Source organism: Nocardiopsis moroccensis, from assembly GCF_055763695.1.
Genome location: NZ_CP199747.1, coordinates 2,158,135 through 2,215,805, shown reverse-complemented (window position 1 = coordinate 2,215,805; position 57,671 = coordinate 2,158,135). Strand labels below are relative to the sequence as shown.

At 69.3% G+C, this 57,671-nt stretch carries 50 protein-coding genes (1 of these 50 running past the window's edge); 24 read left to right on the top strand and 26 right to left on the bottom strand.

The window, feature by feature from the left end; all coding sequences use genetic code 11:
- The 9 genes from fxlM to ACUKCB_RS09875 all read right to left on the bottom strand — a co-directional run.
- A protein-coding gene (fxlM, locus tag ACUKCB_RS09915) for a methyltransferase, FxLD system (RefSeq protein WP_473040225.1) crosses the window boundary here: on the bottom strand, nt 1–145 show its beginning. 1,874 nt of this gene lie to the left of the window's left edge; the window shows 145 of its 2,019 coding nt (coding positions 1–145); the start codon lies at nt 143–145; its stop codon lies beyond the left edge, outside the window.
- Entirely contained in the window at nt 138–1,391 is a 1,254-nt protein-coding gene (locus ACUKCB_RS09910; protein WP_473040224.1) for a lanthionine synthetase C family protein, read from the bottom strand. Before ACUKCB_RS09910 ends, fxlM begins: the two co-directional genes overlap by 8 nt.
- On the bottom strand, nt 1,388–3,529 hold the full coding sequence (locus ACUKCB_RS09905; RefSeq protein ID WP_473040964.1) for a lantibiotic dehydratase family protein: 2,142 nt from the start codon (nt 3,527–3,529) through the stop codon (nt 1,388–1,390). The genes ACUKCB_RS09910 and ACUKCB_RS09905 overlap by 4 nt, the downstream gene beginning before the upstream one ends.
- A gap of 96 nt (nt 3,530–3,625) precedes the next feature.
- Nucleotides 3,626–3,784, bottom strand: a complete 159-nt coding sequence (locus ACUKCB_RS09900; protein ID WP_473040223.1) for an FxLD family lanthipeptide — start codon at nt 3,782–3,784, stop codon at nt 3,626–3,628.
- Nucleotides 3,785–3,881: 97 nt separating this feature from the next.
- The gene (locus ACUKCB_RS09895; protein ID WP_473040222.1) at nt 3,882–4,754 is read right to left on the bottom strand and encodes a helix-turn-helix domain-containing protein; all 873 of its coding nucleotides are present in this window, start codon (nt 4,752–4,754) and stop codon (nt 3,882–3,884) included.
- Nucleotides 4,744–5,280, bottom strand: a complete 537-nt coding sequence (locus ACUKCB_RS09890) for a DUF6879 family protein (RefSeq protein ID WP_473040221.1) — start codon at nt 5,278–5,280, stop codon at nt 4,744–4,746. The genes ACUKCB_RS09895 and ACUKCB_RS09890 overlap by 11 nt, the downstream gene beginning before the upstream one ends.
- Nucleotides 5,264–5,458, bottom strand: a complete 195-nt coding sequence (locus ACUKCB_RS09885) for a hypothetical protein (RefSeq protein WP_184365795.1) — start codon at nt 5,456–5,458, stop codon at nt 5,264–5,266. Before ACUKCB_RS09885 ends, ACUKCB_RS09890 begins: the two co-directional genes overlap by 17 nt.
- 135 nt (nt 5,459–5,593) lie before the next feature.
- Nucleotides 5,594–5,995, bottom strand: a complete 402-nt coding sequence (locus ACUKCB_RS09880) for an ATP-binding protein (RefSeq protein ID WP_473040220.1) — start codon at nt 5,993–5,995, stop codon at nt 5,594–5,596.
- Entirely contained in the window at nt 5,992–6,255 is a 264-nt protein-coding gene (locus ACUKCB_RS09875) for a hypothetical protein (RefSeq protein WP_473040219.1), read from the bottom strand. The genes ACUKCB_RS09880 and ACUKCB_RS09875 overlap by 4 nt, the downstream gene beginning before the upstream one ends.
- 219 nt (nt 6,256–6,474) lie before the next feature.
- On the opposite strand from ACUKCB_RS09875, the gene ACUKCB_RS09870 reads away from it, so the two are divergent.
- From ACUKCB_RS09870 to ACUKCB_RS09860, 3 genes are all read left to right on the top strand, one after another.
- The gene (locus ACUKCB_RS09870) at nt 6,475–7,278 is read left to right on the top strand and encodes a helix-turn-helix domain-containing protein (protein WP_473040218.1); all 804 of its coding nucleotides are present in this window, start codon (nt 6,475–6,477) and stop codon (nt 7,276–7,278) included.
- 11 nt (nt 7,279–7,289) lie between these two features.
- Nucleotides 7,290–7,466 carry a DUF397 domain-containing protein gene (locus ACUKCB_RS09865; RefSeq protein WP_452544027.1) on the top strand — a complete coding sequence of 59 codons (177 nt, stop codon included), beginning with the start codon at nt 7,290–7,292 and terminating at the stop codon, nt 7,464–7,466.
- Nucleotides 7,467–8,332: 866 nt separating this feature from the next.
- The gene (locus tag ACUKCB_RS09860) at nt 8,333–8,740 is read left to right on the top strand and encodes a hypothetical protein (protein WP_473040217.1); all 408 of its coding nucleotides are present in this window, start codon (nt 8,333–8,335) and stop codon (nt 8,738–8,740) included.
- A 66-nt stretch (nt 8,741–8,806) separates the two neighbouring features.
- Here ACUKCB_RS09860 and ACUKCB_RS09855 read toward each other — a convergent pair whose 3' ends face one another.
- From ACUKCB_RS09855 to amiA, 7 genes are all read right to left on the bottom strand, one after another.
- On the bottom strand, nt 8,807–10,495 hold the full coding sequence (locus ACUKCB_RS09855) for an ABC transporter ATP-binding protein (protein ID WP_473040216.1): 1,689 nt from the start codon (nt 10,493–10,495) through the stop codon (nt 8,807–8,809).
- Nucleotides 10,492–12,162: an ATP-binding cassette domain-containing protein gene (locus ACUKCB_RS09850; RefSeq protein ID WP_473040215.1), complete on the bottom strand. Its 1,671-nt coding sequence runs from the start codon at nt 12,160–12,162 to the stop codon at nt 10,492–10,494. The genes ACUKCB_RS09855 and ACUKCB_RS09850 overlap by 4 nt, the downstream gene beginning before the upstream one ends.
- Nucleotides 12,159–13,253, bottom strand: coding sequence for a nitroreductase family protein (locus ACUKCB_RS09845; RefSeq protein WP_473040214.1), 1,095 nt, complete (start codon nt 13,251–13,253; stop codon nt 12,159–12,161). The genes ACUKCB_RS09850 and ACUKCB_RS09845 overlap by 4 nt, the downstream gene beginning before the upstream one ends.
- Nucleotides 13,254–13,263: 10 nt before the next feature.
- Nucleotides 13,264–14,694, bottom strand: coding sequence for a YcaO-like family protein (locus ACUKCB_RS09840; protein ID WP_473040213.1), 1,431 nt, complete (start codon nt 14,692–14,694; stop codon nt 13,264–13,266).
- Nucleotides 14,691–15,689 (bottom strand): CocE/NonD family hydrolase, encoded by a 999-nt coding sequence (locus tag ACUKCB_RS09835; protein ID WP_473040212.1) that lies wholly within the window; start codon nt 15,687–15,689, stop codon nt 14,691–14,693. Before ACUKCB_RS09835 ends, ACUKCB_RS09840 begins: the two co-directional genes overlap by 4 nt.
- A complete protein-coding gene (locus tag ACUKCB_RS09830) occupies nt 15,686–16,576 on the bottom strand; it encodes a hypothetical protein (protein WP_473040211.1) in 891 nt (296 codons plus the stop codon). Before ACUKCB_RS09830 ends, ACUKCB_RS09835 begins: the two co-directional genes overlap by 4 nt.
- Nucleotides 16,577–16,656: 80 nt before the next feature.
- Nucleotides 16,657–16,839 carry a streptamidine family RiPP gene (gene amiA, locus ACUKCB_RS09825; RefSeq protein WP_191270947.1) on the bottom strand — a complete coding sequence of 61 codons (183 nt, stop codon included), beginning with the start codon at nt 16,837–16,839 and terminating at the stop codon, nt 16,657–16,659.
- A 117-nt stretch (nt 16,840–16,956) separates the two neighbouring features.
- Between amiA and ACUKCB_RS09820 the strand changes: the two genes are divergently transcribed.
- From ACUKCB_RS09820 to ACUKCB_RS09795, 6 genes are all read left to right on the top strand, one after another.
- Nucleotides 16,957–18,162 carry a hypothetical protein gene (locus ACUKCB_RS09820; protein WP_473040210.1) on the top strand — a complete coding sequence of 402 codons (1,206 nt, stop codon included), beginning with the start codon at nt 16,957–16,959 and terminating at the stop codon, nt 18,160–18,162.
- A gap of 4 nt (nt 18,163–18,166) precedes the next feature.
- Nucleotides 18,167–19,912 carry a prolyl oligopeptidase family serine peptidase gene (locus ACUKCB_RS09815; protein WP_473040209.1) on the top strand — a complete coding sequence of 582 codons (1,746 nt, stop codon included), beginning with the start codon at nt 18,167–18,169 and terminating at the stop codon, nt 19,910–19,912.
- Nucleotides 19,913–20,079: 167 nt separating this feature from the next.
- Entirely contained in the window at nt 20,080–21,105 is a 1,026-nt protein-coding gene (locus ACUKCB_RS09810) for a FecCD family ABC transporter permease (protein WP_473040963.1), read from the top strand.
- Nucleotides 21,102–21,938, top strand: a complete 837-nt coding sequence (locus ACUKCB_RS09805; RefSeq protein WP_473040208.1) for an ABC transporter ATP-binding protein — start codon at nt 21,102–21,104, stop codon at nt 21,936–21,938. Before ACUKCB_RS09810 ends, ACUKCB_RS09805 begins: the two co-directional genes overlap by 4 nt.
- A complete protein-coding gene (locus ACUKCB_RS09800) occupies nt 21,935–22,981 on the top strand; it encodes an ABC transporter substrate-binding protein (protein ID WP_473040207.1) in 1,047 nt (348 codons plus the stop codon). The genes ACUKCB_RS09805 and ACUKCB_RS09800 overlap by 4 nt, the downstream gene beginning before the upstream one ends.
- A 542-nt stretch (nt 22,982–23,523) precedes the next feature.
- Nucleotides 23,524–24,354, top strand: a complete 831-nt coding sequence (locus tag ACUKCB_RS09795) for a hypothetical protein (RefSeq protein WP_473040206.1) — start codon at nt 23,524–23,526, stop codon at nt 24,352–24,354.
- A gap of 135 nt (nt 24,355–24,489) precedes the next feature.
- On the opposite strand, the gene ACUKCB_RS09790 is transcribed toward ACUKCB_RS09795, so the two are convergent.
- Nucleotides 24,490–26,154, bottom strand: coding sequence for an ABC-F family ATP-binding cassette domain-containing protein (locus tag ACUKCB_RS09790; protein WP_473040962.1), 1,665 nt, complete (start codon nt 26,152–26,154; stop codon nt 24,490–24,492).
- Nucleotides 26,155–26,249: 95 nt separating this feature from the next.
- Nucleotides 26,250–26,888: a restriction endonuclease gene (locus ACUKCB_RS09785; RefSeq protein ID WP_473040205.1), complete on the bottom strand. Its 639-nt coding sequence runs from the start codon at nt 26,886–26,888 to the stop codon at nt 26,250–26,252.
- 251 nt (nt 26,889–27,139) lie between these two features.
- On the opposite strand from ACUKCB_RS09785, the gene ACUKCB_RS09780 reads away from it, so the two are divergent.
- The 9 genes from ACUKCB_RS09780 (at nt 27,140) to ACUKCB_RS09740 (ending at nt 43,014) form a co-directional block, all read left to right on the top strand.
- Nucleotides 27,140–28,750 (top strand): TIGR02677 family protein, encoded by a 1,611-nt coding sequence (locus tag ACUKCB_RS09780; protein WP_473040204.1) that lies wholly within the window; start codon nt 27,140–27,142, stop codon nt 28,748–28,750.
- Nucleotides 28,750–30,279: a DUF2398 family protein gene (locus ACUKCB_RS09775; protein ID WP_473040203.1), complete on the top strand. Its 1,530-nt coding sequence runs from the start codon at nt 28,750–28,752 to the stop codon at nt 30,277–30,279. The genes ACUKCB_RS09780 and ACUKCB_RS09775 overlap by 1 nt, the downstream gene beginning before the upstream one ends.
- Nucleotides 30,276–34,559, top strand: a complete 4,284-nt coding sequence (locus ACUKCB_RS09770; protein ID WP_473040202.1) for a TIGR02680 family protein — start codon at nt 30,276–30,278, stop codon at nt 34,557–34,559. The genes ACUKCB_RS09775 and ACUKCB_RS09770 overlap by 4 nt, the downstream gene beginning before the upstream one ends.
- Complete coding sequence (locus ACUKCB_RS09765) at nt 34,556–35,803, top strand: TIGR02679 family protein (RefSeq protein ID WP_473040201.1); 1,248 nt, start codon at nt 34,556–34,558, stop codon at nt 35,801–35,803. The genes ACUKCB_RS09770 and ACUKCB_RS09765 overlap by 4 nt, the downstream gene beginning before the upstream one ends.
- 92 nt (nt 35,804–35,895) lie before the next feature.
- Nucleotides 35,896–36,858: a bile acid:sodium symporter family protein gene (locus tag ACUKCB_RS09760; protein ID WP_473040200.1), complete on the top strand. Its 963-nt coding sequence runs from the start codon at nt 35,896–35,898 to the stop codon at nt 36,856–36,858.
- Nucleotides 36,859–36,939: 81 nt separating this feature from the next.
- A complete protein-coding gene (locus ACUKCB_RS09755) occupies nt 36,940–37,104 on the top strand; it encodes a hypothetical protein (RefSeq protein ID WP_191270921.1) in 165 nt (54 codons plus the stop codon).
- A 255-nt stretch (nt 37,105–37,359) separates the two neighbouring features.
- A complete protein-coding gene (locus ACUKCB_RS09750) occupies nt 37,360–37,575 on the top strand; it encodes a hypothetical protein (protein WP_473040199.1) in 216 nt (71 codons plus the stop codon).
- Between the two features lie 754 nt (nt 37,576–38,329).
- A complete protein-coding gene (locus tag ACUKCB_RS09745; RefSeq protein ID WP_473040198.1) occupies nt 38,330–38,665 on the top strand; it encodes a CU044_2847 family protein in 336 nt (111 codons plus the stop codon).
- 80 nt (nt 38,666–38,745) lie between these two features.
- Entirely contained in the window at nt 38,746–43,014 is a 4,269-nt protein-coding gene (locus ACUKCB_RS09740; RefSeq protein ID WP_473040197.1) for an nSTAND1 domain-containing NTPase, read from the top strand.
- A gap of 169 nt (nt 43,015–43,183) precedes the next feature.
- Here the strand turns inward: ACUKCB_RS09740 and ACUKCB_RS09735 are convergent, their stop codons facing one another.
- Together ACUKCB_RS09735 and ACUKCB_RS09730 are read right to left on the bottom strand one after the other, a co-directional pair.
- Entirely contained in the window at nt 43,184–43,387 is a 204-nt protein-coding gene (locus tag ACUKCB_RS09735; RefSeq protein WP_473040196.1) for a DUF397 domain-containing protein, read from the bottom strand.
- A 3-nt stretch (nt 43,388–43,390) separates the two neighbouring features.
- Nucleotides 43,391–44,245 (bottom strand): DUF5753 domain-containing protein, encoded by an 855-nt coding sequence (locus ACUKCB_RS09730; RefSeq protein WP_473040195.1) that lies wholly within the window; start codon nt 44,243–44,245, stop codon nt 43,391–43,393.
- 120 nt (nt 44,246–44,365) lie between these two features.
- On the opposite strand from ACUKCB_RS09730, the gene ACUKCB_RS09725 reads away from it, so the two are divergent.
- The 5 genes from ACUKCB_RS09725 to ACUKCB_RS09705 all read left to right on the top strand — a co-directional run bounded on the left by ACUKCB_RS09725 (nt 44,366) and on the right by ACUKCB_RS09705 (nt 47,073).
- Nucleotides 44,366–45,229, top strand: coding sequence for a helix-turn-helix domain-containing protein (locus tag ACUKCB_RS09725; RefSeq protein ID WP_473040194.1), 864 nt, complete (start codon nt 44,366–44,368; stop codon nt 45,227–45,229).
- Between the two features lie 195 nt (nt 45,230–45,424).
- The gene (locus ACUKCB_RS09720) at nt 45,425–45,964 is read left to right on the top strand and encodes an ATP-binding protein (RefSeq protein ID WP_473040193.1); all 540 of its coding nucleotides are present in this window, start codon (nt 45,425–45,427) and stop codon (nt 45,962–45,964) included.
- Nucleotides 45,961–46,422 (top strand): hypothetical protein, encoded by a 462-nt coding sequence (locus tag ACUKCB_RS09715; RefSeq protein ID WP_473040192.1) that lies wholly within the window; start codon nt 45,961–45,963, stop codon nt 46,420–46,422. The genes ACUKCB_RS09720 and ACUKCB_RS09715 overlap by 4 nt, the downstream gene beginning before the upstream one ends.
- Nucleotides 46,423–46,527: 105 nt before the next feature.
- Nucleotides 46,528–46,755, top strand: a complete 228-nt coding sequence (locus tag ACUKCB_RS09710) for a hypothetical protein (RefSeq protein ID WP_473040191.1) — start codon at nt 46,528–46,530, stop codon at nt 46,753–46,755.
- Nucleotides 46,756–46,764: 9 nt separating this feature from the next.
- Complete coding sequence (locus tag ACUKCB_RS09705; protein ID WP_473040961.1) at nt 46,765–47,073, top strand: NUDIX hydrolase; 309 nt, start codon at nt 46,765–46,767, stop codon at nt 47,071–47,073.
- A gap of 232 nt (nt 47,074–47,305) precedes the next feature.
- On the opposite strand, the gene ACUKCB_RS09700 is transcribed toward ACUKCB_RS09705, so the two are convergent.
- Together ACUKCB_RS09700 and ACUKCB_RS09695 are read right to left on the bottom strand one after the other, a co-directional pair.
- Nucleotides 47,306–48,193 (bottom strand): STM4015 family protein, encoded by an 888-nt coding sequence (locus tag ACUKCB_RS09700; protein ID WP_473040190.1) that lies wholly within the window; start codon nt 48,191–48,193, stop codon nt 47,306–47,308.
- A 9-nt stretch (nt 48,194–48,202) separates the two neighbouring features.
- Nucleotides 48,203–48,397 carry a hypothetical protein gene (locus ACUKCB_RS09695; RefSeq protein ID WP_473040189.1) on the bottom strand — a complete coding sequence of 65 codons (195 nt, stop codon included), beginning with the start codon at nt 48,395–48,397 and terminating at the stop codon, nt 48,203–48,205.
- 452 nt (nt 48,398–48,849) lie between these two features.
- On the opposite strand from ACUKCB_RS09695, the gene ACUKCB_RS09690 reads away from it, so the two are divergent.
- Nucleotides 48,850–49,365, top strand: coding sequence for a DUF4253 domain-containing protein (locus ACUKCB_RS09690; RefSeq protein ID WP_473040188.1), 516 nt, complete (start codon nt 48,850–48,852; stop codon nt 49,363–49,365).
- 326 nt (nt 49,366–49,691) lie between these two features.
- Here ACUKCB_RS09690 and ACUKCB_RS09685 read toward each other — a convergent pair whose 3' ends face one another.
- The 4 genes from ACUKCB_RS09685 to lanKC form a co-directional block, all read right to left on the bottom strand.
- The gene (locus ACUKCB_RS09685) at nt 49,692–51,494 is read right to left on the bottom strand and encodes an ATP-binding cassette domain-containing protein (protein ID WP_473040187.1); all 1,803 of its coding nucleotides are present in this window, start codon (nt 51,492–51,494) and stop codon (nt 49,692–49,694) included.
- A gap of 10 nt (nt 51,495–51,504) precedes the next feature.
- Entirely contained in the window at nt 51,505–53,301 is a 1,797-nt protein-coding gene (locus ACUKCB_RS09680) for an FtsX-like permease family protein (RefSeq protein WP_473040186.1), read from the bottom strand.
- Complete coding sequence (locus tag ACUKCB_RS09675; RefSeq protein WP_473040185.1) at nt 53,298–54,161, bottom strand: ABC transporter ATP-binding protein; 864 nt, start codon at nt 54,159–54,161, stop codon at nt 53,298–53,300. The genes ACUKCB_RS09680 and ACUKCB_RS09675 overlap by 4 nt, the downstream gene beginning before the upstream one ends.
- 190 nt (nt 54,162–54,351) lie before the next feature.
- The gene (gene lanKC / locus ACUKCB_RS09670) at nt 54,352–57,039 is read right to left on the bottom strand and encodes a class III lanthionine synthetase LanKC (protein WP_473040184.1); all 2,688 of its coding nucleotides are present in this window, start codon (nt 57,037–57,039) and stop codon (nt 54,352–54,354) included.
- Nucleotides 57,040–57,671 lie beyond the last annotated feature (632 nt).

The window sequence follows — 57,671 nt, the reverse complement described above, 5'->3', positions numbered from 1 at the left end:
GCCGCCAGTGCGGGCGCTTGCGGATGAACCACCACGGGCCCAGCGCCGCAGATCCCTCCAACGCCCGGTACAGACGCACCGCTACTTCTTCGGCGCTCTCCCAGTCCGACCAGGTGATCAAGACCTGCGTCTGTTGCTCAACCACGGGCACCTCCCGTGGTGTCGCACAGCAAGAACCCCGCCCACCCGGACTCAGGGGCCCGGCCGGTCAGGGTGTGCAGGGCCAGGGCGGTTCCGGCCGCGCCTTCCAAGAGGCCGATGCCGCCGGTGGAGATCAGCTCTGTCGCGACCGTGTGCGCGTCGCCGCCGCCCACTACCGGGGCCAGCAGGTCTTCCGCGCGCCCTGCGCCGGTGGTGTGAGCCAGCAGGGCCAAGCCCGCATATCCATGGCACAGCGAGGCATCGTTGACCAACGGCGAGACCGCAGCGGTGGTGAACACCCGGTGGAGCACAGCCCGGCACCGCTCGGCCCTGGTCGCGTCCCCCAGCGCTTTGGCGGCGAGCAGTTGGGCGTGGGCGACCCCGGCTGCTCCGTAGCACCAGGACGGCCGCTGAGGGCCGACAACTCTCTCTGCTCCGGAGCGCTGGGCGCGGGTGATCCAGTAAGGCCACCATGCCTGGTCCGCATCGTTGTGCTGCCAGACGTCGAGCCAGTCCAGAATGCGGCCCATCGCCCCGGCACACTCCTGAAGGGCGATACCGCGTTGCAGCGCCAGGGCGAGGAGCGCGAGCGGTCCGCAGATGCCATGCGCCATGCCAGTGTTGGCGTGCCCTGCCGGGAAACGCGGATCCACCTTTCCATCGGGCCCAACCCGGGCCCACCAACCGGGCGCCTCCGTGCCGTCCACCGTGAGGGGTTCGGTCAGGGCCGCCAGGTAGGAGACCACCCCTGGCAGGAGCGGGTGGTGTTCGTCGCGGCCCAGGAGCAGGGCGCCGAGCCCGGCCAGACCTCGGATGGTGTCGAACTCCGCCAGCACCGGACGTACCCCGGCCGCCAGGCGTGCCCGCGCGTGCCTCAGCCGGTCGGTGACGATCCGGTCCACGGCCGCATCGAGTCGGGCGAGCTGGGGCCCGAACTCCGGGCGGACGCTCTGCGCCCGGTTCAGGACGTGGGCGAGCGCGGGCGCCCCGTAGAACAGGTGCGCTGCGGGGGAGGCATCCACTCCCTGGGCTACCGCGCACTCCAACCACGCCTGGGCCCGCTCCCACGAACCCTCTCCGGTACGGGCGCGCTCGATGTGCAACAGCGCGACTCCGGCCGCGCCCCGGGCCAGGGACTGGGGCCACCAACGCTCTCCGGCCCAGGCGCGCGCCTGCGCGGGAGTGGCGAGCAGGTCGGAGACACGGGCGGCCACAGCACTCGCCCTGCTGGTGGTGCACGCCTCTCTCATGCGGACCTTCCTCGGCGCAGTTGCAGGACCACTTCGACCGGCCGGCCGCGGCACCACCCCGAGGCGGTGGGGGAGGGGGCTTGGGTGAGCACGGCGCTGCCTTCCTTGTTCAGGTGAGTACGCAACAGGAACAGGCACCCCGGCTCGGACAAATCCAGGCGGAGCCGTTGATCACCCGCACCCAGCTCAACCGCCTCGGGAAGGCGACGCCGCCGCGCCCAGGAGTTCCAGGCCTGGCGCCAGTGCGCCCAGCTAGCACTGGGAGGAGGGAGTTCGGTGGCAGTAATGCGCCAGCAGGCATCGGCGAGGACGAGGTTGCCCAAGCGCAGGCGGGGCAGGAACGGCAGCACGGAGGCGGCCCCCCAGTCGAAACCGGTGAGCACGGTCCTGTTGGCCCGGGGAAGCTCGGCCAGGAACCGGGCCAAAGGCGGGGCGTAGCGCAGGTTCAGCGCATGGGGCACGAACGGCTCGACTCGAGCGTCCAGGGCGTGGGACCACAGGAACAGTTCGCGGCCGTCGTCGCCGAACGCCAGGTCGTCCACCGCCAGGGATCCGTTCTTGCTCCCCGGATATTCACCGATGTGCAAGACGTGTTCCACCAGCTGCGGGGCGTGGGCCACATGAGCGCTCGCAGCCCGTACCGGCGGAAACGAGAGCTGAACCGGCACAGCGCCCACGCTTTGTGCGAATAGGGTCGCCCAGCCGGAGGTGGTGCCGGTGAGGGCGGCGAAACGCCCGGCCATGGTGGCCATGGCACGCGAGGCGCCCAGAACCGCCAGACGGAAGCGGCCGCTCTCCAACGCTCTGATCGACGGTGATTCGATACGCAGGTTCAGCTCGGTGTGCTCTGGTGGGCGCAGCTCGCGTGAGGTGGCCAGCTCCTGCATGAGCTCATCCACGAGGATCTCTCGCTCACCTTCCAGCGCTGCCACCTGGGCTCGTTTGAGCAACCACCGATCGCGCTGCCCCACCCGCTCCCCAGCTGTGGCCTGGTCGGGGGTGCTGTGGCCGCGCGGGAGCCCCAGCCCTCGGGGGGTGATGATTTCGGCCAAGGGCACGAGCCGGTCCCCGTAGCGGTCAGCGAAGCGTTCCCGGTAACCGCGCCAGGCCGGAAGGCCTTCCGGGTGGGGTGAGAGCACACCGAGCAGGTGCGCGGCCTGTTCGGCCGAGCGCGCCACCGAGGAGGGGAGTGTGATTCGGGCATCCACGCGCACGTCCACCCCCAAGGGGTGCGCCGGTGAGAGCTCGTCAACGGCCTCTTGTGTTTTGCGCAGCAGATCCGGATCGGCTCCGCACCGGTTGTGCGCACGGACCAAGGAGTGCACCTGCTCGAGCTGAGAGACCGAGGGGCGGGCCTGGGGCAGGGTGTGGCCGCCCAGTCGGGTGAGGGCACGCAACAGGTATTCGAGCGGGTCCTCGACAGTCAGGGGAGCACACAAGTGGGGGTGCAGGGCCCGCACACTCAGCAGACGGGCGAGCATGTCCTCGGCTTGGTCGGGCGATCCGCTGGGGTGGCTGCTGATGAGGGCCTGTACCAGGGCATCCCAGCTGGTCGGAGTACGTGCTTTGTCCAGAACGAGCCTGACTGGAGGGGACGCGCCGATCCGCACTTCACCCGGGCTGGTACTGGGCCCCGAACGGGCGAACTGCGCCACCGTGAACTCACCGTCCTGCTCGGTGACGGTGTTGTCCGCTGCCAGAAGTAGGCGTTCACGCACCTGGGGCAGCGACACCAGATCCCCGACGACCTGCGCCATCCAGGCTCCGCTGACACGGGCGAGGCGCTGATGATCGGTTCCGAACATTGCTGAGGCAGACTCGGTGAACTCGGCCGGCGCCACCCCGGCGAACAGCCCGAAGGGTGTGGCCCGGTGGCTGATGCGGAGTACGTACCGCAGCAGGGCCGCCGTTGTCTTACGGGCACGCTTGACCGACACGTCCCCTGGTTCTTGGGCGCACAGCGATTCGACACCTTCAGCCAGGGTGGGGGAAGCGTGCGTGATCGCTTCGGTCACCGCGGGCACGGCCCACACCTGGCGCGCCCATCGCCTCCAGGCGGCGGTATCCGTACCGGTCAGGTCCGGGATACCAGGGTCCGCGAAGCTGAGAACACACGTACGCACGTGAGGTTGGCCCATCACCTGCCAACCCGGTGTCATCGCAGTCATGATTCCCGCTTTCCTCGAACGGCGGGCAGGCCGAGACCGGACCCGCCCGCCCGCAACAAAGACCGGTCAGTCCGCCGTGCTGGTGGCGCAGGCGCTGGGGCAGCTGGATCCGCACCCGTCATCGGTGAGGTTGATCAGCGGTGTGGTGTCGCTGTTCTCGATCAGGCGGATGTCCAGAGCGAAGGGGGAAGAGGTCTCCTGTCGGGTTTCCTGTGCAGCCTGCAACGTGGGCTCCTTTGTCGTAAGGGGGTTGGTGCACGGGAAACACTAGGGACTCTGATAGGTCAGATGAAGGGCTTTCTCGGGTGCGAATAAATTCGCCCTACGGAATGTCCGCTTTTGCTCTGAAGCGGAACTCTCGGGCGAGTTCATCGAGGAAAGAGCGGCTCTTTTCACCTGAAAGGGCGTGCTCGTGGAAGAAGTCGAAGATCTCACGGCTGTAGGAGATGTCCTTGGGATCGCGCAGGGCGAGTTCCCCGGTGAACACCTCGATGGTGACCAGGCGGTCGTCGTAGAGCGTGAAGCCGTTGAGCGGGCCGCTGGGCACCGGAGGGTGGGCCGGGACGACGCGAATATCGACCCCCGCGAGTTCGCCGAGGGAAGCGATTCGGTCCATCTGCAGGGCCATGACCGCGGGCGGGCACAGCGGCCAGCGCAACGCGGCCTCGGTCAGTACGAACACGAACCGTTTGCCGGGGCGGTAGAGGATCTGCTGGCGTTCCAGGCGCCGTGCCAGGGCTGACTGCCACTCCGCACCGCGGTTCACCAGTGGATGGGTCAGAGTCTGGCGTGCGTACTCGGGGGTCTGGAGCAGCCCGGTGATCATGCACGGCAGGAAGAAACGCACCGTGGAGGCAGCGGTCTCGATCGCGGACAGGTCCCGCTGGAGCTCGCCAAGTCCCCTTTGCAGGGCGGTGCGGAACCCCTGGTAATCGGAGTTGGCGACCCTGGCCAGTTCGAGCAGTCGGGCACCGTCTTCGCCGGTGGTGGAGACCTCGAGCGCGGTGAGGATTCGCTCGACATCCACCACCGAGGGTCGGATCCGGTTGTTCTCGATCTTGCTGACCTTGGCCTGGCTCATCCCGGTACGGGTGGCCAGGCTGGCACCGGTCAGACCGGCAGCGCGGCGCAGGCGACGCAGTGCGTCGGCCAGCTCGCCGCGCTGCCGGTCAGCGTGTTCGGGCTCAAGGGTCAAGCGGTGCGGCCTTGTAGTACTCGGGGAAGGGGACAGCGTGTTGCAGGGCCAGGTCCTTGTACCGGACATAGGGGGCGGGATCCGCGCCCTCCAGGAGTTCCCGACCGGTCTGGGTGCCGTCGGCAGCGTAGTGCATCAGCACCACGTGCTCGTCGTCGAAGAGCCAGAAATCCTGTTGGGGCAGCCCGGGGTCAGGGGTGGTCGCGAAGTCGAGGATGTGGACCTCCTCGCCCGCCGCGACACTGAAGGCGTAGCCCCACTCGAACTGGAACCTCAGGTGGTCGTTGAGCGGGCTGGTGAGGGTGTGGACCCGGCGCATCCTGCGGCCCGCCTCGACGTGTTCGCGCACCTTGATCAGGTAGGTGTCGGTGTGCAGCTCCTGGGCTGGGCGGGTTACCCCGGCCAGGAACTGGCGTAGTTCGTCCTCCTCCTCGGGCACCGTGTAACCGGGCAGGGTTTCGAGCCGGAACGCCTCCCGTTGGAAGGAGTGGAAGAACTCCTGCCAGGCCTCACCTTCCAAGCGCACGGGCGGCCTCCTCGATCAGGTGGGCGGGGATGCGCACAGCGACCTCGCCTTCGGAGAAGGTCAGCCCTTCGGTGGTGGTCAGCAGGGGGCCCTGAACGATGACGGATCCGTCTCCGCTCGTGTAGACCCCGGGGCAGTCGTTGCGGTTGCAGTCGCCAGAAAGCTTCTGAAGTGCCACGAAATAGCCTTTCCGTTCAGCACAATGCGGAATTCACGGTAGAGATTTCAGAGGTGGTGGTCAAGATTCCTGGGAGTATTCACGCCCATGAATAAAATCCACCTACGAGAGGGACGCCTTCGCGGGGACCCTCGTTCATCGGGGGAGTTCTGCGAACACTCCGGTGCCGACCTTCAGCGGTCCCCAGCGAAGGGAGAGGGAGTCGACCAGTGCCAGGCCGCGGCCGTGTACAGACTCCAGGCGTGGGGTCCTTCGAGTGGGGGCGCGTCCGGTCCTGGGGCCCGCGTCCCTGACACCAACGCGAATGTGGTCGTTGTACAGGCTCAGACGCACGGTGAACTGTCCGTTCGGGGCGGAGCTGAGTGTGTGGCAGCAGGCGTTGGTCGCGAGTTCGGACATGACCAGGAGGGCGGCATCGGTAACGTGCACGCCCCACTCGTTGAGGGTGAGCGCGGTCCAGTCGCGGGCCCGGCCCACGGAGTGCGGGGTACCGGGCCAGGAGTGGCGGGCGTGCAGGGCGTCAGATGTGGCGATCACACGAGCCTCCTGTTCCGGTAGGAGGTCTCCCAGCCGAGTACGTCGAGGAGCTGTTCGCTGGTGCCGGCGTGCAGGCTGCCCTGGAATCCCAGGGTGATCTCCTGGCGGGTCAACGGAACCTGGGCGTCTGCGCTCCATCGTCGAGAGGCGATCGCGTCGGTGTTGACACGAACCGACCATCCGGGGTGCTGCATGGCGATGCTGCGGGCCAGCCGGAGCAGACCTGGTGGAGGTCCTTCCGACAGGGGTGGGTGCGGCATGTTCTCACCTCAAGGGCGTCTTGGCGGTTCAGCCTCAGGGGTGGTGCTCACCGCCGGGGTGCTGTTCACGAACAACGGCGCGGATTCTGATCAACGGAACCGCTGTGCGTGAGACGACCATGCCTGACCGGACAGTGAATACTCCACATGTGGTCGGATACTGAATTCGAACTAGTGCTTTCGCTATTCATCCGTGGTCTCTTGTGGTTTCCTGGTTTCATGCCTCCCAAGATGACCCCTGCGGAACGTGCGGCAACCACACTTTTCGGGCAGGAACTAAGGCGGTTGCGAGAGCTGGCCGATATGTCGCAATCGACTCTGGGAAAACTCTCTGGAACGTCGAAACAGCAGGTAGGGGCGGTAGAGCGTGGCATTCGCCGACCGTCCAAGCTCTTCGCCAAGCTCGCGGACGAAGCACTGGGTGCCCACGGACGACTACAGAATCTGTGGCCCGGAGCCAGGAAGGCTCAACCCAGGTGGCTGGAGGAGTTCGTGGAACTGGAGGCGAAAGCGCAGGTCATCTATGAATTCCAGCCGCAGGCGATCCCGGGGCTGTTGCAGACCGAGGACTACGCACGAGCGGTGGTGGGTGCGAGCTTCCCGCCCCTGTCCACGCTGGCGGTTCAACGTGAACTCGAAGCCAGGCTGGGTCGTCAGGAGATCCTCGACCGGGACCCGGCTCCGCTCACCCTGTTCGTTATCGATGAGGGCGCCCTGCGAAGGCAGGTTGGGGGAGCGGAGGTGATGAAGAGGCAGTTCCAGGCGTTGCTGCGGCGGGCATTGAATCCCGCTGTGCAGATTCAGGTGCTCCCGTTCGGTCGTGGCGCGCACAGCGCGATGAACGGCCCCCTGGTCATCCTCGACATGGACCATGCGGAGTCGCTCGTGTACGCGGAGACGCCCGGATCGGGTCAGGTGATCACCGACCAGGTGACCGTGGGAAACTGCCAGCAGCAGTACGGGCATCTGAGGAGTCTCGCGCTCTCCCCTGAGGAAAGCCTGCACTTCATCGCATCACTGTGAGGAGAACAACCGTGGACACCACCTGGCGGACGTCGAGCTACAGCGGCAACCAGGGCCACTGCGTGGAAGCGCGGAGGGATGCGGGTTCCGTTCTCGTTCGGGATTCGCAGAACCGGGGATCGGGCCACCTGGAGTTCCCCGGTGAGCAGTGGATGCTCCTCCTGGAAGTGGCTGCCTCGAAGCTCTGACTCCGCGAGGCCCGAGCGGCTCCGTGCGCTCTCGAGGCACGGCTGGTCGACCGGTGATGAGCCGCCGAGATGCTGTTCCGCGCTCTTGAGCGGGTGGCCGACCAGGTCGGCTGATCGGGGTAGACAAGTCCCAACTGTCGGCTTCGTCCAGGGAAAACGCTGCGTTGGATTTACGGTCCGATAGGTTCTCGCGCTTGCTTCGTCAGCACTGCCTCAACACGCGCTCGTCGTTGGGTCAGCGGAGGGGTGAGGGAAGGGTGCTGGAGGGAACGAGGCGCTCTCAAAGCGCCTCAAATCCTGCCAGAAGGCCTTCCTGTAGGCAGCCATGAGGCGGGTGGGGCCGCCCCAGGAGGTTTGGTGGGGAGGACTCAGCCGAGAATCCGAGGGGTGGCGTGGCTGCGAGGTGGCCAAGTCCGATGGGGTTCTCGCGGGTGCTGCTGCGACTGTGCTCCGACTGAAGAGCACGTATGGAGCACACATGGCCCCCAAACGCCGCGAGGACCTCGTTCGAGGCCCTCGCGCACCCATTCTGAACTGGGGTTTTGTGGTGCACCCGGCAGGATTCGAACCTGCGGCCATCGGATGAGAAGTTCGGTGCCCGGGTACCGCCACGTGTCACTTCGTTCCGCTCCGTCCCGCCCGCTGACGTCCCGGCCCAAAACTGCGGAGCACGAACGGAGCACACCCAAGCTGATGGCCGCGTCCGATGGCACCGCGCGAGGTTCTCGTCCATCGCCCGTTGGTCGGGGCACGCACCCGAACGTCGTCTTGCCTCAGCTTGCGCGCCGGCGCCTCCGGACCCTTGAGCCGGATCCGGCTCTGTCGGCGCAGTGAAGTGTCGCTGCGGTATCGCACACTGGGTGACCATGACGACCGACCCCGTGCTCCATTGCGTACGCGACTACTACTGGGGCTGCATCTACTGCGAGGACGGTGAAGGCCACGACGGGGACTACGACCACCTCTCCGGCGACGGCCCGTTCTTCGCCGTGGATGACCAGGTCACCATCCAGGTGGCCAACAGCCGCATGGTCGATCCGCGAGACGCCGACGTCGAACTGAACGTGTACGTTCACGCTGTTCCCATGGCCTCGTCCGACCACGCGTCCGTGATCGTCCTGCCTTCCGGGGTTCTCTCGATCGGCGACGCGGACCGCTTCGACGAGATCCCCCTCCGCCCCGGGCGCTGGCTGATGCAGGTCGACCTGGATCCCACGCAACCGGAGGAAGCCCGGTGGGTGAAGATCCATTTGTCTCCTACAGATCCCCACTAGATGAGGAGCCTTGTCCGAGTTCCGGTATGTGCCGGGACCGCCTCCCGTGCAGGGAACGCCCCGGGGTCAGCCACCCGGTCCCCGCACGGCGTGCGGGGCCGCGGCCACGTCGACGACGCGTTCGAGGCGGGCCAGGGTCTCGGCCCGGTGGGACGCGATCAGAACCGTGCCGTGGAATTCGGCGATGACGTCGGACACCAGCCGTTCGGTGGCCGGGTCGAGGCTGGCGGTGACCTCGTCCACCAGCAGGACACGCGGTCGGCGGGCGAGGGCGCGGGCCAGGCACAGGCGCGCCCTCTGCCCGCCGGACAGCCGCACGCCCCCCTCTCCGAGTTCGTCGTCGAGACCGATCCAGGCGGCGGCTTCGACGCGTTCGAGCACAAGGGTCAGGTCGCCGTCGGACCGCGGCCCGCAGCCGCGCAGCAGGTTGTCGCGCACGGTGCCGTGGAAGAGCATCGCGTCCTGGTCGACCAGGGCGACGGCCCCCCGCAGCGCCGCCTCGTCCAGATCGGTGACGGGGACGCCCCCGCCGTCCGCGGTGACGAGCTCCACGGTGCCCGCCGAGGGGTCCCAGAGGCGGGCCGCGAGGGCGATGACGGTGCTCTTGCCCGAGCCGGAGGGGCCGACCAGCCCGACGTGCTCGCCGGGGGCGAGTTCGGCGGACCAGGAACTGAGCGTGGGCTGTCGGCCCTCGTAGGAGAAGGACACGTCCCGGAACCGGAGGCCGAGCGGACCGGCGGGCAGCTGCCGTGGCGCCTGCGGGACGGCGACGACCGGGGGCCGGTTGATTCCGGCGGCGACGCGTCCGGCGCCGGAGACGAGCGGATGGAGCCGGGTGAGGGTGTCGGTGGCGTCCACGATCGCGGCGATACCGACCAGTGCCAGGGCGACCAGCGCGGGCAGTTCCGCGGGGGTCAGCCGCACCTGGGCGCCTTCCGAGAGCACGCCCGCGGCGGTGGCGCTGGTGGCGATGACGCCGATGACCACGGCGGTGAGGATGAGTTCCCGCAGGGCGGTGACCAGCTGCGACAGCAGCTCGCGCCGTTGCGCGATCGCGGTGGCGCGTGCGGTGGCGGCGCTGGTCTCGGCGATGATCCGGGGGGCGAGCCCGTAGGCGAGCACCTCGCGCAGGGCGCCCAGCGCGTCCACGATGCGCTCGGACAGGTCCGAGCGTTCCCGCTGTTCCCGCTCGCCCAGCCGCCGGGCGGCCTGAGCCCAGTACAGCGCGCTGCTCGCCACGACGGCGGCGCCGAGGAGCATGACGAGCGCGGCCTCGGGCAGCAGCAGGGACGCGGTCACCAGGGAGGCGGCGAACAGGGTGAGCGAGGCGCCGAGCTGGGCGACCGTGTGGGCGTAGAAGAACTCGAGCTTCTCGATGTCGTCCATCGCGACGGCCGCCGCGCGTCCGGAGTGCTCACGGCGCCGACCGGGGACGCTGCGCGCGTAGGCGTCGAACAACGCCATCCGCAGCCGGGCCAGCACGCGGTAGGCCAGGGCATGGGAGACGTCCATCTCCCGCCAGGTCAGGAGTACCCGCAGCAGCACGAGCCCGAGGACCAGGGCCCACCAGAGGGGGCCGGGCGGCGTGCGCTCCACCACTGCGTGGCCGACCGCCCAGGCCGTGAGGACGGTCAGGCCGGCCAGGCCGAGCGCGCTCATGGTGCCCAGCAGGTAGATCCAGACCATCCCCCGCCATTCGGGGCGCAGGACGGGCAGGAGTTCACGGAAGGCCCGGAACGCGGAGAGGGTGTTCACGAAGTGCTTCCCAGGTGTTCGGAGTCGAGGCTGAGCACGTCGGGGACCCCGGTGAGGGTCTCGGAGCGGTGGCTGATCATGAGGACGACGCGGTCGCGGGCCACGCGGTGCAGGGTCCGGACCACGTCCGCGGAGCGGTCGGCGTCCAACGCGCTCGTCGGCTCGTCCACCAGCAGGACCGGGCGCCGGGCCAGCAGCGCGCGGGCCAGGGCGAGGCGTTGGCGCTGCCCGCCCGACAGGCTGGTGCCGGCTTCGGTGACCTCGGTGTCGAAGCCGCGCGGGAAGCGCTGGACCTCGTCGAGGATCCCCGCGGCGCGGCAGGCCTCGACGAGGTCCGCCTCCGCGGTGGCACCGGCCACCGCGAGGTTGTCGCGAACGGTCCCGGCGAAGAGCACCGGCCGCTGGGAGACCACGGCGATGTCACGGGCACGGAGCGGCCGCCCGTCGAGGTCGATGCTTCCGGTGCGCGGGGTGAGGAAACCGAGGAGGAGGTCGAAGAGGGTGGACTTTCCGGCCCCGGAGGCTCCCACGACCGCGGTGAGGGAGCCCCGCCGGGCCGTCAGGTCGAGGTCGTGGATGACGTCGCGGGGGGCGTCGGGGTAGCGGAAGCTCAGACCCCTCACCCGCAGCACGTCCGCGGGCCGGTCCTCGGCCGCCCGGCCGCCCTCGGGGTCGGCCGCGGGGCCGGGCGCGGTGTGGTCGGGGGCAGCGGTGCGCCGTTCGGCGAGGGCCCCGATCCGTTCGAGGCCGGGGACCGCGGTGAGGCCGAGGAACCCGGCGTGCCAGTGCCGCGAGAGGTCCCGGACGGGACGGAACGCCTCGGAGGAGAGCAGCAGGATCAGGTAGACCTCCAGGGCCGGGGCCTGCCCGGTGACCGCGTGGGTGACGGCGACCGCCGCGGCGGCGACCGCTCCCCCCTGGACGGCCGCGTCGGTGACGGAGGTCTCGCCCAGGGAGACGCGCATCACGCGCTCGGTGGCCCTGCGCAGCGCCTCCGAGCGGTGGTGCAGCCGCTCGCGGGTGCCGGACACGTCGCCGAGCGTGCGCAGGGTGGCCATGCCGCGCAGGGACTCGAGCAGGTCGGCGCTGAGCGCCTCGTAGCTGTCCCAGTGGTCGAGTCCGCGCCGGGCCATCATCCGCTTCCACGCCATGGGCCCCACCAGTGCGAACAGGACCCCTGCGGCGACGCACAACCCCGCCCACGGCGAGAGTGCGAGCAGGACGATCACGATGATCGGGCAGGTGAGGAGCAGTTGCACGATCGCGGGAACGTACTTGGAGACGTAGGCGTCGATGCCGTCGACCCCGTCGCCCAGGCTGGCCCGCATCGAACCGTCCCGGGCCGCCGTGTCGTGCAGCCGCTCGGGCACCAGCGCGGCCTCCATCGCGCGGCGGCGCACCGCCTGCCTGACCCGGCCGCCCAGACGTGCGGCGGCCGACGCCTGGGCCAGGGAGAGCACCAGGCGCAGCAGCGCGATCCCGAGGATCAGCGACAGCGCGAGCAGCACGTCCTGGGCCTGGCCGCGCAGCACCGCCGACATCGACCAGGCGATCGCCACGGCCTGCCCGACGTGGGCGAGGAAGACGAGGACCAGCAGGGCGACGCTCCGCGCCAGATCGGCGGGGAAGCGGGCCGCCTCCCGCCACAGCGGGGGAACGATCATCATGCGGCTGACTCCTTGTCGAGGTCGTGTTCGCCGGGGAGCATCGCCAGGGCGTGGAAGGTCCAGCGGTCGTGCGAAGCGACGAACCCCGACACCGGGCGGCAGCGCCACCGCCGGGACAGGGCGCCCGCGTAGCACAGCTCGGCCGCGGCCCGGTGAGCCCGCCACAGGGCCCGGGTGAACTCGGTAGCGGGCGTGTCCACCGCGACGGACCACGTCTTGAGCCGGCGGGCCCCGAGGACCCACGCCTGCCCGGAGGCCTCGGCGACGTCCGCCACCCGCGGATCGCGGGTGCGCGGCGCGGCCTCGAACTCGCCGATCGCCGGGGAACGCCTCGCGGCCAGCGCGTCCCTGCGCTCGGGCAGGACCGACCAGGAGTCGGGCAGTTCGACCGCGGCCAGCGGGATCTCCGGCGCGAGTCCGCGCGCGAGCCACCGCCCGTGCTCGGCCGCGCGCGGGACGCCGAGCAGTTCGCGCAGCCACGGTCCGGGGCCGAGCCGTACCGCGGCGGGGGCCGGAGCGCACAGGAACTCCACCGCGGCCAGGGCGTAGGCGGTGTCCGCGATCCACAGCGGCCAGGCCCGGTGCCGGTACCGGCCGAAGCTGCGACCGGGTTGCACGCTCAGGACCAGGTGGGCGCCGGACGCGCCGGCGCCCACGCCGGGGGCGGGCCAGCCCGCTTCCCGTTCACGGGCCTCGTCGCGTCGGTGGAGGGTGCCCTCCTCCAGGTCGAAGGCGTAGCGGCCCGCGTCCAGGGGGCCGTCCGCACCGACGACCAGGTGGGTGTGCACGGGGTAGGTCGCGCCCGCGGAGGGCACCGGACGCCTGCGGACACGGGTCACCGTCCCGTCGGCCAGGCGGTGGTGTCCCGCGCCGCGCCACAGGCCGTCGAGCAGGGCGCGTTCGCGGACCGGCACCGCCACCGGGTCGGCTCCGGCCCGTTGCCAGGGGTTGGCGCGCGGTCCGGGCGGGCGGGGCGGTCCCGGTACCTCGGCCGAGAAGGCGCGTGCGAGTGCGGGCGGCAGGCGCGAGGGATCCGCCGTACCACGCCTCGCACCGTGTGCCGAGGGGACCGGGGGAAAGGGGAGGGGCATGGGTGCGGCCTCACATGTGCGGGGGCGGGACGAGGGTGAGGCTCTCGGGGCTCCCGTCCCAGGAGGTGCGCCACCCCCGTTCGAGGGCCGCGTGCTCGAAACGGGGCATGCCCAGGTAGGCGAAGGCCGCCGGGGCGTTCGGGACGAGCCCCGTGACGAAGCTCCGCACCACCCGCAGCGAGGTGCGGCGGACATCGCTCGTCGTCAGGTCGCGGGTGAGGACGCGGTGTCCGCGCTCCGCCAGCCGTTGGTGGACCTCGTCCATCGACACGGCCGCGACCTCGGTGATCGGCCGGGTTCCCAGGGCGGGTGCCGTGAAGCGCCGGGCCTCGCCGTGGACCCGGGGGTCGAGCCAGACCTGGACGTGTGCGCCCAGGTCGACGACGTGCTCGCACTGGCTGCCGGCGGCGTCGAGGTAGCCGGCGTCGGCGCGGAAGTCGAGGTAGAGGCCGCGGGCCATCAGGCCCTGTTCGACGGCGCGGAAGACCCACCCGTCGGCGGTGGTGCAGCCCTGGGTGTAGACCCAGGTGTGGACGGCTTCGAGGACGGCCTTGCGGGCGGCCCGCACGGGGTCGAGCGCGGCGGAGAACCCCGCGGCGTACAGGCCGCGTTCCCGGTCGTGCACGAGCGCGGCCACGGCGGGGGCGAACTCCGAGGGCATGAGTGCCAGGGACACGTCCAGGGAGCTGCCGCGCAGGTCGTCGGCGAGTCCGGGAACGCTGGCGGGGTCGATCCCGAAGGTGGGGCCGTCCAGGTGCCACCACAGTTCGAGGGCGTCGCGTTCGATGATCTCCAGGACCCCCCGGTCCCTGGCGTCGTCGGTCCCCTGCCCGGTGGCGATCCCGGCGTAGTTCAGGTGGTGCACGCGCGGCAGGTGGCGAAAGCGCGACTGCCGCCAGTTGAGGTGGACCAGAGAGGCGGGCATCCAGACCTCGGCGCCGCCGTGCTCCTCGCAGCGCGCCCAGAGGGTGGGGGTGTCCTCGGTGAGTGGCTGGTAGGGGAACCCGGCGCGGGAGTACTGCCACGGGGCGAACCGGGGCAGCTCGTCCAGGTCGATCGGGCTGCGGCCCGCGGCCAGCAGCTCCGCACGGGATCCGATGCGCAGTTCGTCGTGGGGGAGGTCGGCGGGGATCCAGTTCCCGCAGTAGCGCTCGACCCCTTCGGCTATCGCGGCGATCCTGGCCTGCTCGACGTCGTCGAAGGACGTGCCCAACGAGACGCGGTCGGCCGGCCACTCGCCGAGCTGCCGGGCGTCGGCGACGGCCGCGGTCAGCCCCAGGTAGGAGGCGGGGGCGCCGGCGGGGTGCGCCACGGCGCGCACGGAGCGGATGATCCCGCACTCGGGGTCGACCAGCGCGTCCACCGGTAGGGGGCGGTCGGCTCCGGCCGCGGCGGTTCCGGCGGCCCCCGGGTGGGGCCGCCCGGTTGTGGTGGGGGTCAAGGTGAGGTCCTTTCGTGGCGCCAGGCCTCTGACGCGGAATCGAGGGTCGACCGGGTGTGGGGCGCGGACGCGGACGTGAGGATCCCGGTCCACTCCGCCGGGGAACCGGGCAGCCCTTGGGCCGCCAGCCACGGGTCGATGACGTGGCTCAGTCCGCCCGCGGCCGAGATGCGGGCCCGCAGGGCCCGGTCGGTGACGCCGCCGGCCAACCGGTGCCCCCAGGGGCCGCTGGCGAAGTGGCTCGGGGCGCCCCACCCGCGCGCGAGCCGCCGGGCGTCCTCGTGGAAGAAGTCGTCGTCGCCGCTGACCACCAGCAGCGGCACGTCGATGCCGCCGTAGCGTGCCGCCGTGTCCACCCGGTCCGCGTTCCACAGCCGCCGCCAGCCGGTCAGCGCCGAGGGCGACCAGCCCCAGTTCCCGGCGGCCTCGACCACGCCCCGGCTCCGCGCCTGCGCGACGCGCCGGTCGAGCTCGGCCGCGGACAGCGGGGGCCGGGAGCGCCGGTGGCGTCCGTGTTCGTGCCACCATCCGATCCGGTGCAGGATCTGCGGTGAGCCTTTGGGGTCCCACGCGGTCTCGGCCAGTCCGAGGGCGGGGACGAGGGTGATGATCGCCGCGACCGGGCACGCGCCGTCGCGGGTCGCGGCCCGAGCCGCTTCCAACGCGGTGTGGGCGGCGTACGAGGCGCCGAAGAGGACCAGCGGCAGCCCCTCGTACTCGTCGAGCAGGTGGGCGAGCGTGTCGCCGCCGTCGTCCTCCTCGTGCGCGTAGGGGGACCAGGCCCCCGCCGACCCGTACCGTCCGCGCACGTCCTGGACGAGGCAGTGGTAGCCGCGGGCGTTCCATGAGCGTGCCGTCGACACGTGCTGTCCGGCGTCGTAGGGGGTACGGATCACCACGATGCCCTCGGGGTTCGGGCATTCCCACAGTCGCCCGCGCAGGACCGTGCCGTCGCGGCCCCGGCAGAGGTGTTCGCGTTCGGGCTCCACCGTCATGTCCGCCGACGCGCCCCTCGGTCGATGGAGGAGGGCGGGTCATAGGCCAGCACCGGGTGTTCGCTGATCGTGCCGGTGGCGGCGACCAGTTTCCACAGCGTGCCGCGGTAGCCCCCCAACGCCTCCGCCCCCTGCGCCCAGGCGAGGGCCAGGGTGAGCAGTCGGCTCGTCATCAGCACCTGTGCGGCGGCCGAGGGGGGTGCGGCGGCCACGGCCGCGCGTCGCCAGGTGTCGAGTTCACGGGGGACGAAGCTCGCCGCCAGGCGTCGCCGGTACACCTGTTCGGCTCCGGGGTCGTCCCCGTCGAGGCAGATCGGATCGACGAAGCAGTTCTCGCCCTCGCGGTAGGCGCGCAGCCAGGCGACGCCCCGGCCCGGCAGCGCGTCGAGCCGGTCCCACCCGGCGCGTTCGGCGGGGGAGTCCGCGTACGCGACCACCAGTCCCCACGGCCAGGCGTCCTCCTCCCGGGGACCGGCCGTGCCGCTGCCCCGGTGTTCGTCGCCGGTTGTCCCGTCCACCGAGGCGAGCAGGGCCTCGCCGTCGGTGTGGCGGGTGACGGCCGCGCCCCAGCCGGTCAGGGCCTCGGCCACCGCGTCGAGGGGTGGGCCTTCGCCGACCAGGGCGACCTCGCGCTGCGGGGACGGCCAACGGCGCTGTGCGTCCTCCTCCTCGAGCGCGGACATCTTCACCCGGAGAGTCTCGGCGTACGCGCAGGCCTCCCCGTCGCCGTACGAAGTGCCGCCCAGGGCGTCCAGGAGGCCGGGCGGCGGGGACACGAGACGGAGGAAGCGCCCCGAGGAGGTGCGTACGACGCCGGCACCCCCGCTGTCGACGATGACGTGCGCGCCGGTCCCCGGCACGCGGGCGATGGTTGGTTCTGGGGGCATGGCCGACCTCTCGAACGGCCCGGCCGGGCAGCGCGGGGCTGCCCGACCGGGTTGCTCACTGACTATGTCGTGGGCGGGTGCTAGTCGAAGGGGTTCTCGACGAGCGCGTTGGAGTGCGAGGCCGACAGGTGCGCGAGCTGCTCGGACTCCTCGATCTCGGTGACGACGTCGAAGGGGTTCTCGACGAGCGCGTTGGAGTGCGAGGCCGACAGATGGGCGAGCTGCTCGGACTCCTCGATCTCGGTGACGATCTGGTTGTCCATGGGTCGTTCCCTTCTCGGGTCATGACGCATCGGTCATAAGGGCCGATACGTGTTCGTGGGGGACGAACGACGATCACACTAGTTGATAATGATTACCGTTTCCAATAGCTTTGGTCCATGAACTTCCAGAAGCTCCTCGTGGCCGACTACCGCGGAGGCCGCATGTACGCCGTCGCGGACGGCACGGTGAGACCGCTCGGCGACGCCGTCCTCGCCGAGCACGCCGGGTTCCTGACGCTGCCCCGACGGGAAGGGGAGGGGTCCGCCGCATGGGCCTACGTCGACGACCGCTCCGGCGAGCTCGTGGTCTCGGGGGATCGCGGGGAACAGCGCTTCCCCGCGGCCATCCCCGGCGAGCACCTCGCCTGCGACGCCTCGGGCCGCTACGTGGCGGTGACGACCGGCCTGGGCGCCAACACGGAGGCGTGGAGCGACGTCGTCACCCTCGTCGACCGTGAGCGGAGCGGGTCGGTACGGTTCCGCTCCCGGACCGGTGAGCCCGGGGTGATGATCGTCCCCGACCAGGCCGGCGGCGAACCGGTGGTCGTGCTGCGCCACCGGGAGCCCGGAGCCCTGGAGGCGTTCCCCCTCTCCCGGTGCCTCGACGCCGCCCCGCACGTGCCCCGGATCACCGGTGAGGTCGTCCGCGAGATCGCCGACGACGGACACGGCGACGTCGTCGACCAGCGCACCGGCATCGCGGCGACCGCGACCAGCGAAGGACTGGAGCGTTTCGTCGTCGACGGCGGTGTCCCGCGCATGCTCGGCACCGTTGCCTGGCCCGTGCCCGGCCGCGCCTACTACCTGCGCCTGGACCCGGCCGCCGGTCGCGCGGTGGGCGTGGTCCGAGGCGGGCCCGTGTCCCCGACGGCATGGACCGAATGGACGAACCACCTGGTCGACATCGACCTGTCCACCGGCCGGACGCGCTGCCTGGAGCTCCCCCGAGGACTGGCCTTCCGCTTCGCGCTCGGCGGTACCCGGGCCGCCGTCGCCACGATCCACCCCGACGGAGACGAGCTCACCGTCATCGAGCGGGCCGAGCCGCTGATGCGCGTCCCGCACAGGACCCCGCTCCCCCCGATGTCGCGCCCGCCCGCCCCCGGACACCTGCCCTGGGACCCCGTCGGCGACTCACCCGCACAGCGGCGCTCCGTGGCACTCGACCCCACCGGGACGACGGTCGCGGTGACCCGGGGAGGCGACGGCCAACTGCACCTGTTCCACGACGGCGTACTCGAGACCGTCACCGTGTCCGGCCCGCTCGACGAGGGCGGGCACCTGTACTGGCACGGCGGCGCCACCGACACCATCGGCCGGTAGCGCGATGCACGACTCCCCTCCTCCCGTCGTCCCCGCCCTCGACACCGCGCTCACGAAGTGGGAACGGCACGGCCGCCCGGGCCTGCCGGAGAACGGGTTCGTACTCAGCCGACCGCCCGGACGCCGACGCCAGGGGATCTACCGGGCGGACACCGGCGCACCGGTGATCGAGCCCGAGGGCCACATCCTGCGCATGGCCCCCTCCCCGGACGGGCGCAGCGTCTGCGTCCAACTGGCCGAGCGCGCGGACGAGGACGCGGCCCTGGGGCTGGTCGACACCGCCACCGGAGCCCTGCGGCTGTACCCGCGGGTTCGCTGCCGCTACGACCCCATGCTCTGGGACGCCGACTCCTCCGGTGTCGAACTGGTCGCCGGCCGCTCCCACGGCCTCGTCCGCATCGACGTCGACACCGGGCGGCCGACGGTCTCGGCCGTACCGCCGGACACCCGGCTCAGACTCTTCCCCGGAGGCCGGCGCGGACTGCTCGCCGAGAGCCGTCCCGGCAGCCCCAGCCGCCTCCTCGACCGGGCCACCGGTACCGAGCTCGCCACGTTCGCCGCCATCGTCCGGGCCCTGCCCGCGGGGGACGACCTCGTCGTCGACGACGGCGCCCGCCTCCAGGGCCTCGACCCGGACAGCGGCGCCCGGAGATGGTGCTGGGACGACCCGGACCTGCGGATCACCTCGTTCGCCGCCCGCGGCCAGGACATCGTCGCCGTCGGCGTACGCGCCGGCCGCAGTGTCCTCGTGCGGCTCGTCCGGGGCGCGGTCGCGGCCGAACGAGAGGTCACCCACCGGGGCGCTCCGGCCGTCGCGACCGGGGTGAGCGCTGACGCCGGCCGGTTCCACGTCCTCATCGAAGGCCCGGTCCTGCCCCCACGGGTCGTACCCGCCGAGGAGCTGCTGTCCGACCGTCCGGCAGTGGCCGGCCCGGAAACCCCGGCACGCACCGAACGGCACGTCTTCACCGCCGGGGACGGAGCGCGCGTCCCCGTCGTGGTCACCTCACCGGTCGGCGCCGAGGGTCCCGCACCGCTGATCCTCACCTGCTACGGCGGTTTCGGTGTACCGAGCCTGCCGGTGTTCGAACCGACCGTGCCGGCGTGGGTCGAGCACGGCGGACGGTACGCCATCGCCCAGGTCCGGGGCGGCGGCGAGCACGGCCCGGCCTGGCGGCAGGCCGGGCGCGGCCCCGCCAAGGGACGCGGCATCGAGGACCTCGCCGCCGTCGCACGCGGCCTGGTCGAGGCCGGGCTCACCCGCCCCGACCTGCTCGTCCTGGCCGGCGCCTCGCACGGCGGGGTCCTGGCCACCAGTTGCGCTCTCGGAGCGCCGGACCTGTGTGCCGGGGTCGTCAGCACCGCGGCGCCGCTCGACCTGCTCAACCTCGGCGCCCACCCGCTCGGACGGCGTTGGGCCGCCGAGTTCGGCGCCTCGGACACCCCCGAGGGGACCGAACACCTGCGCCGGATCTCACCCCTGCACCGTGCCAGGGAGCTCACCCCCGGCACCGCGCCTCCCCGCTTCCTCGGCATCGTGCTGGCGGAGGACTCCCGGGTCGCCGCCGCCGACACTCTGGCGGTCGCCGACGCGCTACGCCGCGTCGGAGGCAGCGCCGACGTGTGGCACGCACCGGAAACCGGCCACGGCGGCAACCACCTCGACAGCCTGCACCGCCTCGGAACGACCGTCCTCGGCTTCGCCGCCACGACCACCAAAACCGTGCGGACCCATCCATCCACCAGCTAAGAGAGCCTCCGCAACAGATGGCACAAGCAACCAACGGGAGACGAGCGTCGGCCCCCTTCCGACGTCTCCTGACCAACGCGCGCCCCACAGGAGCGCCCCCCGACGGCGCACCGCCCCCGACCCCTCCCACCGGCAACACCCGGCGGCGCGGCGTGCTCGCCGCCCGGATCCTCGTTCCGGCCCTGGCCCTCACGCTGCTGGCGGTGGTGGTGCTGTCCAGCAGCGTCGGCACGATCGACGTGTCCCCGGCGGACGCCCTGCGCATCATCGTCGGCCATCTCGTGCCCGGGATGCCGTGGATGTCGGACGGATCACTGACGACGGTGCAGGACAACGCCGTCTGGCAGTTCCGGCTGCCCCGCGTACTCCTGGCAGCGACCGCCGGCGCCGCGCTCGCCCTGGCCGGTGCGTTGATGCAGGCCGTGGTCCACAACTCCCTCGCCGAGCCCTACATCCTCGGTGTCTCCGCCGGCGCCGGCGTCGGTGCGGTCTCGTTCATCGTCCTGGGTGTCGGGACCAGCGCTCTCGGTGTTGGGGGCGCGGCCTTCCTCGGCGCGCTCGCGGCCACCGCGGCCGTCTACACCCTGGCCCACAAGAACGGGCGCATCGCACCCCAGCGACTCATCCTCGCGGGCGTCGCCCTGGGCTCCCTGTTCAGCGCCGTGACCAGCTACCTGACCATCACCACCCACGCGCAGAACGTCTTCAGCATCATGTTCTTCCTCCTGGGTTCGGTCTCCGCCGCCACGATGAACCACCTCGCCCTGCCCTCGGCGGCGCTGCTCATCGTGGGCGTCTACGCCGCGTTCCACGCCCGGGCACTCAACGCGCTCCTCGTCGGAGACGACGCGGCCGCGTCCCTGGGCGTCAACGTCAACCGGCTGCGCAGCGGCGCCCTCGTCGCCGCCGCCCTGCTGACCGGATCGGTCGTCGCGGTCTCCGGAGGCATCGGCTTCGTCGGCCTGATCATCCCGCACATCGCACGCATCATCGTCGGCTCCGACCACCGCAGGATGCTCCCCGTCGCCCTGCTCGGCGGAGCGGTCTTCCTCGCCACCTGCGACTTCCTGGCCCGCACCCTGGCAGACCCCTCGGAGATCCCGCTGGGTGTGCTCACCGCGATGGTCGGAGCACCGTTCTTCCTGTGGCTGCTGCGACGCGACCGCGCCGACAGCGTGGGGGTGGGCCGATGAGAGTCGACGTCGAGAACCTCCAAGCCCACCGCGGCGGGCGGCCCGTCGTCACCGACGTGAGCGTCACGGTGCCCTCGGGCACCGTGCTCGGCCTGCTCGGGCCCAACGGGAGCGGCAAGTCCACCCTGCTGCGCGCCGTGTCCGGGCTCGCGGCCCCGTCAGCCGGCCGTGTGCGCTTCGACGGCACCGACATCACCGCGCTGAGCCGCAGGGAGCTGGCCCGGCACGTGGCGGTGATGGCCCAGGAGCACAGCGAGGAATTCGAGATCCCCGTCCTCGACCTCGTCCTGCTCGGACGCATCCCGCACGGACGCGGGTACGGACGCGATTCCGACCACGACGTCACCCTCGCCCGGCAGGCCCTGGCCCGCGTCGGCGCCGCGCACCTGGAGAACCGCTCGTTCTCGGCCCTCTCGGGCGGTGAGCGCCAACGCGTGCTCTTCGCCCGCGCGCTCACCCAGGACACCCCCGTGCTCGTCCTCGACGAGCCCACGAACCACCTCGACATCGCCCACCAGCTCGAACTCCTCGACCGGGTCCGGGCCACCGACCGCACCGTGCTGGTCGCCCTGCACGACCTGAACCTGGCCGCGCGCTCCTGCGACGCCATCGGTGTCCTGGCCGAGGGGCGCCTGATCTCCCTCGGCACCCCGGACGAGGTACTCCACACCGACCTGGTCCGCTCGGTCTTCGGCGTCGAGTCGACAGCCGTCGCCCATCCGCGTTCCGGACGGCGACACCTGCTCTTCGACGCCCGCAGCGCGCCGGAGCCGAACGACCCGACCCCAGCGAACCCAACCGCCCCGACCGAGGAAGAAGTAACCACCCCATGACACGCAACACCACCCGGGCCGCGTCCCGGCGCCGTTCCCGCGGCCTCTCGACCGGTTGGGCCGCACTCCTCGTGGCGCCGCTGGTGCTGACCGCCTGCGGTACCGGCGTCACCAGCGACCAGGCGGCCACCGATACCTCCGACACCTCCGGGGACACCGTGACGGTCACGAACTGCGGACGGGAGCTGTCCTTCGACACCGCCCCCAGCAGCGTCGTCGGGCTGATGCCCTCGCAGACCGAACTGCTCCTCCGCCTCGGTGTGCGGGACTCCATGGCAGGCCAGGCCCAGACCGAGGTCTCGGCGCTGCCGGAGGACGTCGCCGGGCAGGCCGACGGCATCCCGGTGCTCAGCACGGACGCCCCGCCGGCTCGTGAGGACCTCCTGGCCGTCGCCCCCGACCTGGTGGCCGCCCCCACGGAGTACGAGTTCACCGCGGAACAGGGCTTCGCCAGCATCGAGCAGCTGGACGAGAACGGCGCCCAGGCCTACGTCGCGACCGGTGGCTGCGCCGACCGCCGCAACACCGCGCAGGTCACCGACGTGCTGACGGACGTCACCGACCTCGGTGCCATCCTGCGCGTCCCCGACGAGGCCGAAAGGCTCGTCCAGGACACCGAGGAACGACTGGCCGCCGTGGAGGACGCGATCAGCGGCTCCGAGCAGCCCGGCGTCGCGCAGGTCTACGTCGAGGGCAACTCGCTGTCGGCCATCGGCGCCGGCATCGAGGCGGACATCATCAGGACCGCCGGCGGCGCCAACGTCTTCGACCCCGACAGCCCCGAGTTCGCCGACTTCTTCGCCGCGCAGATCAACCCCGAGGAGATCGTCAGCCGCAGCCCCGAAGCCATTGTGTTCGGTGTGAGCGGGCCGGAGCACGAAGAGCAGACGCGGGAGTACCTCCGCGACACCTTCCCCGAGGTCCCGGCGGTGGAGAACGACCTCCTCGTCGCCATTCCCGCGAGCGACCTGTACCCCGGCGCCCTGGGGAACATCGACGCCGTGGAGACGATCGCCCGGGAGCTCTACCCGGACGCGTTCTAGCCAGCCGTTCGACCCGCCTGCTCGGCCCCGGGGCTGCTGGTGCTGCCCGGGCTGCTCTTCCCCGGGTGCCGTTGGCGGGGAGCCGGACGCTGGTTCCGGCTCCCCGCCGGCCGCCCCGGACCGGGCGCGCGGAGTGTGCCGTGCCGATCCGCCCGACGCAGGAGCGGCACGGCCGGGTCAGGCCTTCGCCCCGGCGCTTCCGGTGTCCCCGGCATCCTCGGCTCGGTCGGTGTTCACCGCGTCCTCCCGCCGCCCAGGACGGGGGATCCCCGCCACGGCCCTGCCCAGGACCGGGAGGAGGCCCGTGACCACGAGGAAGACCGCGCCCGTGGCCGCGACGTAGCGGCTCTTCGCCCTGTCGAGGTTCAGGTGGCCGATGGTGGCCCCCCGCTTTTCCGTTCACGGGGCGCCGCAGGGCAGGGACGTGGCCCGTGTTCTGCTAGGAATGAACTGACTCCGTCCCGCGCTCGTGGAGTCCCTTCTGCCGTCCTCGGGGCCCCGGCCCCGGGACCCCCATCCCCCGAACTAGAAGGTCCTTCGGTATGACCTGTTCCAGGTTGACCCTCGGCGCCCTGGCCCTGGCACTCCTCGCCCCCCTCACCTCCTGCGGCCTCCTCCGGGACGCAGAGGAGGCCGCGCAGACACAGGTGGAGCCAGTGGAGGAGTCCCAGGGGACGGAGACCGCAGAGGCCACGGAACCAGCAGCGGAACCCTCACCCGAGCCGGGAAGCGCCGAGGACGCCCTGCCCTACGTCGAGGCACTGGGCCGTTCGAGCGATCCCGAGCTGGTGGAAAAGGGGCTGGAGTTCGCCCACCCGGACTGGCCCGCCCACGGGTACCTGCAACACCAGGCGAACGGAGTCCGGGCCAACCTCGTCAGCGGGCACCGCCTCCAGGACGACCCGGTCGAGCTGACCGACCAGGGCATCCGACTCTGTCGGAGCAGCGGGTGCGCCACCTTCAGCGACTTCGTGTTCGTGGCGGGGCTGCTCGCCGACTTCCGGGTGGAGGGCGACCTCGTCGGCGACCACTTCCTCCCCGGCGGAGGAGGTGACACAGTCGAAGGGGTCACCGTGACGGTCGCCAGCAGCTACCACGCGGTCCGGGCCGACTGCCTGATCGTGTTCGCGGGCGTGGCGACCGAGTCGGTCGAGGTCCGCGTCGCCGACGCCACGCACGAGGCCCCCGACGGCGAGCTCGGGCCCCTGGACCCCTCCTACGGAGTCACCGGTCAGGACCACTTCACACCCGCCTCCCCGGGTCAGGTCATGCTCTGGTTCGAGAGCATGGACGGGGGCGGCACCGTCGACCTGGTCCTGCAGTGCGTCGGGGGATGCGACGGCGAGGTCCACCTCTCCCTGCCACTGGAGTGAGCCCGAACCATCCGCCGTGCCGCACGGTGCCCGGGCCGCACGTCCCGGGCGCCGCTCTCCTACCGGGCTCGGCAAGTCCGCCCCCGTCCCACACCGGCCCGTCGTTCTCTCCCGCGCCGTCGCCCGCCACCACCCTCAGAGGAGAGCCTTCGGCTCGGATTCCTCCCTTACCTGCCCATCGGCACCGAACACCACGAACCGGTCGAAGCTCCGCGCGAACCACCGGTCGTGGGTGACCGCCAGAATCGTCCCCCGGTAGGCCTCCAGCGCCGACTCCAGGGCCTCGGCCGAGACCACGTCCAGGTTGTCGGTGGGCTCGTCGAGCAGCAGCATGGTGGCGCCCGACAGCTCCAGCAACAGCACCTGGAACCGGGCCTGCTGGCCGCCGGAGAGGGTGTCGAACGACTGCTCGGCACAGAGCGCCAGTTCGTAGCGGTCCAGCGCCCGCCCGGCCTCGTCCCGGGGCACGCCCTTCCGGGTGCCCTGCCCGCTGTGCAGGATCTCCAACAGGGTCCGCCCGGCGAACTCCGGGTGCTCGTGCGTCTGCGCGAACCACCCCGGCAGCACCCGGGCGCCCAGCCGCGCCCGGCCGGTGTGCGGAACCGGCTCGACACCGGCGCGCTCCTCCTCCGGGACCAGTGAGGACTCGGGGTCGTCACCGCCGCCGGCGAGCAGCCGCAGGAAGTGCGACTTGCCCGAACCGTTGGCGCCCAGCACCGCGACCCGCTCGTCGTACCAAACCTCCAGGTCGAAGGGGCGCATCAGCCCCGTCAGCTCCAGGTTCTCGCACACCAGGGCGCGCTTGCCGGTGCGCCCGCCGCGCAACCGCATCCGCAGGTTCTGGTCCCGGGGCTGCTGCTGCGGCGGCCCCGCCTCCTCGAACCGGCGCAGCCGGGTCCGCGCGGACTGGTACCGCGTGGCCATGTCCGAGTTGTAGGCCGCCTTCTGCTTGTACATGGACACGAGCGCCTTCAGCTTGGCGTGCTCCTCGTCCCAGCGCCTGCGCAGCTCGTCCAGGCGGGCGAACCGCTCCCGCCGGGCCTCGTGGTAGGTGTCGAAGGCGCCCCCGTGCGTCCACGTGCTGTTGCCCGCCGCGCCCAGCTCCACCGTGACGATCCGGTCCGGCACCCGGCTGAGCAGTTCGCGGTCGTGCGAGACGAACAGGACCGTCTTGGGGGTGGCGCGCAGAGCCTCCTCCAGCCAGCGCTTGCCCGGAACGTCCAGGTAGTTGTCCGGCTCGTCCAGCAGCAGCACCGGCGCGGGGCCGCGCAACAGCGCCTCGATGACCAGCCGTTTCTGCTCGCCTCCGGAGAGCGTGCGCACCTGCCGCCACCGGCAGCGCCCGTAGGGCGTGCCCAGGGCCGCCACGCAGCACTGGTCCCACACGACCTCGGCCCCGTAACCTCCGGCGTCGCCGTAACGCGCGATCGCCTCGGCGTAGCGCATCTGCGTCTTCTCGTCCTCGGAGACCATCATGGCCTCCTCCGCCCGCTCCAGGTCCGCGTGCGCTCGGCGCACGGCCGCGGGGGAGACCGACACCAGGAGTTCGTGCACGGTGCTCGCGTCCCGCACGTGCCCCACGAACTGCGGCATCACCCCCAGCTCGCCGTCCACGGTCACCGCACCCGACTGGGGCGCGAACTCACCCTTGACCAGACTCAGCAGTGTGCTCTTGCCCGCGCCGTTGGCACCCACGAGGGCGGTCCTGGACCCTGCGCCGACCCGGAACGAGACCCCGTCCAACAGCACCCTCCCGTCGGGCAGGGTGTGTGTGACCTGGTTGACGTCGACGTAACCCACGACCGCTGCTCTTCTCCCGATGCTCACGAACCACCCGCACGCCCGATCGGCGCCCGCGGGCAGGCTCGCACGCCTGGGCGACCGGCCGCAAAGGGTTATCGCGGGTGGTGGGAGGAGGGCCGGGGCAGTTCGGGAGGGCGGGTGCCGCTCATCCACAGGGCCAGCTCCTCCCGGCCCACCAGCACCATCTCGTCCCCCGCCTCCCACGCGGCGGCCTCGGTGAAACCGTCGGAGGCCACGAACATCCCCAGGTAACCCCGGTGGGTTCCGGCCAGCACCCCCAGGAAGGCCCGCACCTCGTTCGGCGGGACCGGTCTGCGCCAGCGCTTGCACTGCACGACCAGGGGGCGCCCGTCCGGGGTCTGGGCACGCAGGTCCGCCCCGCCGTCGAAGGAGCCGCCCACCACCGTGACCCTGGTGTAGCCGTGCGACCGCAGCAGGCTCGCGACGTACTCCTCGAAGCGCACACCCGTCATCCGGTCGACCGCGGACAGGTCGGTGCGGGCCACCACCCTGCGGTCCCCGGCCAGCCGGATCCGGCCCCGGACCCACCAGACCAGCACGGCCAGCGCGGCGGCGGCTACCAGGGCCAGGCCCAGCCACACCAGCGGACGGTCGGCGTTGTCGTGCAGCCAGCCCAGGGCCAGCAGTGACACCACCACGGCCAGGGGCAGAGCTCCTCGGAGCCATCGGGCCCGCCGCCGGGACCCGCGTCGGCCCCCTCGTGCGCTCACGTTCCTCCCCGGGACACGGTCTGCGGTGCCATAACGGAGCACATCATCCCACGGGTGGCCAACCCGACAGCCCCGTCCCGGTACGACGGGACGGGGCTGTCCCCGGGCGCTGCCACAATGGCACCAGCCGCCCTCCGGACGAGAGCACCGGTCCCGCCGGGGGCGACCCGCGCGCGCACGCGAGCCCTTCGGGGCGCGCGCCACGGGGGTGAACGGGAACGACCGGGGACCGATACCGCGGGGGTTGAGTGGTGGCCGAACGCAGGGCGTTGGACCTGGACGCGCTGGCGGTCAGCGACCGCTTCCGCCTGTTCAACTTCACCCGCCGGGACGATCACGTCACCTACCTGTGGATCCTGCGGGCCGTGGACCGCCTCCGCGAGGTCCACCAGGTGCAGGTCGGTGCGGACGAGGTCGAGGCGACCCTGCGCGAACTGGGCGCGGCCCACGCCGAGGTGCCCGCGGTCCCCGCCCAGGGGCTGCGCAGCCGCCTCGACGAACTCGCGGCCGACGGCGTGGTGCACCGCTTCGACGACGCCTCCCGCGCGGGCACGCTCGCGAGCTACCGCAACCGCCAGTCCGTCTACCAGTTCAGCGAACTCGGCTACCGGGCCTACCACGCGGTGGAGAACGTCCTCGGCGCCCGGGCGGAGGACGTCAACCTGTCCCGGCTGGTCTTCTCCGACGTGCTGGAGGACCTCGGAGCCCTGGCCGAGGCCAACCGCACCGGCCGCGCCGAGGACGTCTACCGGCGCCTGTCGCGCCTGGACTCGGTCATGGAGGACATGGGACGGCGCTCCGCGCAGTTCCACGTGACCCTCGGGGAGATCCTGCGCTCCACAGAGGCCTCGCCGGAGGTCTTCCTGCGCCACAAGAACGCCCTGCTGGTCCACATGTCCGACTTCATGGCCGAACTGGACCGCTACCTGCCCCGTCTGGACCGGGCCGTCCACGAGGTCGAGGCCACCGGCCTGAGCACCCTGCTCTCCCGCGCGGCCGAGGCCGACGAACGACTCTTCATGGAGCGGGCCGAACGTCTGGAGGACTGGTCGCGCCGCTGGTGGGCGGTGCGCGCCTGGTTCGCCTCCGAGGGCGGGGCGCCCACCCGGGCCGCCGAACTCGGCCAAGCCACCAGGTCCGCCGTCTCCGGGGTGGTCGCCCTGCTGCGTCAGATCACCGAGGCCCGGCGCGGCGGTGTCAACCGCTCCACCCAGCTCCGCCACCTGGCCGCCTGGGTGTTCGACACCCCCGACGACGGGGCGGCCCACGCCCTCATGGGCGCAGCCTTCAACACCCGTTCCGCTCGCCACCTGGGCGTCGCCCACGAGGACGGTGACGAGTTCTCACCCACCGACTCCTGGCACGACGCGGCCGGCGTGGAGGTCTCGGTCACCCTGTTCCGCAACGACCGGGCTCCCACCCCCGGGGTTCCCAAACCGGTGCGCCGCGACACCGGTGCCCGATCCGAGCTGCGCCGCCGCCAGCGTGAGGGACGCGAGGCCGAACGCGCCTCGGCCGCGCTCCTGGTCCGCGAGGGCGCACACGAGCGCGTCCTCGACGACAGCGACACCCGGGTCCTGCTGCGGCTTGTCACCAAAGCACTGGAGTCGCGGGAGGTGTACTCCGGCCCCGAGGGGTCGCCGCCGGCGGTCGTCGGGCGCCTGAAATCCGCCACCGGCGACGACGGAGGCACCCTCGTCAAGCTCGTGCCCGACCTGCGGGGCAGTACCGTGCGCACGTCGCAGGGCAACCTCCACCTGCCCGGCTTCCGGGTCGAACTCGCCTCCCGCGCCCGCGGAGCCCGACGGGGCACGGCAGGCGCCGACCGGGCCGACCGGGCGAGCACCCGGAAGGGGAACTGATGGCCGCCCGCAGCCGCCCCCGCGTCGAGACCGTGGACCTGGGCTCCTACCAGCAGGCCGTGCGCAAGGTCCTCACCTGCGACGTCATCACCGCCTCCCGGCCGCGCCCGGGCGTACTCGACCAGGTCCTGTACTGGGCCGACCAGATGGCCGAGGACCTGCGCGCCCTGTTCGGGTACACCCTCATCGCCACCACCGACCACGTCCGCCTGGTCCGCGAACTCGACCTGCTCGACCCCACCCAGCGTCAGACCTTCGCCCGCAAGGGCAAGCCCTTCGACCGCCGCCGCCTGGCCTACCTGTGCCTGCTGCTGGCCGCCTTCCAGCGCTCCCAGGTCGAGATCAGCCTCGGTGACCTGGTCCGGCGCGTCACCCCCTCGGCCAACCGGATCGAGGGTCTGGGCTACGACCCCACCGACTCCACGCACAAGGCCGCGCTGGTCGACGTCGTCCACTGGTTGCTGGACCGGGGCGCCCTGCACCTGTCCGACGGCTCCGTCGAGGCATGGGCACGCGGCGGCGAACAGGGTGACGCGCTCTTCGACATCGACCACGAGATCTGCGAGGTCCTCTTCCGGCCCACCCGGCCGATCCAGCACCTGCGCAGCGCCTCCGGGCTGCTCAGCGACGCCCTCGGCCAGGACGCCCCGCGCGAACGCGCCGCTCAGCGCGCTCGCCGCCTGCTGGTGGAGTACCCCGTGGTGTACTACGCGGACGTCGAACCCGAGGTCGCCGCCGCACTGCGCGGCAGGGGCCCGGCCGAGGAGGTGAGCCGCCTCACCGGGACGAAGCTGGAGCGCCGCGCGGAGGGGGTCCTGCTGGCCGACGCCTCGGGCACCTTCACCGACCGGGCCTTCCCGGGCCGGGGAGGCGCCGTCACCCGTACGGCCGGACTGCTGCTGGCCCAGATCGCCACCTACTTCGAGGAGTCCTGGGCGGGTCTGGCCCGCCTGCCCGCCCCGGGCGCCGTCCACGAGCATCCCGAGCTGGTCGCGCGGATCGACGCCGGGATCCCCCAGGAGGGGATCGTCACGGAGCTGGCCTGGGCCGAGGGGGAGCGCGTCCCGAGGGTCGGAGAGCCCGCCACGGTGCCGTTGGTGGAGCGCGAACGCCTGGAGGACATGATCGCCGACCTGTTCGAGGAGTTCGGCGCCGCCTCCTTCACCGCCACCTGGCAACAGGACCCCCAGGGCCTGCTCGACGCCGCCCTGGCCCTGCTGACCGACCTGGCCCTGGTCCGCCCGGTCCCGGGCGGGGTCCTGGTCACGCCCGCCGCGCTGCGGTACCGCAACATCCGGGGTGCGCTGCCCGAACGCCCCGACACCGGCCTGCTCCCGTTCGGTCCGCTCGACCAGCCCGAAACCGACCAGCTCGAGACCGGTCAGGCCGGTGGCGGCCCCGACGGCGACCGGTCCGACAGCGGCCGGCCCGAGAGCGACCGGCCCGACGACGGCGCCGCCGGGACAGAAACGCCCACCGCCCAGCCAGAGCAGCCCGAGACCGAAGGAACCGAGGAAACCGCGCCATGACCCGCAGGAGCGACCGCTTCCGGCCCAGCCGGGCCGGTGTCGTCAACGTCTGGGACTACGCAGACGAGGAGTTCGTCTTCGCTGACGGCCGCCTCGTCCTGCGCGGCCACAACGGTTCGGGCAAGACCAAGGCACTGGAGGTGCTGTTCCCCTTCGTCCTGGACGGTTACACCGACGCCCGCAGACTCGACCCCTTCAGCGGCCAGAACCGCACCATGAAGTCCAACCTCCTCTACCGGGGCGACGAGTCCGCCTACGGGTACGTGTGGATGGAATTCGCCCGCGCCACCGACGGCGACGAACCGGGCACCGACGACCCGGACACCGGCGCCCCGGCCGCCACCGACCCGGGTACCGAGACCGTCACCCTGGTCATCGGGCTGCGCGCACACCGCCACCGCGACGGCGTCACCCCCTCCTTCTTCGTCACCGACCAGCGCCTCGGGGTGCACTTCGGACTGCTGGCCACCGACGGGCGCCCGCTCACCGAACGCCAACTCAAGGCGGCCCTCGGCGAGGACGCCCACCACTCCACCGCGGCCGACTACCGCAGGGCCGTCGACGCGCGCCTGTTCGGGCTGGGAGAGCGCTACGTCCAACTCCTCGACCTCCTGCTCGCCCTGCGCCGCCCCCTGCTGGCCAAGGACCTGGACCCGGAGAAGGTCTCCCACACCCTCACCGGCGGCCTGAGCCCCCTCGACGACGCCCTCGTCGACCAGGCGGCGCGCGACTTCGCCAACCTCGCCGCCGTCCAGAGCCGGTTCGCCAGCGCCACCGCGGCCCACGAGGCCGCCCGGACCTTCACCGGCGTCTACGCCGACTACCTGAGGACCAACGCCCGCCACCGGCTGGCCCGGGTCGCCGCCGCCACCGAGCAGGCCGACACCCACGCCCGCACCGTCACCGAGGCCGCCGCCGAACTCGACCGGGCCACCGCCGCACGGGACCGGGCCCGCGAGCGCGCCGCCGAACTGTCCGAGGAGGCCGCGCGCCTGGACGCCCAGTGCGCCGCCCTGCGCCAGCACGAGACCCTCCGCGACCAGCAGGCCCTCCAGGTCAGGCGGGAGAACAACGACGCACGCGCCCGCCAGATCGCCACCCAGCGGGCGCGGGTGCGCGCCCAGGAGGAGGAGATCTCCCGCCTGAGCGGCGAGAGGGCCCGCGTCGCCGAGCGCGTCGAGCGCGAACGCGCCCGGGCCGAGGAACTGCGCACCGAACTCACCGTGGCCGCCGAACACTCCGGTATCGCCCACGACGCCGAAGGGCCCGTCGACACCGGCGACGACCTGCCCGAGACCGCACGGGCCAGGGCCGACGCCCGACTCGACGACGTGCGCGCCGTACGCGAACGGCTCGCCGCCCTGGACCGCGCCGAGGACGGCCGCGTGCGCGCCGAGACGGCCGCCGCCCGGGCCGAGGACGCCCTCGGTGCACGCGAACAGGAGTGTGCCGGCGCCGAGGAGGAGCTCGCCGAACTCCGCCGCACCGCTGCCCGGAACCTGGACGGCTGGTCCGAGCGGTGGGAGATCGCCGGACCGGACTGCCTGACGGCCCTGCAGGACACGCTGGAGCACTACGGTGAACCCGGCACCCCCACCCTCGCCCAGGTGTTCAACGAACAACTCCACGACCAGCAGCTGCACGTGGCAGCCCGGGCCAACGGCCTGGAGTCCGAGCAGACCCGGCTCGGCGAGGAGCTGGCCGCCGTCCGCCGCGAACGCGAGGACATCGCGGCCGAGCGCGACGACGCCCCGCCCGCCGACCCCCTGCGCCCCGCACCGCGCGGGGACCGGCCCGGCGCCCCTCTCTGGCAGCTGGTCCGCTTCGCCGACGACCTGCCCGAGGAGCACGGAGCCGCCGTCGAGGGCGCCCTGCACACCGCCGGGCTGCTCACCGCCTGGGTCCACCCCGACCCCGACCTGACCCGCCAGGCCCTGGAACGGGCCGAGGCCGACGTCTACCTGCTCCCCGGCGAAGACGCGGGCACGGGCGCGGACGCCGGTGACGGGGCCGGGCCCTCGCGGCCCGCACCCACCCTCGCCGACCTCCTGGTTCCGGAAACCCAGGACCGGGTCCCCACCGACACCATCGCCCGTGTCCTGGCCTCCGTCCCCCTCGCCGAAGGGGACGGCGCCCCGCTCGCCGAGCTCCCGTCCGGCGTGGACACCGGTGCCCGCTTCCGCCTGGGCCCGCTCACCGGCGCCCACCCCAAGCCCGCCGCCGAGTTCATCGGCGCCACCAACCGGGCCCAGCGCCGCCGCGAACGCCTGGAAGCCCACGACGCCCGCATCAGCGAGCTCTCCGCCCGGCACACCGAACTCGGCGCCCGGCTCGCCCGGGACCACGAACTGCTCAAGGACTTCGACCGCGCCCGCGCCGACCTGCCCGACGCCACCGAGGTCGTCCGGGCGCTGCGCACGCTCGAACACCACTCCACCCTCCTGGCCTCGGCCCGGGCCGCCCGCTCCGAGACCCGCCGCGAATTCGACGCCGCCGTCGCGCAGGTCGACGCCGAACGCCGCCAGGTCCGCACCGTGGCCGCCGAACGCGCGATGCCCACCGGCAGGGAGGACGTCGACGCGGTCGCCGCCGCGGCCGAGGCCTTCCGGGACACCGCCCGGAACCTGCACGCCACCCGCGCCGGCATCGTCGACCACGAGCGCGACCTCACCGGCCGCCGGGACACCGTCGCCCGGCTGACCGAAGCGCTCGAGGGCGACCGCGCCGACCTCGACCGGAGCCGCACCGAGCACGAACGCGAGACGGAGGAACTGGCCACCCTGGAGGCGGCCATCGACGCACCGGCCCGGGAACTCCTCGACCAGCTGGAGCGGGCTCGGACCGAACTCGGCGAAGTCCGGGACAGGCACCGCGACGCCACGGGGGAGGCCTCCCGTGAACACGACCTGGCCGTGCGCTCCGAAACCCTGCGCGACAGCGGACGCCAGTCCCTGGCCCAGGCCCTGGGCACCCTCTTCGAGCACGCCGCCGCCTTCGCCGGGCTCACCCAGCCCGCCGTGCGCGCGGTCATGGGCGTGGACACCCCGGGCACCTGGCCCGTGCCCGACCAGTGGCCCGCCCCGGAGGAGGCCGCGCAGCGCCTGCTCACCGATCGGGCCGCCACCGTCCGCGAGGTCCTGCCCGGAACGGCCGCCGACCTGCTGGACGGTTTCGCCGGGACCGTCGGCACCGGCGAGGTCGGCGAGGCCGAGCTCAAGACCGCGGGGAACCGCATGTCCCAGGCCCTGCGCACCTTCCAGGAGGCCCTGGGCGGTGACGCCGAGGGCTACCGCGTCGACCACGAGGTCGGTGCCAGCGGGCTGGTGACGGTGCACGTCAACGACGAGAACGGCCGCAACCCCGTCTCCGTCTTCGCGCGCGCCGTCGCCGAACGGGTGGAGGAGCAGGGCGCGCTCCTGCACGAGGAGGAGCAGGGGGTCCTGGAGGACGAGCTGCTCAGCGGTATCGCCCAGCAGATCCACGACCGGGTCCGCACCGCCAAGCAGTTGGTGCGCGCCATGGACCGCGACACCCGCGCCCGGCCCATGTCCTCCGGCACCAGGGTGGGCATCCGCTGGTCCCGCTCGGACGGCCTCACCGACCACCAGCGCCAGGCCACCGAACTCGTGCGCCGCGACGGCACCGGGCTCGGCCCCCGGGGCCTGGGCGAACTCCGCGCCGTCCTGCGGCGGATGATCCGCGACTACCATGCGACCCACCCCCGGGCCAGCCACAAGCAGGTCCTGGCCGCGGTCCTGGACTACCGCGACTGGTACCGGTTCGAACTGCGCCTGGCCGAACCGGGCAAGGACGAGGTCACCCTCACCAAGAACAAGCACGAGCAGATGTCCGGCGGCGAGAAGTCCGCCGCCATCCACCTGCCCCTGTTCGCCGCGGCCAACGCCCTGTACTCCTCGGCCGCGCCCACCTGCCCCCGCGTCGTGGCCCTCGACGAGGCCTTCGCCGGTATCGACGACCGCTACAAGCCCGAACTCATGGGCCTGACCGTCACCTTCGACCTGGACATGTTCATGACCGGCCACGACCTGTGGGTGCACTACGACACCGTCCCCATGGCCGCCCACTACGACATGCACCACGACAAGGCCAGCCACACCGTCTCGGCCCTGCTCATGCTCTGGGACGGCGAGCAGACCCTGGACGCCGACGCCGGATTCGCCGGAAACGAGGAACTCGCCGCGGAGCTGCTCGGCATCACCCCGACCAGGTACGTCCCCCAGTCCACCGCGGGCACCCTCCTGGACGGGGCGGCCCAGTGACCGACCTGGACGTCTTCCGCACCCGACTGGGCACCCTGATGACCCGTGTGCGCAAGGAACTGGAGGACCGCGACGGAGCGCTTTCCGGGGGTTTCAAGCTCAAGGGTCTGAGCGAGGAGGAGGCCCACCGGATCCGGGGCTTCGTCGGGAAGGAACCGGGCCCTCACCCGGACCAGGTGCGGATCGATCTCGCGCACCTCGACGAGACCGTTCGCCATGGCTACGGGGTCGGTCTTGAAGAGCTCTTCGAGGCCCTCGGAAACCCGCTGCGCTTCAGGAGCGCGGTCAAACGGGAGGAGGAGGAACTACGCGCGCGCATCCTCGCCCCGGCCCTGGCCAGCCCGCTGTACGAGGCCGACTGGTTCCGCGCCTGGCTCGAACACCGGGACACCCGGGCGGCGCTCACCCGACGGGTTCGGAAGAAGGACACCGGCACCTTCGGCCAGGCCGTCCGGGTCCTGGAAGCGGTCGACGCCCACAACACCGAGGCCTCCGCCACCGGGACCTCGCCGCTGCTCCTGCAGAGTCTGGCCGTGCACGCCACCGGCGACACCAAGGCGCTCAACAACGACCGCCCGCTGGCGGGCCTCGTGCTCGCGGCCCTGGCGGCGCGCTCCGGCACCACCCGCCCCGCCGACAGGGACGCCCAGGAGCGCCGTGCCCTGTGGGAGGAGAACGACGTGGTCCAGGACGACCTGGCCAGCCGCGTGCTGACCCTCAACCTGCCCGCCCGCGGCCCGGTACTCGGTACCTGGCTGACCGAGGCCGCGGAGCACGGCGTCCCGCTCCAGATCACGCTGCACCAACTCGTCCGCTTCCCGCCGGTCCCCACCGCACGCGTGATCCACGTGTGCGAGAACCCGGCCGTCCTCCGCCTGGCCGCCGAGAGGCTCGGATCGGAGTCCGCCCCGGTGCTGTGCACGGAGGGCTGGCCGTCGGCCGCCTTCCACCGGCTCGCCGCGGCCGCCGTCGGCGCCGGGGCCCGTCTGCGCTACCACGGCGACTTCGACTGGCCCGGAGCGGCGATCGCCCGACGGGTGGCCGAACGCTACGGGGCCGACCTCTGGCGCATGTCCGCCGCCGACTACCTCGACCACGTCCCCGACGAGCACCACCCGCTCGAAGGACGGGAGCGGCCCACGCCCTGGGATCCCGGCCTGGCCGAGGCCATGCGTGAGCGCGGGGCCGCCGTCTTCGAGGAGTCGGTCGCCCCCACCCTGGTGGAGGATCTGGCCCAGCGGTGACCCCGGCGCGGGCACGGGCGTTCGCGGGGGAGTAGCGTGCCGGTGGCCCGGCGGCGTCACCCCCGCCGGTCACGACGCGGGAAGGAGCACGGATGAGGGTCATCACGAAGGTCGCCGACCTCGTCGGCAGGTGGTTCGCGGTACTGGTCCTGGTTGGGGCGCTCGTCGGTCTTCTCCTCCCGGAACAGACCGCCCCCGTCATCCCCCACGTGCCCCTGCTGCTCGGGCTCATCATGTTCGGGATGGGCCTCACCATGCGCCCGGCGGACTTCACCGTCGTCACCAGACACCCCGGGACCGTCCTGCTCGGCGTGCTCGCCCAGTACACGGTCATGCCGCTGCTGGGCTGGGGCATCGCCCACGCGTTCGGGCTGCCGCCCCTGCTGGTGGTCGGTATGGTCCTGGTCGGCGCCTCGCCCGGCGGCACCGCCTCCAACGTGATCGTCTACCTGGCGCGCGGTGACGTGGCGCTGTCGGTCGCGATGACCTCGATCTCCACCATGCTGGCACCGTTCGTGACACCGCTGCTGGTGCTGGGGCTGGCCGGTTCGACCCTGCCGGTCGCCGCGGGCGACCTGTTCCTGTCGATCCTCCAGGTCGTGCTGCTCCCCGTCATCGCCGGCCTGCTGCTGCGCACCTTCGCCGAGCGCGTGGTGAGCCCGCTCCTCCCGCTGATGCCGCTGGTCTCCGTCACCGGCATCGTGCTGGTCGTCGCCGGGATCGTGGGCGCCAACGCCGACGCCGTGCTGGGCACCGGCCTCCTCCTCGCCCTGGCCGTGGTCGTGCACAACACCCTCGGCCTGACCGTCGGCTACCTGGTGGGCTACTTCGGCCGGATGCCCGAAAGCGCCCGCCGCGCCGCGAGCGTGGAGGTCGGCATGCAGAACTCCGGTCTGGCCGCCAGCCTGGCCACCACGCACTTCGAGCCCCTGGCCGCGCTGCCCGGGGCCCTGTTCTCGGTCTGGCACAACCTGTCCGGCGCCGCCGTCGCCACCTACTGGGCCCGCAACGCTCCCGAGGACGCCGAGGAGGCACTGGAGCCCGAGCGCCCCTGACACGCCGAGGGTTGCCCCGTCCCGGGTTCGCATGACACGCTCTGCCTCCGACATCCCCCGAGCAACGCGAGGACGTATCACGTGGCCGCCCGGAAGAAGAAGCGCAAGCCCGGACGCGGAAGAACCGACCTGCACCGCGGTCCCACCCGCGACCCCGGACCCACGGGGAACGTGGGCTGCTACTTCATCCTCTTCGCGATGCTCGCCATCGGCCTGGTCGTCCTGCTCCTGGAACTCCTCGGCTAGCACGGTGAGGGGTTCCTCCCCCCCCCGTGATCTTGCTACCAGGAGCAAGTTCGGCGCCGAAGTTGCCCCTGGTAGCAAGATCACCGGTGAGGAGACCCCCTGTCCCACACCGGTGACGCTTCCGCCCAGCCCCGAGGTCCCGGCACTGCCTCCCACGATTGCCGGATCCCACACCTGTCGGGCCTGGCCTGAACCGGCCAGTAGTGATCACACGAAGTAGTCGCGCGAACACCACAAGCCTGTAAGGCTGGTGCCATGTTCGCGTGTCACCGCATCGCCCCCTGCTCCGGGATGCTCGTACTGGCCCTGCTGTCGACCCCGGGTGTCCTCGTCGAACGGGTCGTCGCCCTCGCGCCGCCCCCGGACCCGCCGGGCGTCACCGCGCCCCTCCGCTGTCCGGGACCCCGACGCACCCCGACCCGGCTCCGCGTCCACCGCCCGCACAGGCCCCCGCACTGCGGATACCACTGACCCGGGAAAGGAACAGCGTGCGCCACCGCTCCCTCTCACGCAGAAGAACCGGCCTTCCCCAACCCCGCGGCGACAGATGCCCCTGACCACGAATCCTTGCCCGCCCCCGAACAGCCCGCTGACCCCCGTCAGCGGGTGACGGGGGTGCCAACACGGGAATCTGCCGGAGACACTCGGGGCTCAAAAGGACCGGACGGGTCCCGCGATGAACGGAACCCATGGGACACCCGAACCAACGGCTGCCCCACACGCCCCGACCCCTGAGTCACACAAACACCAGAGGGGGTCGGGACTACCCCGAGAATCGCAAGGACCCCCGTGCCCGGAGTACCCGAAGGGTTTCGGAGGACCGTCCGGAAGAATTCCAGAACCCGGCCCTGACCAGCGCGGACTCTTCCCGCCGTGCGGGATTCGCGCCCTGGACACAACAGGGGCCCGGCCCGGGAACACCCCCGGCCGGGCCCCGTGCCATGCCCGGGTGCGGCACGAATCGCGCAAGGGCCGTGCCGTCCACACGGCGGTGGCGCGCTTTTACGCACGTCGCAGGAGGTGAACCGAAAACCGTGCCGAAGATATTCGTTTCTTCCTCGTGTTTCGCCGGAGGAGGGTCTCTTTCTTGGGATCCAGGGTTTCCTGGTGAGAAATTGCAGGTGGAAGGCTTGGCGGTCTGGGAAAGGATGGTAATTTTCGTGATCGGTGGCACGGAGAACACCGAATTCGTTAGGATTCCAGCCCCCGACTGTTGGAGTCCGAAATGAACGAACGCTTTGTTCGCACGGTCGAAGTGCCTCTGGATGACGGTGGTACGGAAACGGTCCTCGTGCAGATCGTCGGTGTGGACGAGTCCCTTGTGCGGGTGGGGCGCGGCGACCGTTCCCTGGCACGGGCCAAGAGGTCCTTCGGGCAGATGCTCGACACCGTGCGACCTGTGGCGGAGAACTTCGTCGGACGGTTCAAGGACATGGCCGACGCTCCGGACGAGATCGCTCTGGAGTTCGGTATCTCCCTGTCCGCCGAGGCGGACGTGGTCATAGCCAGCACCACCACCGAGGCCAATTTCTCGGTGAGCCTGAAGTGGAAGAACGGGTGAGGTGCCGTGTCGGCCGATGATCCGGGGCGCGGGCGCCAGGGGCCTCCCACCGGAGTGACGGGACAGCGATGACGGAAGCGGTGCCACGGAGCACGGACCAGATACTGGCCTCGGGGGTCGTCCGGGTCGCGGGACAGGACGGGCAGCCCCGCGGCACGGGTGCCCTGGTCGCACCGGATCTGGTGCTGACCTGCGCTCATGTGGTGTCGGACTGTCTGGGGTCTCCCCGGCGGGACCCGGTGGAGGCCGGGGCCAGGGTCATGGTCGACCTCCCGCTGGCCGGACAGGCCGCCCGCGTCCTCGGCCCGAGGGTGGCCGAGGTGGAGCGGTGGATACCGATCAGACCCGACCGGACGGGAGACGTCGCGCTCCTGCGGATGCGGGATCCCGTACCGGGCACCCACCCCCTGCCCTTGGCCGACCCCGACGACATGTGGGACCACCGGGCCCGGACGGTGGGGTTCACCGGTGGTGAGCCGACCGCGCTGTGGTTCCGGGGGGTCCTGGGCGGGACGACGGAGGAGGGCTGGGTACAGCTTTCCCGAGCCGACGGGCAGGCGGCCCATGCCAAGGAGGGGTTCAGCGGGGGACCTGTCTGGGACGACGAACTGGGCGCCGTGATCGGCCTCGTGGTCGCGGCGCAGGCGGAACGGGAAGCCCAACAGGTCTTCGTGCTGCGTACCGGAACTCTCCTACGCGAGCTGCCCGAACTCGAGACCGTCCTGCTGCCGACCGCTCCCTTCCGCGGGTTGGCCCCTCTGGGGGAGGGCGACTCGGACATCTTCTTCGGCCGGGAGCAGGACGTCGACCGGGTGGTCGCGGCGCTGCGCGGCGGACATTCCATCGTCACCGTGTACGGCCCTTCGGGCTGCGGCAAGTCCTCTCTCGCCGTCGCCGGTGTGGTGCCGAGGATGCGCCAGGACGGACACGAGGTTCTGGTGGTCGACGTAGGCCGCACCTCGTCCCTGAGGGAGGCTCTGGCGACAGAACTCTTCACCCTGGCGGTGTCTGGCCGTTACGGGGTGGAACAGGCGCAGCAGGCCGACCCGGACCGCATACGGCGGTGGTTGGACAAACTGGGTCTCACGGACACCTTCCACCGGGTGACCGGGCAGCAGGGGGCGAACGTACTGGTCGTGCTCGACCAGGCCGAAGCGCTGTTGAACCTCTCCGGACCGGAGGTCGAGCAGGACGTCGCGCTGCTGTTTCCGGAACGGCGGACGGACGGCTTCCAGGTGCTGCTCACCCTGCGCGCTGATTTCATGGACGCCGCACTGAGCCACCCGGAGCTGGGATCCGCGCTGCGGCACGGCACCACGCTCCCGCTCACCCCGATGACCCGGGACCAACTGCATGCGGTGATCACCGAACCGATCAGACGTATCCCGGGGGTCGAGTACGATCCCGGGCTGGATCAGCGCATCCTGGACGACGCGGGCCAGGACCCCGGAGTCCTCCCGCTGTTGGGCTTTGTCCTGGCCAAGCTCTGGGAGCGCCGGACCGGCGGGCGGCTGCGGGCCGAAGCGTACGAGGAGCTGGGACGGGTGCCCGGCGCGCTGCGCCGCCACGCCGAACAGGCGTGGCAGGCCTGTGTCAGACCGGGGGAGGAAGCCGAGGCGCGCCTGCTGCTGACCGGCCTGGTGCGCGTCCTGCCCGGTGGCGAGGCACCGCTGCGGCGCGTCCTGACCCGCGAGGAGGCCGGTGAGCGGCGCTGGGAACTGGTGCGGGCGTTCGCCCGGGCCGACTGGCGCCTGCTGGTCCTGCACGGCGGCGACGGCCGCCCCCAGAGCGCGGAGCTGTCCCACGAGGCACTGATCACCGCCTGGCCGGAGCTCGCCGAGGAGGCCCGGGCCAGCGCCGGTTTCCTGGCCGGGCGCGCGGAGGTACAGCACGATCTGGAGCGGTGGCGCAGCGCTGGCCGCCCTGCGGATCTGTTACCCGGTCCCCTGCAGCTCGCTGCCCTGGAAGCCAGCCTCCGCCAGCGGGAGGCGGACCTGACCGGGGAGCAGCGGGAGTTCCTCGCGCAGGCCCGCCGACGCCGACGGCGGCGCCGGAACACCGTGGCGATGAGCTGGGGCGCGGGCGCCCTGGTCCTCGCGCTGATCGCCGGGTTGACCGTGTTCCTCGTTCAGGAGTCGAACGTGCGAGCGCAACGGGAGGCCGAGAGACTGTCGGGTTCGCTCGCGATCCAGTCGGACGAGGCAGCGGAGAGCAACCCCGTCCAGGCGGCCCTGATCGCACTCACCGCCTACGAGGCCGCTCCGACGCAGGAGGCACGCAGCGCGCTGATGCGCCGGTACCTGGATTTCCAAGAGGCCGAGTGGTCCCTGTCCGGCGCGGAGGGGCAGATCCAGGAAGCCGACATGAGTGCGGACGGCTCGGTGACACTGGCGCGGACCGAAGGCGGCCGCGCGACCCTGTTCGTGCGTACGGACGAGGGCGCGGTCAGGCAGGAGCAGCTCGGCCTCACCGAGAACGTCCTGTCCCCTGTGGTCAGCCGGGACGGTCGGCGGATCGCCTACGTGCACGAAGCGGGCGGGACCGTGGTCTGGCACGAGGTGCTGCCGGGAAGCCAGCGGTTACTCGGTCCGCCGCACCGGCTCGAGGGGGCGCTGACGGAGCGCTCGCTGGGGATGACGGTCTTCGGTGACATGCACATCATGGACTTCTCGCACGAGGCCCGAATGCTGGTCGGGGCACCGGCGGCGGACTCCGACCAGCCGGTCCAGGTCTGGGACCTACAGACGGGACGGCCACGGGAACTCCCGGAGGACACACCCCGGCTGACGGAGGTGTGGTTCGGCCCGGAGGAGGACGCGCTGGTGGCCGTGACCACCGACCCCGACCTGATGGGCGGCGCGGTGGTGACGATCGACGTCGGCACCGGGAGGGTGCGTGAATTGGCGGAGGGCGTCGATGTTGAGCATGTCGGGGTCTCCGCGGACGGCAGCGTGGCGGTCGTCTGCCGGAAGTCGGAGGGAGAACCCGGCCCCGCCGGGGTCGCCTGGGGCGAGGCCCGCTATCAGGCCGTGCAGGTGGCGGACGGGCGGGTGCTGGGGGAGTACGCCCTGGGGAAGAACACCTCCTGTGCCGACGTGACCGTCTCCGAACAGGGGGAGCGGTTCGTGGTGCCAGACACGGAGGACGAGTGGGTACTCGTCGAGACCTCGGGGCAGGAGGAACCGACGCGATTCCTCGGGCCACAAGGGCGTGTGAACAGAAGCCATCTGCCCCTGCTGGGGACGGCACGTGATCCGGTCCTCCCCACGCGGGAGATGAACGGGATCACCGGATGGAAGATGGCCGAATACGACGGCGAGACCGCCTACAGTCCCCCGCGCCTGATCGGTGACGGGAGCACCATGGTGGTCCGCCTGGGCCGGAACGGCGACAACCTGAGTGTCCTGGAGACCGAGGGTGAGGGGCGAACCCTGGCCAGCGTGGACCGTGACTTTTCCGTTCCTGCGGAGCCACAGCAGGAACTCCAGGTCAATCGCGCCGAGACACTGGTGGCGGACGTGTCGGACCAGAACCGGATCACGGTCTACGAGCTGCCCTCGTTACATGAGGTGAGCGAGTTCACCACAGTTCCGCAGTCTCCCGATACAGAGGGGGGATCGGAGCGGTTCCTGTTCCGGTTCCTGGACGGGGACCAGCTCATGACGCTCTCCGGAGCGACTCTCGAACACTGGGATGCCCGCACCGGTCGCCGGTTGTCTGAACTGGACCTGGAGGACCTGCGACTCACCGAAGAGGAGGAAACGTACTACTCCGTCTCCAGCCATCCCGAACCGGGGCGTGTGAGTGTCCTCGCCGACGGGGAGCAGGTGCTGCACGCGGTGGACCTGGCCACCGGAGAAAGGAAGGAGGAACTCGGTATCCGGCTCGACGACATCGAAGCGGCGATCTTCCTTGAGGACCCGCGCTACATGGCTGTGATGACCACGGGCAGAATGGTGGAACTGTGGTCGGTACGTCCTGGCCGGGCTCCTACCAGGGTTGTGGGTTCCCTCGGACCTTTGAACCCGAACCGCTGGTCGGCGACCGTCCCCGGAGAAGCAGTGTTCTTCCTGGCCAACGACAGTGCAGCGCAGTTCCTGTGGGCGGACGACCCTACGCGCAGGGAGACTTACCAGTTCGACGAGCCCCAGGGTTTCCTGGCGGTGACCCGGGACGGCCAGGCGTTGTTGCGGACACCCCTCGAAGGCGGCCGGGTGAGTCTGCTCCGCCTCGATCCGGAACTGTGGAAGCGGCACCTGTGCGCCGTCACCGGCCGTGAACTCACCGAGGGCGAGGCCGGTGCGCTTCCTTCGGACGTGCCCGCCGAGGTCTGCGCACAGGCTTCCTGACCGAGGTGGCGGTGGCTCCCAACGACGGCGCGCCTTTGATCCACACACTCGCCCTGACCAGCTGCGCGGTGTAGCGAAGGGGAACGAGCAGGACCCCCGCTTCCCGGAGGGAGCGAGGGCCCGTGCTGCTCGGAAGGCTTGTCGCCTGGGGCAGGCGTGAAGGGCTGGCTCAGCGAAGGTCGTCCCGGGCGGTTCCGAGGAAGGCCCGCCACTCGTCAGCGGCGAAGAAGAGCGCGCCGAGGTTGCGGTTCTGGGTGTCCCGAACACCAGTGATGGGGCCCTCGGAAACCTCCACGCAGGCGGCCTCGCTCTGTGAGTAGCTCGACTTGTGGAAGTTCAAGTGGTCGAGTGACGGAATCTGCGAGGTCTGCATGATCTAGTCCTTGTTGTGACTGTGTTCGTTAGTGATGCTGCGAAGAAGCTTCAGCGTCGGCTTGCCGTCATCGAGTGCGGAAGCGCGGAGCCGGTTAAACGTTCCGGAGTAATGCTCGATGTTCTCCTCGCTCGACATGAACATGTGAGATGACGGCCCTTGCAGATAGACAGTGACTAGGCCGTGGTGGTCTACGCGCAGGACCGAGAAGGAGGCGAGTGTCAGGGCTGCGTGTGCTCCCGCGCTGTAGGGAAGCACCTGGAGGGTGACGTTGGGAAGCGCAGCCAACTCTGTGAGGTGAGCGAGTTGCTCGGCCATGAGTTTTCCACTGCCGATACGTTGCCTCAACGCTGCCTCAGCGATAATCATCCATACCTTGGGCGGGGGCTCCCTGGTCAGGCTCTCCTGGCGAGTCAGGCGCACCTGGACTTCGCGATCGATGTCGCTGTCGGGGCGCATCGTCGCCTCGATCACTGCCCGTGCGTACTCTTCGGTCTGTGCCAGACCGGGAATGAGCTGGGACTGGTACATCTCGATCGATGTCGCCTGAGCCTCGATATTCGCGTAAGAGCGGTAACTACGCTCAAGGTCGTAGGGCTGCCACCGGTCGGGCTCGCGAGCTTGCTTGCGTAGCGCCAAGAGCCGGTCGAGCTCTTCAGGGACTTCGTAGAGGTTGAGCAGGCGCTCGATGGCTGCCGCTCCCGGAACAGCGCCCCCGTCTCCGGGCGTCTCCCATCGCGCCAGGCTGCTCGCAGCGGTTCTCATGGCCTTGACGACGTCCCCGAACTTCCGGTCGCCTCGGAGTCTGCGTAGGTCCTGCGCCAGTTGCCACTGCGCAAGTGTCGGGTTGTCTGCCATCCCTTGATGATGCCCTTCTTCGTACTTCGGGACAAACTTCGCTACTTTCAAGAGCTACTTGCAAATGCTCGTGGCGTTCAGTTTACTGGTGGTGAGGCTCCGAACATCCCAGGAGGGGTTATGGCAGGCAGGAAGCAGAAGCGCGCGACTCCATGCGACAAGGAACCGGCGGCGGTCTGGGAGGGGTTCGGGGCACGGGTCTGGACAGCCCGCCGGGAGCTCTCCCTCTCCTCCGACTACCTGGCCGCGCAGGTCTACGTCACTCCCGGGATGCTCCAGGAGGTCGAGTCCGGCGCCCTTGACCCCGGACGCCGTGTCGCTCAGGACCTGGACCGCGAACTCCGCCTGGCCGGGCAACTCTGGGACGCCTGGGCCGCCGCCCACCTGGCCACCTTCCTCCAGGGCACCGCCACCGTCACCGACGCGCTCCCCGAAGTCCTCCAGGTCCGCGCCTACGCGCCCCTCGTCCTCCCGGACCCCTACCTCACCGACGCCTACGCCAGCGCCCTGCACCAGGCCGAGCGCCCGATGGCCTGCGCGTCCCCGGACGAGGACCGCCCGCACGTGGGCCGGCTCCTGCCCACCTCCGGCAGCGCCCCCTACCACTGCCTGGTCATCGACGAAGGCGCGCTCACCCGCACCCTCGCGTGCCCCGACAGCACCCGCGCCCAGCTCCTCCACCTGCACCGCCTGGCCCAGTGTGACCGGATCACCGTGCACCTCATCCCCACCGGAACCCCCTACCACCCCGGTCTGCGCGGCGCCTTCTGGACGCTGAACTACTCGCCCGCCCACACACTCGTCTACACCCCGCAGCTCTGCGGTCCCGGCCACCTCACCAGCGAGGCCACCCACGTCAAGACCTATGCGGACCTCTTCGCCACCCTCCAGGGGGTCGCCCTGTCCGCCGAGGACTCCCTGCACCGCATCACCGAGATCGCCGCCCGCGTGCCCACCCCCGAACGCCGCGCGCTGCGCTCCTGAAACCCCGACTCCTGAGCTCCCGACCACTGAAACCCGCCGTCCCGGCGACCGGAACCCCCGAGACCCCGGGCCTCCTGGAACCCGGACGGCCCGACCCCAGAGACCGCACACGAAAAAGCTCTGGCGGGTGTTGGCGCACCCCCAGAGCAGGCCGATCCAAATTCCACGATTGCGAAACCCGAAAGAGAGATCGACATGGCCATTGTGCCGCACACCCGCGCCCCGATCCACACGCCCACCCCGGCCTTCTCCGGACGCCGCTGGCCCTCCCGCGTCTACCCCGGCGACCTCGCTCAGACCGCCTGGGTGCGCTCCGACCTGGCCGCCGACCTCGCCCGCCTGGCCGACCTGCCCCAGGACACCAGCGAGAACATCGTGCTCTGCGCCAGCGAGATGTTCGCCAACGCCTGCGACCACTCCCGATCCGGCCAGGACCCCGAGGGCCGGGTCATCCACACCCTGCACATGCCCGACGCCGCCACCCTGCACCTCGCCGTCATCGACGACGGCACCCGCGCCGGCGCCTCCGCCACCCGTCCCGAGATTCCGCGTCAGCGCAGCCTGGAGGAATGGGCCGAGGCCGAACGCGGCCGGGGCCTGCTGCTCATCCACCACCTCGCCACCGCCTGGGGCACCCGCGCGGTGCTGGACTTCCCCTTCTGCTCCGGCCTGGGCACCGTCACCTGGGCCGAGTTCACCATCCCCGGACCCACCGCCCGCAAGGCCGTCCGGTGAACGCCCCCGCCCGCCCCACCACCGCCGAGATCCGCCGGGTCCTGGACACGCCCCGGGGCAGCCGCTTCTCCCACACCCGGACCGGCACCCGACCGCCTACCCGCGAACAGCGCCTTCTGAACCAGATGGCAGACAACCCCCGGGTCGCCTACCGCCAGGCGCACGGCGAGCTTCCGCACTGGATGAAGGTCGCCGCCCGGCAGCGCACCGAACACGAACGCACCGTCCGACAGCCCTCGGAGGAACCCCCGCGCATCCCGCGCCCCCGTCCGGCCCCCGACGACGGACCGCGCCCCAAACCCCCGCTGCCACCCCTGCCCCGGCGGCCACGGCCACGCCCCCACCGGCCGCACAGCCACCGCAAACCCCGCTCCCGCAGCGGCTGGCGCCTGGTCGCCTACACCCTGGCCGCCGCCACCGGAGCCCTCGCCCACCACCTGGCCACGGTTGTGCTGTAGCCACCCGCCACCGCACCCATGCCAAGGCCGCGCCGGGACGCCCGTTCCGGCGCGGCCACCAGGGCATCGACACCAGTCGTCGGAGGTCGCGATAACGTCTCCGTCATGGACGGGACTGAGGACGGCCGGGGGCGCTGGGTGGTGCACGGAGAGCGCACCCTGTACGACAACCCCTGGGTGAAGCTGGGCAAAGCCGACATCACCACCCCTTCGGGAAACAGGTTCGAACACCACACCGTGACCCTGCCTTCGGCGGCGGTGATCGCGATCCTGGACCAGACCGAAGAGCACGTCCTGATGAGCTACCGGCACCGCTTCGTACCCGACGTGTGAGGATGGGAGCTGCCCGGAGGTCTCCTGGACCCCGAGGAGACACCTGAGCAGACCGCTGCCCGGGAGGCGTTGGAGGAGACCGGGTACCGGATCGGTTCCGTGGAGCACGTGGCCACGTTCGAGCCGATGATCGGCACGGTCCGCAGCCCCCACCACGTCTTCATCGGACGGGACGCCGTACTGGCCGCGGATCCGACCGAGTTCGACGAAGGCGTCTATGAGTGGGTGCCCCTGGCCAAGGTTCGCGGCCTGATCTCGGAGGGGCGGGTGCAGAGTTCGGGCACCCTCATCGCCCTACTCCACATTCTCCCCTCCTGACGGAGCCCTGGGTTCCAGGAGCTGGGCCAGGCGGGCGCGTTGGCGAACCGAACCGGAACGCTCGGATAGCTCGGTGGCGCTTTGTGCCTGTTGGCGGGCTTGGGTGAGGTCACCGTGGACGGAGTAGGCCACGGCCAGGTCGGTGCGTAGACCAGCCTCGGCGCGTCCCAGCCCACGCCGGATGAGCCCGAGAAGGCGGGCGCACACGGGGACGGCCCGCTCCCGGTGCGGCTCACTCAGCGACCGCCGGGTACAGCCAGGCTTCCTCCTCGTCCTCGTAGCCCTCCAGGTCCGGTTCCCGCCGGTCCGAGACGTCGACGCGGACTCCGGCCGCGGTGAACGCCTCGCGTATCCGCTCGGTCATGTCCTCGGACATGTAGTGATGGTGCAGGTCGAGCCGTTCGAGTGACCGGAAGGCCGGAGCGCTGAGCAGTGTCCGGGCGCCCTCGTCGGTGAGGGCGCCCAGGGAGAGGTCGAGAGTGCGCAGAGTGGGTGTCACGGGTGCCTCCGCCAGTGCCCGGACCCAGTCATCGGTGAATTCGGCATTGCGTAGCCCCAGGTGGGGCAGCCCGGGGAAGGCCGTGCCGGACAGGAGGGAGCCGAGGGCGTCGGGGGTGGCCGCTCCGTCCTCCTCCACCCCCAGCCACAGTTCCAGGTGTTCGAGCCCGGGCAACGAGGAGCCGGCGATGCTCTCGACCACGTCGGGGCTGATCCCGCTGCTCTGGACGGTGAGCCGGCGCAGTGACCGGTGTTCGCCGGCCCCGAGGCGGAGACCGTCGCTCCCCCGCACGGTCAGCTCGGTGAGCCGCGGGTAGGCGGTGAGCAGGGGACCCAGATCACCATGCCCGATCCAGGAGATCTCACTCTCCTCCCGAAGGACCTCTCCGAAGAAGAGCGCGCGCAGGCGGGGCAGGTGCGGGGCGAGCGCGATGAGCTCATCACGGAGCCGGTCCGACTCCGTCGAACAGTGGTGGGAGATGAACGGGAACTTTCCGATGATCAGCGCGGTGACCATTCGGGTGTCCACGGTCCCGGTGAACCGGTCCAGGTAGGCGCTCAGTCCCTCGGACGGGTCCGTGTGCTCCCCGGCGTCGGGGAGGAGGGGTCCGGTCGGTTCCATGCGCAGCCGTCAGGTGAACGCCCCCGGTTCACCGATGGCGCGCACCAGGTCCTCTTCCGGTTCCGGCCCCTGCGCAAGGACCCGTTTCCCCTCGCGCCACGACGGTTCCCGGTCTTCGCGGAACCGGTTGTCGGCGGTGTCCCGGCCGGTGAACTCGACGACGGGCAATCCCGCGAACCGGGTGAGGTGCTCGTAGTTCGGCACGGACGTACTCCCTGGTGGGCGAGGATGGCGGGCTCTTGTGTACCACTCTTGGCCCGCGCTCGTCGCCTGCCGCCCGTCATGTTCACCGGATGTCTGTCCGTTCCCAGCGAGGACACGTCCTCGAGCGGTGGGGGAGGGGCCGGAGGGTACCGCTGAACGTCACCTCGGCCCTCTACCTTGGCTGCTATGAACCCTCAGGCATCGCTGTCCGTCCCCCTTCCCTCCGGCCGCATGCTCTCCTCCCACGAGGGGGACCCCCTCCTCTGGGTGAGTGAGGAGCCCGTAGCGGTCGGCCTGTGGCCCCGGCTGTTCGCCGAGTCCCCGCGCTCGGGCTGGTGGCCGCTGCTGGTGGAGGGCTTCGACCGCGACCCGGACCTGTTCCTGGAGGTGTCGACGATCGAACGGTTCACCGCGCTCACGGACCACGACCCGGCCGGGGTTCTCGCCACGTGGTGGGGGAGTACGCCGGCTCTTCCGAGCCCGGCGCAAAGGAGAAGGACCCCCACCCGGAGACCGCCCCCTTCGGGAGGATCTGGTCCGGAACGGTTCCCGCTGCTTCCCTGGCGGAGGGCGCGGCCGAGGAAACGGCCTCGGAGTGCGCCGAACTCCTCGTCGAGCACGGATGCCCCCAGCGCCTGGGCCTGGTGCGCGCCTCCTCGGGAGCGCAGGCCCTCCTCTCGTGCGGATGGTCGGGGCCGCTCAACTACGACAACGACACCGCCGTGTTCGCCGCCGTCGTGGCCGACTGGGAGCGGCGCTTCGGAGCGCGCCTGCTGGGCCTGGGGTTCGACACCCTGACGCTGAGCGTTGCCTCCGCGCCCACCGACATCGATCAGGCACTGCGTGTGGCCGCTGAGCACTTCGCGTTCTGCCCCGACCTCGTCTGGCAGGGACGCAGCCCCCACACGCTCCGGGGCTACGCCGAACGCCTCGTCGACTGTCCCGTCTGGGACTTCTGGTGGGACTGAGGCTCTGTCACCCGACCACGCGGGTGTTCTGATCGCCGGGCCGGATCCGCCGGGACGTCAGCGCAGGTGCATCCAGGCGGGGGTCGTGTGCGGCACCGCGGGGGAACTTGAGATCGGTTCCGGGTGCCTGAGCGAGGTGGCGGCGAGCTCCTCCGACAGCGGGTGTTCGATCCACAAGTTCACCCTGACCAGCCGCGCATGGTCTACGCGTCCAACGGAACTTGAACGAGCCCTGCCCTCGGCCCGGTCCGGGGTGAGGACAGGAGAAACGGGACCCCCGCCGTGCGGGGCCTGGAACGCAGCGGAGGAAAACCTCCGTGGCATGGTCAGACAATCTGGTTCTGGAAAAGCCTGGAGAAGAAGCTTCCATGATCCTTGCACAGGGAGCGGGGTGCGCCTTCTTCAACGACCTGTCCATCATCAATGACATACACGTGGTCGGCTTTGAGAACCGTTGAGAGCCTGTGGGACACCACAACAGCAGCACGAGAGTCCAACTGTGTACGCAAACGATCCATCATGGCTGCTTCAGCGTCCGGGTCCAGAGCGCTGGACGGCTCGTCGAGAAGCCAAACAGAGGCTGGTGAGAGGATCAGGCGCGCAAACGCGATGCGTTGCCATTCACCTCCGCTGACGTTGACACCGCCCTCGTATTCTGCTCCGATCATCCGGTCAAGATCCTCTGGAGATATGAAGTACGCCCCGGCTTTCTTCAGAGCGGCAAGCATGAGGAAGTCAGGAAGTTCTCTCCCGGATGAGAGATAGTCTCGCAGGGGCACAGGGGGTCTCGGGGCCTCCTGCAGCATGGAATATATATCCCCGTTGAGAGAGGCTTTTGAGGCGGAACGGAAGTCTCTGTCCAAGAATTCGAGGGTGCCGGAGGTGGGCTCGTAGAGTCCCTGAACGACCTTCAGGAGCGTAGATTTTCCAGCTCCGTTCGAGCCCACGATCGCAGTAACGCTACCTGCAGGGAAGCGGCAATTGATGTTCCGTAATATGATGCCGGTGTTCGGGTAGGAGAAGTGAACACCGCGAGCTTCGAAGTCTTTTCGATCCCGGAGTGGATCCGGGGCGTCGGATGGTTGAGTGGAAGAGGAGTCGGCGCTGTCCAACTCCCGTGCCAACTCCACGACAAAAGGGGTCATCTGCACAAGGCTCGTCCCGATCGACACGAGGCCGATGATGCTGCCCATCGTCGTCAACGCAGTAAGAGTAGCGGCAACTTCTCCAGGACCTGCCCCTATCTGCACAAGAAACAGCAGCGCCCCGCCGAGAGTCATTGTGGTCCACAGGGCAAGAAGAAGTCCGATGACTGCTTCCTTGTCCACGGCTTTGAGGAAGTTCTTAGCCGCTGACTTCAGGAGTTGGCGATGGCGCTGGGCCAATGATGGGAATGATCGGGAAGAGACGGCGTCGAGGAAGCCTGCCGGGCTGACGAGATAAACACCCAGTACTCGGGAAAGTCGTTCCTTCGGTGCGTTCGCTTCGGCCACGGAGTTCCAGACCCTGTAAAGATAAGGCGTAGCCATGACCGGGCCGATCGCTGAAAGAACGATCAGCCCAGCAACTACCGGCGAAACACTGAAGAGTACGCTTACCACGCCGATCGCAGCGATGGCTGAACTCACCCACATGATGCCCTGGTCGATGAAATCGTTGATTCTTGTGCTGGCGGTATTCCACATGATTTCAAGGCGATCGCGATCATCTGGGCTCTCGAGTTTCGCTGGAGGCCAATCAGAGACAGTAGCTAAAAGATCTGCCTGCGTGGATACGCTCAAATGTGTGGCAAGGCGCTTTGCGCCTACGTCACGCAAACTGTTGATTGCGTTCGACACCCCGAAGAGGAAGCCAAGGAAAATGAACGAAGCAATTCCTTGAGAAGTAATAGATCCATCCTCGAACGACCCAACCGCCTGGCCCACGAGAAACACTTGTAATGGCGGAACCAAGCCGGTGGCGAGCGTCAGCAACACCGTTGCGGCGTATGCGCCTCTAGCTCTTTTGGCCGCCATCCTGTGGCCGATCCACAGGGCACTTATCGCGATCCGCGCGGTCAGTACCCGTTGCTGAGACTCCGAGACCTGAGGCGCATCTGCGTTATTTTCTTTTGTTGCCAACTTGCCCAACCTTTCAGCGCTACAAGCCCGTGCTGCGGCGCCGCGCCGTCAGTTCGAAGAGGGCGTCGACGACGATGACTATTGCCAGAAGAAGCGCAGGGACCGCGATGACACTTATTGCACTCGGCCCGGCCCCCAACCCTGAGAGTGCGAGACGGTTGGCCCACAGCAACAGCGCTGAGCCGATGGCAGCGATGATCGCACCAGGCAGGAGAACCTCAAGAACTGATTCCATGAGAGCCAACTGGTGTCTCGATCTGCGAGAGGCACCAAGAGACGAAAGTACCTCGTACGATCTTGCCTGACTGTCATTTGCCGAGATGCGGCTCGATACCATCAGAGTGAAACCGAGAAGCACCGGAGCAGCCATAAGCAATGCAGCCTCCGCCATGCCGGCGCCGCCGGAGTTGGACACCACCTGTCCAGCCGGAATGTGCTCGACCCAGGATTTCGCTGAAATATAGGAGTCACTGGTGGTGCCCTCCTGACCTGGGTCCGGAGCTGTCTCCTCAGGGGCGATGACAACTTTGCGCCCTGTGTTTGTGACCTTCTCGGGATCCTCAACTGACAGCACGACGAACGAGCCCAGAGTATCTGGAAGGTTAACAACTGCAGAAACATCGAGCAGCGAACCTTTCACTGAAAGGAGCGTCTCATCGCCCACTTCGATATCTAATGCCTGTGCCATCGTCTGAGTGACCAGCACGTTCGGCTCGCCTTTTATGATGTTTCCGTCTACGACTCGGTCTCCAAGCAGAACCGAGCCCTCTCGAGGTGTCGTCCAGACGTTGTCCTCGGGGCCGCCAGGGACGACTTCACCAATAATTTTATTGAGGATAATTACTTCATCTTCTGAAGTACTCGCAGGCAGGGAGTCGTCTGACTCTGCAACCAGTGAGTCACCGAGAAGAGCGTTCCAACTGTTCCGTGCAGCAGAATCTGCTACGAAATAATGACCCCCGAATATCGTTCCACCAAGAATGCAGATCATTACACCGTAGGTGACGCCAACTGACCTCGAGGCACTACGACTTCGTAACGCAGAGTGAAGCACTACATGATGCTTACCGATGTGGTGCGAAATAAATGAAGTCGTTCCAGGGATAATCTTGGAGAGCAGCCACGGCAGGGCGATGAAGAGGAAAATTGTTCCGAGAACAGCCAACCCGATGCCACTGCTTGAGAAGCCAGAAGCGCCCCAGACGGCAAGCACAAACAGGAAAACCAGAACCAGCGCCACTACTTTCAGGGCTCGAGGCCCTGCTTTATTTTTTCCGGCGGAACTTTTGGATGCTGTCGCTTCCTGCTTGCTGAGTGAGTGAATTGCAGCGAACGCACAAACAAGCGATATTCCCAAAATCGCGAGCAGGGAGCCGAAGGCGCCAGGTACGTTGAGTGCAGCTGATTCGGAAGGATGAAGCAAGCCCACAGAACGCAAGTACCAGCCAACAATCGGTGCCAGTGTCCACCCTGATATGAGTGAGAGAGGGAAGGCTGTTATCGCCAATAGCGCGGATTCGGTCAGGGCGAGCAGGGTGATCCGATTCCAACTGAATCCAACGGCTCTGAGAAGGTTGACCAACGGCCCTCTCAGGCTGTAACTGTGAATCTGGATTCCTCGAACCGCGAGAACGGCAGAGACTCCGGTGATGATCGAGAAACTGGAGGCGAGTCCTTTCCCCTCGGAGCCGGGCGCCCCGTCTCCAAGAGCAATGCTGAGCAGGATTGCCAGAACTGTTGCGCTGATCGTCAGAGTGACGACAGTGGCCACGTTGGACTGCCAGGACGCCAGAATTCCTTTAAAGAGCACCTTCACCGGGCCTCCGCGCTGTCAGCTGAGGACCCCCGTGACGAGTCATCGTACTCGTGGCGCAACGCCGTGTGTATGGACTCCGGCGACGCATCTGACAGAACCTGCTTGATTCTGCCCCCGGACATGATGAATACATATTTTGCGTGTGCGGCAAGAGTAAGGTCATGCGTTGAGATGATGAGGCCGCGCACCCCGAGGTCCAACGACCGGTACAACGCCTTCGAAACGTTTTCTGCGGTGATCGCATCAAGAGCTCCGGTCGGTTCGTCGCAGAGGAGTATCTCTGCTCCCTGACACACGGCTCTAGCGATAGCGACACGTTGCTGCTGCCCGCCGGACAAGCTGGAGACCGCACGATCTCGCAGGTGCTCAATCCCGAACTCATTCAGCACCTGCGAGATCCCGCCTGTGCTTCTCCGTGAAAGACGAGAGGGGAGTGTAGCGTTCTCTTCAACCGTGAGAAACGGAAGAACGCTGTAGTCCTGATGGATCACACCCAGAGAGGTTCGTCGCAACTCGGAGGCCCTGGAATCACTCAGTGAAGCAAGGTTGACCCCGCTGTACTCGATTTTACCAACGGTAGTCCTCAGCGACCCGGACAAGAGCTTGAGTAGCGTGCTCTTTCCGCAACCAGACGTGCCGACTACAGCAATTGATTCTCCTTCACCCAGCTCAAAAGTAACAGGCCCAAGATAAAAACCCTGCTCACTGTGATCGGTTGAATGATACCTGAACCCGACATCGGTAGCCTTGAGCACGCTCTTCCCCCTGCGTTGTTGCACATGCGAGACGGGCTCACATGGGAGTGTTGCGGTGGCTGCCTTCGAGGCGGCCACCGCAACACTCTGGTCAGATTCCGTCATGAAAAATACATTTCACGACGGATCAGCCGATTACTTGTTGCAGCTGGACCAGCTGACCCAGCTGGTCTTGCTGCCACAGTTGGTCCAGCTGACGCTGCTTGCCTGGGGCTGGATGTCACCGGCGTTGGCATCCAGCTTCTGGAGATTCTGTACTGAAGACATGAAAATTTCCTCTCACTTGTGTTTCATACTATCCCGGCAGGATTGCCGGAAGCCATTGGTCCGACGCCACATGGGCGCCGTCAAGTCTCTTGAGGGTCGCCTTGAGTGAAAGTATCGCTCCTGCAGATCCGGTCATCAGGTCCAGACTTGCTCGCAGATTGTGCTCACCAGTCAAGGACTCGCGACCTTCATCTTCTACGAAATGCGCACGAAGCCCGATCATATGACGTCGCAGTATCACTTGACGATCTTGGCCATTCAGGAAGGCATCGGGGAGGGCAGCACTGGACCAGAGCAGACCGGCACGCCCGAAGAACAACCCTCCGACAACGGTGAAGCGCGCATGGAGAACCTTGCTCATACGCATAATGGCGTCGTCGAAGCTGTCGTCCCCGAAGCGCTGCCGGTACTTGATGCATGCGAACATGACACCAAGCGAACCCCGGCCCAGGTAGGGAAGGTAGCGTCTGTCGTCGACCAAATACAGCGCGGGATCAGTGCCGAACGTTGAAAACCGTTTCAGCTCAGTCTCGAGTAGGCTCTTACAGGCATCACCGAGGGCGCGTTCGTTCCTGTACGGTGACAGATTCTTCAAAGAGCACAAGGACCAGACCACCCCTGAGACTCCCTCTAGAAACGATCGCCCGTCCTTCGTCAGATCCGTGGGAATAGATTTGTCATGCGTCAGGATCTCAATGGTCTCACGCAGTAATTCTCCATCTGCTTCGATCCTGCCTTCCAAAGCCGGAGGTATATGAATCGTTCCGCGGTCGATGATTCTGTCGAGGCCGAAGAGACGGCCGGCGGCTCCGGAAGAAAGGGTGATGTCAGGACTGGAACTCGACAGCGGCGAGTTTTCAACGAAACGCGCTTCGCTGAGGACCTCAGAAGCAAGATCGCTGAACCCCATGGAATCGGCGGTGTCCACAACTCCTGTGATCCCGGTGAGATATCCTGAACTGTTCCACACATGTCCGTAGGTGTCCGTTGTCACCTGATCAACAACATGGGGCGGGGCATTTTTGATGGGGGTCGCTGCTCCAAGCACTCCCCAAGCGCCTGTGCGCAGATTAAGGTGTCCGTCATCGGAGAAGCGCTCGACGTCACCTGGAAATCCTCGTATTCCAGGCTCATTAAAGTACTCGAAGGTCGAATTAACGAGTTCATCCAGACTGGATTGCGCAATGTCCCGAGTTGTCTTCTGATCCAGATCTTCACTCGGAATTACGAACCCATTGTTGGAGTGAAAACGGCCGCCTATCCAGGGCGGGCAGTCTTCAAGTTCCGACCAGGCAGGGGATTCTGGTCCGAGCTGTTCCCTCGTAGCCTCGGAGACTCTATCAAGAACTTCTTCAGCACCGCTGCCAAACGTTTGGCCAGCCATCAGTAGTATTCTTCGGTAAGCACTTGCTGACAGGTCCAGTGGATTGACTGCAGGAGCGATCGCGTAAAAGGACAGCCGGTGCAAGGCAAAGGCATCTTGCGATTTCCCAGGGCCGAGTGAGGGGTCGAAGTACCCGAGAGTGCCGAGGACCTGGGGTCTTGATTCAGATTGTGCGAGGTCGCTGGTCGCCTCGAAATCGATGAGGGATACGTTCAGGTCATCATCGACCAGTACGTTGTTCGGCTGGAGATCGTTGTGAGCGTATCCAACTCGCCATAAACCACCGACGGTATGCACCAGGCGTTCGAGTACGGTTGTCAGCGATTCGATGTAAACCGATGCAGCGTACGGATCCGCGATGTCACCATTGAACGCCGGATGCCGGGAGCCCACCCAGTTGGCAAAGCTTTCACCCGGAACTACGCTCTCGACGAGGTACGCGTTGTCTCCGACCTCGATGTAGTCCACGGCTTCTGGAATGCCTGGTACATCAATGCTGCTCAGAACCTCATATTCGTTCCGTACTCGCGTGTATGCGTCCTCATGTAGTCCATCAAGGCCGGCGAAGCGACGTCCTTCTTTGACGATAACTGGCCGTCCGCTCTCTGGAAGAGTGGCTCGGTAGACGCCACCACCATTGGGGAACGCCACCGCTTCGGTGGCAAGGAATGGCACGGGGCGGTCTTTGGATTTGTAGTGAGTAAATGCCTCTCGGTAATATTCCGGGGTCGGAACCGAAGGGTCGGGCAAGTCTTCGAAAAGGGATCGGTCATCCGACACGAGTTCGCCGTGTTCGTCGAACATGCCGTATCCCGTGGTGCCGCCGTATCCGTTTCGCTCAATGCGAATGAATGCTCCATGGCGAACATGGACCACCGAGTCGAACAGTTGGAGATCACTCAGAATCTGAGGGCCACGAAAATCCTTCAAGACCACCTGAAGAGAACGAGCGATCTCCTCCCCGGCCTGGTCGGTCAATGGGTAGATCGTAATAAACTTGCCAGAGTTGATGCGGTCGTAATATTTTGCGTTGCTTTCAAATACTGATCTCCTGCTCGGCAAGTATTTGAAGGCGGTCCTGTTGTCAAACAGGTAGTGCGCCGTAAGCCCGAGTATTTCCGTGGCGTTTTCAAGTGTGGCTGATACGTGCAGCTTCCAGCCCTGGACCGGAATATCATACTCTACCGGGGTGCAGTAGGACCATTCCGAGTCCGTCGAGTGCTGCCAGTCGTTCGGCACTGTCAGGGCGAATGGGGCGGCGGCTGATTCTGTGGCATCCGGCCGCCGATAGAAGATCGAGCCAGGAGTGCAGAAACGATAGTACTCGATCATTTTTTCCTCTCCTGGCTGTCGTCGATGGCCGATTGGATCCGCGTTTCAGGGAGCGCTCCCATGCGAAAATCAGAAATGATGCTCGATTCCAGAGAAGACCTCCGAGGTCATTGGTGCGCGCTCCGTGAGGGGTGCGGTGGCGACCTTGTCCGTCACTCGGGACTCTAGGGCAGTGCGCTTCTTGATCGCCAGTGCGATCTTGGGGAGCGATTCCCGAAGTTGTCCGATTCCGGCCGGGTTGAGTAGCGCGGGGGCGGAATCGGCAGTCGGGAAATCACAAGATCATTATCGGGAAAGTCCTTGATCATTCCGCGGTCGGGAAGGAGGGGGTGCGGATCGTCGTTTCTGGATGTTTTCGCTGCTCGGGGTGTGCGATGCGGTGGATCCAGGGCGTCCGCGAGGCACCCGATGGCGTGTCCTACGCGGCTGCTCCTGGGGTGCCGACCCCCAAACTTCGACCCCGCCCGGGGACAGGCGTTCGAAACTTTTCGGGTGACCGTTTTCGGCCATCCTTACGGCGGCTGTGGACTCGTGGTTGGTGGGGAAAGGGCCTACAAGGCAGCCTGCGGGGGAGCGAGGTCCGGTCTGCGCTGAGGGACGGCGGTCCGGTCGGCTCTACCAGGTGATTCCTA

Excerpts from the sequence above, each read along its gene's own strand:
- ACUKCB_RS09910 (WP_473040224.1), bottom strand. The coding sequence starts at position 1,391 with ATGAGAGAGGCGTGCACCACCAGCAGGGCGAGTGCTGTGGCCGCCCGT.
- ACUKCB_RS09905 (WP_473040964.1), bottom strand. The coding sequence starts at position 3,529 with ATGGGCCAACCTCACGTGCGTACGTGTGTTCTCAGCTTCGCGGACCCT.
- ACUKCB_RS09875 (WP_473040219.1), bottom strand. The coding sequence starts at position 6,255 with ATGCCGCACCCACCCCTGTCGGAAGGACCTCCACCAGGTCTGCTCCGG.
- ACUKCB_RS09870 (WP_473040218.1), top strand. The coding sequence starts at position 6,475 with ATGCCTCCCAAGATGACCCCTGCGGAACGTGCGGCAACCACACTTTTC.
- ACUKCB_RS09860 (WP_473040217.1), top strand. The coding sequence starts at position 8,333 with ATGACGACCGACCCCGTGCTCCATTGCGTACGCGACTACTACTGGGGC.
- ACUKCB_RS09850 (WP_473040215.1), bottom strand. The coding sequence starts at position 12,162 with ATGATGATCGTTCCCCCGCTGTGGCGGGAGGCGGCCCGCTTCCCCGCC.
- ACUKCB_RS09845 (WP_473040214.1), bottom strand. The coding sequence starts at position 13,253 with ATGCCCCTCCCCTTTCCCCCGGTCCCCTCGGCACACGGTGCGAGGCGT.
- ACUKCB_RS09835 (WP_473040212.1), bottom strand. The coding sequence starts at position 15,689 with ATGACGGTGGAGCCCGAACGCGAACACCTCTGCCGGGGCCGCGACGGC.
- ACUKCB_RS09830 (WP_473040211.1), bottom strand. The coding sequence starts at position 16,576 with ATGCCCCCAGAACCAACCATCGCCCGCGTGCCGGGGACCGGCGCGCAC.
- amiA (WP_191270947.1), bottom strand. The coding sequence starts at position 16,839 with ATGGACAACCAGATCGTCACCGAGATCGAGGAGTCCGAGCAGCTCGCC.
- ACUKCB_RS09820 (WP_473040210.1), top strand. The coding sequence starts at position 16,957 with ATGAACTTCCAGAAGCTCCTCGTGGCCGACTACCGCGGAGGCCGCATG.
- ACUKCB_RS09815 (WP_473040209.1), top strand. The coding sequence starts at position 18,167 with ATGCACGACTCCCCTCCTCCCGTCGTCCCCGCCCTCGACACCGCGCTC.
- ACUKCB_RS09805 (WP_473040208.1), top strand. The coding sequence starts at position 21,102 with ATGAGAGTCGACGTCGAGAACCTCCAAGCCCACCGCGGCGGGCGGCCC.
- ACUKCB_RS09800 (WP_473040207.1), top strand. The coding sequence starts at position 21,935 with ATGACACGCAACACCACCCGGGCCGCGTCCCGGCGCCGTTCCCGCGGC.
- ACUKCB_RS09795 (WP_473040206.1), top strand. The coding sequence starts at position 23,524 with ATGACCTGTTCCAGGTTGACCCTCGGCGCCCTGGCCCTGGCACTCCTC.
- ACUKCB_RS09775 (WP_473040203.1), top strand. The coding sequence starts at position 28,750 with ATGGCCGCCCGCAGCCGCCCCCGCGTCGAGACCGTGGACCTGGGCTCC.
- ACUKCB_RS09770 (WP_473040202.1), top strand. The coding sequence starts at position 30,276 with ATGACCCGCAGGAGCGACCGCTTCCGGCCCAGCCGGGCCGGTGTCGTC.
- ACUKCB_RS09760 (WP_473040200.1), top strand. The coding sequence starts at position 35,896 with ATGAGGGTCATCACGAAGGTCGCCGACCTCGTCGGCAGGTGGTTCGCG.
- ACUKCB_RS09750 (WP_473040199.1), top strand. The coding sequence starts at position 37,360 with ATGTTCGCGTGTCACCGCATCGCCCCCTGCTCCGGGATGCTCGTACTG.
- ACUKCB_RS09745 (WP_473040198.1), top strand. The coding sequence starts at position 38,330 with ATGAACGAACGCTTTGTTCGCACGGTCGAAGTGCCTCTGGATGACGGT.
- ACUKCB_RS09735 (WP_473040196.1), bottom strand. The coding sequence starts at position 43,387 with ATGCAGACCTCGCAGATTCCGTCACTCGACCACTTGAACTTCCACAAG.
- ACUKCB_RS09730 (WP_473040195.1), bottom strand. The coding sequence starts at position 44,245 with ATGGCAGACAACCCGACACTTGCGCAGTGGCAACTGGCGCAGGACCTA.
- ACUKCB_RS09725 (WP_473040194.1), top strand. The coding sequence starts at position 44,366 with ATGGCAGGCAGGAAGCAGAAGCGCGCGACTCCATGCGACAAGGAACCG.
- ACUKCB_RS09720 (WP_473040193.1), top strand. The coding sequence starts at position 45,425 with ATGGCCATTGTGCCGCACACCCGCGCCCCGATCCACACGCCCACCCCG.
- ACUKCB_RS09710 (WP_473040191.1), top strand. The coding sequence starts at position 46,528 with ATGGACGGGACTGAGGACGGCCGGGGGCGCTGGGTGGTGCACGGAGAG.
- ACUKCB_RS09700 (WP_473040190.1), bottom strand. The coding sequence starts at position 48,193 with ATGGAACCGACCGGACCCCTCCTCCCCGACGCCGGGGAGCACACGGAC.
- ACUKCB_RS09675 (WP_473040185.1), bottom strand. The coding sequence starts at position 54,161 with ATGACGGAATCTGACCAGAGTGTTGCGGTGGCCGCCTCGAAGGCAGCC.
- lanKC (WP_473040184.1), bottom strand. The coding sequence starts at position 57,039 with ATGATCGAGTACTATCGTTTCTGCACTCCTGGCTCGATCTTCTATCGG.